The organism is Luteitalea sp. (assembly GCF_022842525.1).
Taxonomy (GTDB): Bacteria; Acidobacteriota; Vicinamibacteria; order Vicinamibacterales; family Vicinamibacteraceae; genus Luteitalea.
Genome location: NZ_JALHPM010000003.1, coordinates 1 through 57,671, shown reverse-complemented (window position 1 = coordinate 57,671; position 57,671 = coordinate 1). Strand labels below are relative to the sequence as shown.

Annotated in this window: 36 protein-coding genes (1 of these 36 running past the window's edge); 25 read left to right on the top strand and 11 right to left on the bottom strand. The window is 66.7% G+C overall.

Annotated features, from left to right (window positions below; translation table 11 throughout):
- The 19 genes from Q0C41_RS01265 to Q0C41_RS01175 all read left to right on the top strand — a co-directional run.
- Positions 1-3,153: the 3' portion of a TM0106 family RecB-like putative nuclease gene (locus tag Q0C41_RS01265; protein WP_291980624.1), read on the top strand. It extends 450 nt beyond the left edge of the window; 3,153 of the gene's 3,603 nt are visible here — the last part of the coding sequence; its start codon lies beyond the left edge, outside the window; the stop codon is at positions 3,151-3,153.
- Positions 3,150-4,085 (top strand): restriction endonuclease, encoded by a 936-nt coding sequence (locus Q0C41_RS01260; RefSeq protein ID WP_291980623.1) that lies wholly within the window; start codon positions 3,150-3,152, stop codon positions 4,083-4,085. The genes Q0C41_RS01265 and Q0C41_RS01260 overlap by 4 nt, the downstream gene beginning before the upstream one ends.
- A 3-nt stretch (positions 4,086-4,088) precedes the next feature.
- A complete protein-coding gene (locus Q0C41_RS01255) occupies positions 4,089-5,315 on the top strand; it encodes a DUF6361 family protein (protein ID WP_291980622.1) in 1,227 nt (408 codons plus the stop codon).
- Positions 5,302-7,119, top strand: coding sequence for a phospholipase D family protein (locus tag Q0C41_RS01250; protein ID WP_291980621.1), 1,818 nt, complete (start codon positions 5,302-5,304; stop codon positions 7,117-7,119). The genes Q0C41_RS01255 and Q0C41_RS01250 overlap by 14 nt, the downstream gene beginning before the upstream one ends.
- Positions 7,068-10,544, top strand: a complete 3,477-nt coding sequence (locus tag Q0C41_RS01245) for a helicase-related protein (protein WP_291980620.1) — start codon at positions 7,068-7,070, stop codon at positions 10,542-10,544. The genes Q0C41_RS01250 and Q0C41_RS01245 overlap by 52 nt, the downstream gene beginning before the upstream one ends.
- 11 nt (positions 10,545-10,555) lie before the next feature.
- A complete protein-coding gene (locus tag Q0C41_RS01240) occupies positions 10,556-11,149 on the top strand; it encodes a hypothetical protein (protein ID WP_291980619.1) in 594 nt (197 codons plus the stop codon).
- 116 nt (positions 11,150-11,265) lie between these two features.
- Complete coding sequence (locus Q0C41_RS01235) at positions 11,266-11,955, top strand: hypothetical protein (RefSeq protein WP_291980618.1); 690 nt, start codon at positions 11,266-11,268, stop codon at positions 11,953-11,955.
- A 16-nt stretch (positions 11,956-11,971) separates the two neighbouring features.
- The gene (locus Q0C41_RS01230; protein ID WP_291980617.1) at positions 11,972-13,768 is read left to right on the top strand and encodes a hypothetical protein; all 1,797 of its coding nucleotides are present in this window, start codon (positions 11,972-11,974) and stop codon (positions 13,766-13,768) included.
- Positions 13,769-13,808: 40 nt separating this feature from the next.
- Positions 13,809-15,185 (top strand): EH signature domain-containing protein, encoded by a 1,377-nt coding sequence (locus tag Q0C41_RS01225; RefSeq protein WP_291980616.1) that lies wholly within the window; start codon positions 13,809-13,811, stop codon positions 15,183-15,185.
- A complete protein-coding gene (locus Q0C41_RS01220) occupies positions 15,182-18,070 on the top strand; it encodes a DEAD/DEAH box helicase (RefSeq protein ID WP_291980615.1) in 2,889 nt (962 codons plus the stop codon). Before Q0C41_RS01225 ends, Q0C41_RS01220 begins: the two co-directional genes overlap by 4 nt.
- An 18-nt stretch (positions 18,071-18,088) precedes the next feature.
- Positions 18,089-22,282 (top strand): BREX system serine/threonine kinase PglW, encoded by a 4,194-nt coding sequence (gene pglW, locus Q0C41_RS01215; protein WP_291980614.1) that lies wholly within the window; start codon positions 18,089-18,091, stop codon positions 22,280-22,282.
- The gene (gene pglX, locus Q0C41_RS01210; protein ID WP_291980613.1) at positions 22,275-25,826 is read left to right on the top strand and encodes a BREX-2 system adenine-specific DNA-methyltransferase PglX; all 3,552 of its coding nucleotides are present in this window, start codon (positions 22,275-22,277) and stop codon (positions 25,824-25,826) included. The genes pglW and pglX overlap by 8 nt, the downstream gene beginning before the upstream one ends.
- Entirely contained in the window at positions 25,827-29,453 is a 3,627-nt protein-coding gene (locus tag Q0C41_RS01205; protein ID WP_291980612.1) for a hypothetical protein, read from the top strand.
- Between the two features lie 3 nt (positions 29,454-29,456).
- The gene (gene pglZ / locus Q0C41_RS01200; RefSeq protein ID WP_291980611.1) at positions 29,457-32,123 is read left to right on the top strand and encodes a BREX-2 system phosphatase PglZ; all 2,667 of its coding nucleotides are present in this window, start codon (positions 29,457-29,459) and stop codon (positions 32,121-32,123) included.
- Positions 32,120-33,436, top strand: a complete 1,317-nt coding sequence (brxD, locus tag Q0C41_RS01195; RefSeq protein WP_291980610.1) for a BREX system ATP-binding protein BrxD — start codon at positions 32,120-32,122, stop codon at positions 33,434-33,436. Before pglZ ends, brxD begins: the two co-directional genes overlap by 4 nt.
- The gene (locus tag Q0C41_RS01190; RefSeq protein WP_367079074.1) at positions 33,433-35,535 is read left to right on the top strand and encodes a DEAD/DEAH box helicase; all 2,103 of its coding nucleotides are present in this window, start codon (positions 33,433-33,435) and stop codon (positions 35,533-35,535) included. The genes brxD and Q0C41_RS01190 overlap by 4 nt, the downstream gene beginning before the upstream one ends.
- A gap of 40 nt (positions 35,536-35,575) precedes the next feature.
- Positions 35,576-36,325: a hypothetical protein gene (locus Q0C41_RS01185; RefSeq protein WP_291980609.1), complete on the top strand. Its 750-nt coding sequence runs from the start codon at positions 35,576-35,578 to the stop codon at positions 36,323-36,325.
- 892 nt (positions 36,326-37,217) lie between these two features.
- A complete protein-coding gene (locus Q0C41_RS01180; protein WP_291980608.1) occupies positions 37,218-37,433 on the top strand; it encodes a hypothetical protein in 216 nt (71 codons plus the stop codon).
- A gap of 237 nt (positions 37,434-37,670) precedes the next feature.
- A complete protein-coding gene (locus Q0C41_RS01175; protein ID WP_291980607.1) occupies positions 37,671-37,844 on the top strand; it encodes a hypothetical protein in 174 nt (57 codons plus the stop codon).
- Positions 37,845-37,962: 118 nt separating this feature from the next.
- Here the strand turns inward: Q0C41_RS01175 and Q0C41_RS01170 are convergent, their stop codons facing one another.
- From Q0C41_RS01170 to Q0C41_RS01160, 3 genes are all read right to left on the bottom strand, one after another.
- Positions 37,963-38,283: a hypothetical protein gene (locus Q0C41_RS01170; RefSeq protein ID WP_291980606.1), complete on the bottom strand. Its 321-nt coding sequence runs from the start codon at positions 38,281-38,283 to the stop codon at positions 37,963-37,965.
- Between the two features lie 154 nt (positions 38,284-38,437).
- A complete protein-coding gene (locus tag Q0C41_RS01165) occupies positions 38,438-40,300 on the bottom strand; it encodes a J domain-containing protein (protein ID WP_291980605.1) in 1,863 nt (620 codons plus the stop codon).
- A gap of 1,483 nt (positions 40,301-41,783) precedes the next feature.
- Positions 41,784-42,269, bottom strand: a complete 486-nt coding sequence (locus Q0C41_RS01160; protein ID WP_291980604.1) for a hypothetical protein — start codon at positions 42,267-42,269, stop codon at positions 41,784-41,786.
- Positions 42,270-42,391: 122 nt separating this feature from the next.
- On the opposite strand from Q0C41_RS01160, the gene Q0C41_RS01155 reads away from it, so the two are divergent.
- Positions 42,392-42,688, top strand: a complete 297-nt coding sequence (locus Q0C41_RS01155; RefSeq protein WP_291980603.1) for a hypothetical protein — start codon at positions 42,392-42,394, stop codon at positions 42,686-42,688.
- Positions 42,689-42,819: 131 nt separating this feature from the next.
- Here the strand turns inward: Q0C41_RS01155 and Q0C41_RS01150 are convergent, their stop codons facing one another.
- The 4 genes from Q0C41_RS01150 to Q0C41_RS01135 form a co-directional block, all read right to left on the bottom strand.
- Complete coding sequence (locus Q0C41_RS01150; protein ID WP_291980602.1) at positions 42,820-43,101, bottom strand: hypothetical protein; 282 nt, start codon at positions 43,099-43,101, stop codon at positions 42,820-42,822.
- The gene (locus tag Q0C41_RS01145; protein ID WP_291980601.1) at positions 43,098-43,601 is read right to left on the bottom strand and encodes a Clp protease N-terminal domain-containing protein; all 504 of its coding nucleotides are present in this window, start codon (positions 43,599-43,601) and stop codon (positions 43,098-43,100) included. Before Q0C41_RS01145 ends, Q0C41_RS01150 begins: the two co-directional genes overlap by 4 nt.
- Before the next feature lie 43 nt (positions 43,602-43,644).
- Positions 43,645-44,466, bottom strand: coding sequence for a carboxypeptidase-like regulatory domain-containing protein (locus Q0C41_RS01140; RefSeq protein ID WP_291980600.1), 822 nt, complete (start codon positions 44,464-44,466; stop codon positions 43,645-43,647).
- A 73-nt stretch (positions 44,467-44,539) separates the two neighbouring features.
- A complete protein-coding gene (locus Q0C41_RS01135) occupies positions 44,540-46,102 on the bottom strand; it encodes an amidohydrolase family protein (RefSeq protein ID WP_291980599.1) in 1,563 nt (520 codons plus the stop codon).
- A 90-nt stretch (positions 46,103-46,192) separates the two neighbouring features.
- Here Q0C41_RS01135 and Q0C41_RS01130 point away from each other — a divergent pair, with 90 nt between their 5' ends.
- On the top strand, positions 46,193-49,174 hold the full coding sequence (locus Q0C41_RS01130; RefSeq protein ID WP_291980598.1) for a sensor histidine kinase: 2,982 nt from the start codon (positions 46,193-46,195) through the stop codon (positions 49,172-49,174).
- A 6-nt stretch (positions 49,175-49,180) separates the two neighbouring features.
- Positions 49,181-49,804 (top strand): response regulator transcription factor, encoded by a 624-nt coding sequence (locus Q0C41_RS01125; RefSeq protein WP_291980597.1) that lies wholly within the window; start codon positions 49,181-49,183, stop codon positions 49,802-49,804.
- 20 nt (positions 49,805-49,824) lie between these two features.
- On the opposite strand, the gene Q0C41_RS01120 is transcribed toward Q0C41_RS01125, so the two are convergent.
- Positions 49,825-51,660, bottom strand: a complete 1,836-nt coding sequence (locus Q0C41_RS01120; RefSeq protein ID WP_291980596.1) for a PxKF domain-containing protein — start codon at positions 51,658-51,660, stop codon at positions 49,825-49,827.
- Between the two features lie 41 nt (positions 51,661-51,701).
- Positions 51,702-52,019, bottom strand: coding sequence for a hypothetical protein (locus Q0C41_RS01115; RefSeq protein WP_291980595.1), 318 nt, complete (start codon positions 52,017-52,019; stop codon positions 51,702-51,704).
- 89 nt (positions 52,020-52,108) lie between these two features.
- Between Q0C41_RS01115 and Q0C41_RS01110 the strand changes: the two genes are divergently transcribed.
- Complete coding sequence (locus tag Q0C41_RS01110; RefSeq protein ID WP_291980594.1) at positions 52,109-54,271, top strand: ATP-binding protein; 2,163 nt, start codon at positions 52,109-52,111, stop codon at positions 54,269-54,271.
- Here Q0C41_RS01110 and Q0C41_RS01105 read toward each other — a convergent pair.
- The gene (locus Q0C41_RS01105) at positions 54,234-54,713 is read right to left on the bottom strand and encodes a hypothetical protein (RefSeq protein ID WP_291980593.1); all 480 of its coding nucleotides are present in this window, start codon (positions 54,711-54,713) and stop codon (positions 54,234-54,236) included. The two genes, Q0C41_RS01110 and Q0C41_RS01105, sit on opposite strands and share 38 nt — an antisense overlap.
- A gap of 188 nt (positions 54,714-54,901) precedes the next feature.
- Here Q0C41_RS01105 and Q0C41_RS01100 point away from each other — a divergent pair, with 188 nt between their 5' ends.
- A complete protein-coding gene (locus tag Q0C41_RS01100; protein ID WP_291980592.1) occupies positions 54,902-55,960 on the top strand; it encodes a PmoA family protein in 1,059 nt (352 codons plus the stop codon).
- Between the two features lie 141 nt (positions 55,961-56,101).
- Positions 56,102-57,127 carry an SGNH/GDSL hydrolase family protein gene (locus Q0C41_RS01095; protein WP_291980591.1) on the top strand — a complete coding sequence of 342 codons (1,026 nt, stop codon included), beginning with the start codon at positions 56,102-56,104 and terminating at the stop codon, positions 57,125-57,127.
- Between the two features lie 106 nt (positions 57,128-57,233).
- Here the strand turns inward: Q0C41_RS01095 and Q0C41_RS01090 are convergent, their stop codons facing one another.
- A complete protein-coding gene (locus Q0C41_RS01090; protein WP_291980590.1) occupies positions 57,234-57,458 on the bottom strand; it encodes a hypothetical protein in 225 nt (74 codons plus the stop codon).
- Between the last annotated feature and the right edge of the window lie 213 nt (positions 57,459-57,671).

Below are 57,671 nucleotides of genomic sequence, written 5' to 3'. Positions count from 1 at the left end.
GCGCGCGAGACCCGCGGCAGCACCATCCTGCAGCTCACCGTGTACTCCGAGCTGCTCGGGCGCGTGCAGGGCCGGGTGCCGACGGCCTTCCATGTCGTGACGCCCGACCCGGACAAGGGCGTTCACGCCTACAGGGTCGACGACTACTCGGCGTACTACCGTCTGGCGAAGCACCTGCTCGGTCAGTGTCTCCCCGACTTCGGGACCGCCGGCGCGCCGAACCGCCCGACCCCGGTCCATCAATCGCTCGCGGACGCGCACTACCCGGAACCGACCGACCAGTGCGACTACTGTCGCTGGTCCGAGCGCTGCGAGGCGCGTCGACGAGGGGACGATCACCTGGCCTACATCGCGGGCGCGAGCCGCCTGCAGCGGGCCGAACTCGTCGCACGCGAGGTGACCACGCTGGCCCAGGCCGCGGGCATGCCGCTGCCCATCGCGTTCAAGCCGACGCGCGGGTCGAAGGGCACGTACGCCCGCCTCCGCGAGCAGGCCCGCGTCCAGCTGGCGCAGCGCGAAAGCCGCCGTCCTGTGTGGGAGTTGCTCGACCCACCGAGCCCTCCAGCCGACAGCGCAGTCCTTCCGCAGCCGCGGCAGGGACTCGATCGCCTGCCCACGCCATCCCCGCGCGACATCTTCCTGGACCTCGAGGCCGCTCGCTTCGCACGCGAGGGTGGACGCGAGTACCTGTTCGGTGTGTGGACGCAGGGTGGGTATCGCTGCTGGTGGGCGACGACGGATGCCCAGGAACGCGCCGCATTCGAGGCCGTCGTCGACATGGTGATGGCCGCGTGGGAGGCAGATCCCGCCGTGCACGTCTACCACTTCGGCCACTACGAGGCATCCGCATTCCGCCGCCTGGCCGGACGTCACGCCACCCGCGCTGACGCGCTCGACCGCCTCCTGCGTGCCGGACGCTTCATCGACCTGCACGCGGTGGTGCGCCAGAGCCTCCGTGCCGGCGTCGAGAGCTACTCGATCAAGCAGCTGGAGCAGTACTACGGCTATCGACGCGAGGCCGACCTGCGCGGGGTTGCGAGGTCGCTGTACCTGGTGGAACTCGCGCTGGAGTCCGAGGACGCGGCTGCCATCACGCCGGGGTTGCGTCTGGCCGTCGAGACGTACAACGCAGACGACTGCCGTTCGACCGAGGCCCTCCGCGACTGGCTCGAAGGCCCTGTGCGTGCGAAGGCGCTGGCTCGAGGTGACACCCTGACGCGCCCCGAGCCGTCTGACGGCGCTCCGAACGACGACACGCGTGAGGTCGATGCGGCGGTCGAGGCGTTGCGTGCGCGCCTACTCTCGGGCATCGACGGTGATCCCAGCGCCCCCACCCATCCCCAGCACACGAGGTGGATGCTCGCCTACCTCATCGACTGGCATCGTCGGGAGCAGAAGGCGGCGTGGTGGGACTACTTCCGCGTGCGGGAGCTGGTGGGGGAGGACGCGCTCGACGAGCCCTGCGTCGTGACCGGGCTCGCGCATGTTCGTCGCGTAGGGAGCTTCATCAGCGCGAAGACGGGCAAGCCCACATCGTCCGTGATCGAGCAGTACACCTACCCGACGCAGGACATCGAGATCGGTGTGGGGGACACGCTCACCGTGCTGGAGGGGCGCGCGTACGGAGAGGTGCTCGAACACGATCGCATCCGTCGGACGCTTGACCTCAAGGTGGGGAAGACGGCCGCGGAGCTGCCGCGCCCGGACACGTTGTACGCCACCGAAATCGTTCGCACCGACGTACTGCAGACCGCCGTCATGAAGCTCGCGGAGAATCCGGACGCGTCGACGTGCGGGCTGGAGCTCCTGCACCGCCGCGTACCGAGAGTGACGGCCGCCAAGCACACTGTAGGCGCCGGACTTGTCCGGCGCGAGCGCGACGACATCCACGCCGTGACCTCGGACGGCGATGCCTCGGGCCTTGCAAGGGCTGGTGAGTCCGCGGTCGACTGCGCGGTACGCCTCGTCGCGAAGCTCGATCGCTCGTACCTCGCCATCCAGGGGCCGCCCGGCTCTGGCAAGACGTACGCCGGCGCCAGGAAGATCCTTGCGCTCGTCAAGGCTGGCAAGAAGGTCGGGGTCACCGCGGGCAGCCACAAGGTCATCGTCAACCTCCTGGACGCCGTGCGTGCGCAGGCCGCTCAAGCCGGCGTGCACGTCACGCTCGGACGCAAGTGCAAAGAGGATGACGAGCCTGGCGAGGGCATTGCGGGGTACGGGTCGAACAGCAAGGCGATCGAGGCGTTGCAGTCGCGCGACATCGATGTGCTCGGCGGCACCGCGTGGCTCTGGGCGTCCGACGAGGCCGCTGCGAGTGTCGACGTGCTGTTCGTCGACGAAGCGGGGCAGATGTCGCTGGCGAACGTCCTCGCCGTCTCGCAGGCCACCGACAGCCTTGTCCTGCTGGGCGATCCGCAGCAACTCGAGCAGCCGCAGAAGGGCAGTCATCCGGACGGCGTGGACGTCTCGGCGTTGCAGCACGTCATCGGCGGTGCGCAGACGATGCCGCCTGATCGTGGCATCTTCCTGCCGGAGACGTGGCGGCTCGCGCCGGCGGTGTGCCGGTTCACGTCCGAGGTGTTCTACGAAGGCAAGCTGAGCGAACGGCCGGACCTGTCGCACCAGCGCCTCTCGGGTGCCGCACCCTTCGAAGGCGCAGGTCTGTGGTTCGTACCGGTCGAGCACGCGGGCAACCAGAATGCGTCGCTCGAGGAAGTCGAGGTCGTCGCTAGGATCGTGGCGCGCCTGCTGGCTGCGGGATCGCAGTGGGTCGACAAGCAGGGCGCCGTGCGTGCGCTGAGCCCCGCGGACCTGCGCATCGTCTCGCCCTACAACGCGCAGGTGAGCCGCCTTGCCGAGCGCCTGGCCGATCGGGGTGTGCCCGTCGGCACGGTGGACAAGTTCCAGGGGCAGGAGGCGCCTGTCGTCATCTACTCGATGGCGACGTCGCGTCCCGAGGACGCCCCGCGCGGCATGGAGTTCCTCTACAGCCTGAACCGCCTGAACGTCGCCACCTCGCGCGCCCGGTGCGCCGCCATCATCGTCGCCTCGCCGGCCCTGTTCGAGCCGGAGTGCCGCACGCCGAGGCAGATGCAGCTGGCGAACGCGCTGTGCAGGTTCAGGGAGTTGGCAGTCACTTTCCTCAGCGCGTGACCCGCGACCAGTCAGATACCCACATGCCCATACCGACTTTCGACCAAATGCTTCGGCCACTTCTCGCACTTGCTGCCGAGCGGCAAATCACGCGGCGCGACGCCGAGGTGTCCATGGCCAAGCACTTCGGCCTCAGCGCCGAGGAGGCCCTGCAACGCATCCCGAGCGGCGCGTCGACCTACGTCGGTAACCGTTCTGGCTGGGCGATGTCGCATCTCACGAAGGGGAGTCTGATCTCACGGGTCGCCCCCAAGACCTATCGAGCCACTGACCAGGGCCGGGCGTTCCTGTCGAAGTGCCCCGAGCGAATCACGGTGAAGGACCTGGAGACCATCGAAGGCTACCGTGCCGCGTGGGAACCAGACAAGAACGTCAAAGTCGTCGTGGAGCGCGACAAGACGAGGTCACCTGCCGAATCCATTGATACGGCGCTCGAGGAACTCAATGCCGACCTACGATCCAAGCTGCTGACTGCGATCCTCGAGCAGACTCCGGACTTCTTCGAGCAGTTGGTGCTCGACCTGCTGCTCAAGATGGGCTACGGAGGTTCGCGTGAGGACGCGGCCGAGCGCCTGGGCAAGAGCGGTGATGAGGGGATCGACGGACGCATCAATCAGGACGTGCTGGGGCTGGATCAGATCATGGTGCAGGCCAAGCGCTATGCGCTCGACAGGCCGATTGACCGGACGACCATCCAGGCGTTCATCGGGTCCTTGGCCGGTCAAGGTGTGACGAAGGGCATCTTCATCACGACCAGCCGATTTGCCGAGACCTCGCAGGAGTTCGTGCTCAGAGGCTCTTCGACACGGATCCAGTTGATCGACGGCCAGAAGTTGGTGGATCTCATGATGCGCCACCACGTCGGCGTCCGAGTTCAGCGGACGGTCGAAGTGTTGGATCTGGACCACAACTACTTTGAGGACGAGGAGTAGAACGTGCCGTCGGCATTCACCTGGCTCGATCACTCCGAGAAGCAGCGACGCACAGTCATGGAAGTGCTGACGCTGTTCAAGGACAAGAGCACCGTCGACGAACTCGGCATCGGCACCATCCGTGATGCCATCGCGGACATCCTGTTTCCAGGGACGGGCGCGCCTCAGACGAGAGCGCGCTACCTGCTCTTCGTTCCCTGGATGTACCAGCAGCTTGAAGCCGCGCGAGTGCGTTCGGGAGAAGTCGCTCGCAGCGCCCGTCTCGAGGAAGCGCGGCTGATCGAGATCTTGCTGCAGCAGGACATCAAGGAAGGGGTGATTGGCCGACTTGCGCGAGGCGGACTCCAGCGCATGCCCGGCTCCATCTACTGGGGAGCGCTCAGGACCTACGGGATCTACCGTGGCGACCAGTCCCGGGACGGCTACCACGCTGGCCTGGACGGTGACTACAAGCGCTGGACGACGCGAGCACGGACCGATGACGGCGAGACTCTGGGCGGGGGCGGAGGTCCGAACTGGGACCGCGGGCTTCCGCCTGCGCCGACCGGCTTCCCCAACGGGGTGGACCTCGTGCTGAGTTCCGCTGAGGCCGAGTACCTCCGTGATCGCATCGTGACCTCGGCACCTCGGACGGTCTTCGCACACATCGTCAGCGCGACTGATGTCGACGAATCGGTGGAGTTCCCCTGGATGCATCCGCGGCATGCGGACTTTCCAGTGGACCTCCAGAGCCAACTCGCACATTCACAGAACCTGTCGGAGGTGATGCACGGTGCCGCGTTGCTCTACAACCTGGTGCTCGCAGAGCAAAAGAGCTCAGACGAGCAGGTGGACGACTACCGTGCGCGCCTGACTGAGTGGTCCCACGGTACGGCGCAGCGAGCGGCGCACCTGAAGGGGTGGTCGCGGTCTGCGTTCTGGGGCTTCGTCGAGTCGAGAGGCGTTCGGATAGCCTCGCCGACAAGACAGTTCGTCGATACCTGGCTACACATGGCAATAGATGAGGGCCCCGCGGAGCGCCTCGCGGACAGCGTGCCTGCGCGGGAGTTGATCGCCAATCGGGAGCGTCGAGTCAAAGGGGCGCTGGCGCGGGTCGACAACAAGGCGGCGCTGGACCGCTACGCCGGAGAAGCGGGCACTGGTCGACTTGTCTACCGTTGGCCCAACGCTCAGCGCATCGCCCAGGACATCCTGGAAGCCCTGTCGGGGAACACTCATGCTCAATCCTGAGGCCCGCACGCTCCTGTTCGATATTCTGCGTCCACCCGAGGGGTACATACTCGACGCGGCGGTGGCGACGACGTACACCTTGGACCTCCTCGCGCTGCTCACGGCGCCCGTGGCGTTCAGTCTGTTCGAGGCCGACGACTTCGCCACTCTCCTGAGCCGTGATTCGCTGGCGCTGCTGGACAGCCTGCGGCGCTATGCCGATCGCCTGACGGTCTTCTGCGAGGCTGGACAGATCGCCTTTCCGGCGCTCCAGTTCCCGCAACTCGCGTACCTCGAGCAGGCCGTCGTGCAATGCAGGAAGCCACGCCCGGGGGCGTCGTTTCATCCGAAGGTCTGGGTACTGCGCTACACATCGGCCGAAGGGCCCGTCCGTTACCGCTTCGCGTGCCTCTCTCGCAACCTCACATTTGATCGCTCTTGGGACACCGTTCTGACCCTGGACGGTGTGCTCGGTGATGCCACGAACGACCGGAACTCTCCACTGGTCCGTTTCCTGCGAGCACTACCCAGCCAGGCCACGGCGACTGTCGAGCCTGCGGTGGCAGACCGGCTTGATTTGCTGGCGACTGAGCTTGCACGCGTGACCTTCGACGTCCCGGAGGGGTTCGAGGACCTCAGATTTCACCCCTTGGGCATCGAAGGCATGAGGACCTTCCCTGTCCCGGCCGATTCGCAGCCGTTGCTGGTGATCTCCCCATTCGTCTCGACTAGCGGCATTCGTCGGCTCGCCCGGGGCCGTTCGCGGGTCACGCTCATCACGCGCCAGGAGACCCTGGACACGGTTGACTGCAGTGCGCCCGAGATCGCGAAGTACTACGTCCTCGCCAGCAATACCTCGCCAGTCGAGGGTGATGAGGACACGACCGCGGTGGCTCGCGGCCTCCACGCGAAGTGCTACGTGACCGAAGCGGGGGCAAAGGCGCGCGTCTACACGGGATCAGCCAACGCGACCGAAGCCGGCCTCGGTCACAACGTCGAGTTCCTCGTCGAGCTCATCGGACCCCGAGCCCGCTTCGGCATCGACGCGGTCCTGTCCTCGCAGCCAGGCAACACCAGATTCGTCGATGTTCTACAGGAGGTCACGCTGCCTCCTCTTGCGGCGTGCGACGAGGTCGAGGAGGGCCTGCGGTCCGCTCTGGAGCAAGCGCGCGACCTGGTCGCGGAGGCAAGTCTACGTGGCATGCTGACCGAGCACGAGCCCACCTACACACTCGAGGTCCTGTCGGCCGCGCCCTTGAAGTGGCCAGCGGCAGTCACGGCCAGATGCTGGCCAGTTGGTCTTGGGCGAGCATGGGCGCGAGCCTTCACCGATTCGACGTCGGTCACGTTCGAGGGGCTCGCCCTCGAGAACGTGTCCGGATTTCTGGCGTTCGAGGTTCGCGCGGCGCTCGATCAGAAAGAGTGCGTCGAGACCTTCGTCGTGAATGTGCCCATCGCAGGCTTGCCGACCGACAGGCGCGAGCGTCTCTTGAGGACCGTGTTGACCGACCGCCGGTCGGTCATGCACTACCTCCACATGCTGCTGGCGACCGACGGGCGCGAACTGGCCTCGGAACTGGCGGCGTCGGAGACGCACCGGCGTTCGGAGGCCGGCCGCATGGTACCAGTCCGCGAAACGGCACTCCTCGAGTCGCTGCTTCGCTCGCTGCGCGAGAGTCCAGCTCGCCTCGATGATGTCGAACGCCTCGTTCGCGATCTGGGCAGCAGAAGCACGACGGATGGAGACCTCTTGCCTGAGAACTTTCTGGAACTGTGGGCTCCGTTGTGGCAGGCGCGAAAGGAAATGGCGACGTGGCAGTCATAGAGCGGCCCAACGTTCGTCGCGAATTGCTCCGGTTGAAGAACTTTCAACGCGACACGGTCGAGCACGTGTACCGCGCGATGTACGAAGGCGACGCGCCCAGTCGCCGCTATCTGGTCGCAGACGAAGTCGGCTTGGGCAAGACCATGGTGGCCAGAGGTCTCGTGGCCAAGGTCGTCGACCGACTGTGGGACGAGGTCAAGCGCATCGACATCGTCTACATCTGCTCGAACGGCAGCATCGCTCGCCAGAACATTAATCGCCTCAACCTGTGCGAAGCCAGGGAAGCGGCACTCCCGTCGCGCATCACGCTGCTACCCAAGTTCACGGACGGGCTCGCGCAGCGGAAGCTCAACTTCGTCTCGCTGACGCCCCAGACCTCTTTCAGCCTTCGATCGAGCCAGGGCACCGCCGAAGAGCGCGCATTGCTTTTCTGGCTCCTTCCTGACGATTGGAAGACTCCAGAGGTGGGCGCCATGAATGCGCTGCAGGGCGGCGTGCAGCGAGAGCGCTTTCGAGATCGGCTGCGGTACTCGAAGCACGATACGGTGGACGAGGGGCTTCGCGAGCAGTTCCGCACGCACATCAATGCGAACAGTGAGCTTCGAGCGCAGTTCTCGGACCTCTGTCAGCGCTTCCACTACGGACGAGAGTCATGGCCCAAGCCCGACCGCCAACTCCAGAGCGACGTGGTCGGAGCCCTGCGCATGGCATTGGCGGAGAGTTGCCTCCGCGCCCTCGAGCCTGACCTCATCATTCTGGACGAGTTCCAGCGATTCAAGGAATTGCTGAGTGGCACAGATCCCAGCGGGGACCTTGCGCGGCGGTTGTTCACCACGGGCGATACGCGCGTGCTGTTGCTCTCGGCGACACCGTACAAGATGTTCACGGGGGCTGATGACGCGGGAGACGAAGACCATTTCAGGGACTTCCTGCAGACGATCGAGTTCCTGCAGGAGAACCAGGATCGAACGACCTCCTTCAAGGCCGCGCTCAGCAGCTATCGCTCCGAGTTGTTTCGCCTTGGTGCAGGGCGAGACGGGGAACTGCTTGCTCGCAAGAGCGTCGTGGAGCAGGAACTGCGACAGGTGATGGTGCGAACCGAGCGGCTGGCTGCCACCGCCGACCGAAATGGCATGCTCACGCACACGCCGTCTCGAGTGCGACTGGAGGCGAGTGATGTGTCCGCGTACCTTCGCCTGGCGAGCATGGCCGACACCGTACACGAGAGCGAGGTGGTCGAGTACTGGAAGTCCGCGCCCTACCTCCTCAACTTCATGGACGACGCGTACCGGTTCAAGGAGCGCGTACGGTCCGCGGCGAGTGCGAACAACCCACGACTGAGAGCTCAAGTGTCGTCTTCGGGGCACGGGCTGCTGGCTCGCGCCGACGTCGAGCAGTACAGAAAACTCGACCCGCCAAATGCTCGCGTGAGGTACATCGCCGAGGAGTACCTCGATTCTGGGGTCTGGCGACTGCTGTGGATGCCAGCGTCGTTGCCGTACTACGAAGGCAGCGAGGCCTATGCGAGCATCGATGGTCGGGCGGTGACTAAGCGGCTGATGTTCTCGTCATGGCAGGTCGTGCCGAAGGTGGTGGCCGCTCTGTTGAGCCACGATGTCGAACGGCGAGTCTTCACCGCCGGCGGTCACGAGGGTGAGGCACCTGTCGCGAGTCAGGTGCGTGAACGCTTTGCGCCTCGGCTGCAGTTCTCTCGCTCGGAGGGGCGTACGGCGGGCATGAGCGCGCTCGGTCTCCTGTACCCGTCCATCACGCTCGCTGAAGTCGGCGATCCACTCGCCCTGGCCCGGGTCGGAGGGGAGGCGACCCTGGAGGCCGACCGGGTCCTCGAACACGTGGAGCAGGAGATCCTGCGACGGCTTGCCGAATCCGGGCTGGCGCAGGCCAGCGACGGGCCCAGCGACGGGCCTCGCGATGAGGCATGGTACTGGGCCGCTTCGATCCTGCTCGACCGCCACTTCCACGCGGCGTCTTCCGAGCACTGGTTTGCCCAGGAAGGCCATCCGGGGCTGTGGCGTGGTGACGGAGAGGACGAAGACGAAGACAACAGCGAGGCCGCTGATGGCGGTGATGGGTGGGCGGCCCATGTGGAGCGAGCGCGGGCGGTCACGGCGCAGACCCTCGGAGCCCCTCCGTCGGATCTCGCGGCGGTGTTGGCGCGCCTCGCTGTCGGCGGTCCGGCCGTGACTGCTCTCCGCGCTCTCAGCCGGGTCAGCGGAGGTCCGGCGGTGCTGTCGCATCCTGCCCTTCGCAACAAAGCCGGCTGGATTGCCTGGGGCTTCAGGAGTCTGTTCAATCTTCCCGAGGTCATCGCGTTGGTCGAGGGTACCAGGGCGGCCGATCCGTACTGGCTGCGGGTTGCCACCTACGGCGTCGCGGGCAACCTGCAGGCCGTGCTCGACGAGTACGCTCACGTCCTTCTCGAACAAGAGGGACTCGCGCACCGGTCGGTCCGAGAGGGCGCACGAGGGGTCGCCAAGCGGATGCGTCAGGTGCTCCGGCTGCGAACGGCTAACGTGCGAGTCGATGACTTCACGGCAACCGACGAAAGGTTGACGCTGGACGAGTACCGGATGCGGGCACGCTTCGCCGTGCGGTTCGGTGCACGGCAGGCCGACGAGGGCGCTGGCGCCGTGCGGGACGACGATGTGCGTAGTGCCTTCAACTCGCCCTTCTGGCCCTTCGTGCTGTGCTCGACGTCAGTAGGGCAGGAGGGGTTGGATTTCCACCCCTACTGCCACGCCGTTGTTCATTGGAACCTTCCGAGCAATCCGGTCGATCTCGAACAGCGGGAAGGCCGTGTCCACCGGTACAAGAACCACGCCGTTCGGAAGAATGCAGCCGACGCGTACGGTCCGACCGCCCTTGCTGGTGATGCCGACGACCCGTGGGCGACGCTGTTCGAGGCAGCACAGCGCGACCCCGCGAGAGGCGACTCGGATCTGAGGCCCTTCTGGGTATTGCCCGGAGCGGCGGCTATTCAGCGGCATGTCCCTGCGCTGCCGCTCAGCCGCGACGAAAGCCAGGCGGAACGTGTGCGGCAGGCCGTCACCGTGTACCGGATGGCTTTCGGCCAAGCCCGACAGCAGGACTTATTGGAGTACCTGCAGCGGAGCTTCTCTCCTGAGGAGATCGAGAGCGTTGCGGCGTCGCTCCGAATCGATCTGTCGCCGCATCCGTCAGAACCGATGACGCCAACCGAAGCGGACCGAGCGTTGGTCGCACGCACGGCCCTCTCGAACGGGGAGATGCACGGGGCGTCGCCGGCTGCGCGGGCCAACGTCATGGAACTGGCTGCACTGCTCGACGCCTACGCCGCCCTGCCGGTACACGAACGGCGCGAGCCGACCGACGAATTGACTGCCCTTCTCGACGAGTTTGCCGCGCTGCGGCCCACCGCGTACTGAGGACACCTGATATGTCGCACATCTACACCGAGGTCGATCGTCTGTTGCTCAACCGTTGGGGCCACGTGATGGCCCTGCTTCAGGCTCATCGCGACATCCAACCGAGGATCGAGCAGGTCATCGAGGCCACGTCAAGCCGATTGAAGCCTTGGGCAGCCGCGCATGGATACGAGGTAAGTGGGACGCCACGGGAGGCACGGTTTGACCTGTGGTTGCCCACATGGGCGGATAGGAAAAGAGGCCCCAAGGTCCGTTTGACCATTGGCGGGTTCTGTCCCAGCGGTTTCCGGAAGGTGGACGAGGAGCACCCCTACCTCTGGGTACACACGGACCTCGAGAACTTCAAGGTGAAGGAACCTGAGCGAGTCGCGTTCGCGAGCCGCGTGCGTGCGCGTCTTGGAATGACCGCGCAGGAGTGGGTACATCACAACACAGATGACAGCTGGGCTCCCTTCGGTCGCTACCTCGAGAGCTATGACGACGCGGCCCGCGCCGAACTGGTGTCGAGTCCAGACGCGCTCTACGCATTCTGCACAGAGCAGCTACCAGCCCTGCTGGCGCTGGGAGAGCCGATCGGGCACGAGTTGGAGCTACTCGGTCGCTGAGCCGATTGCGGTCTGATAGCGCCGATCAAGCCCCGAGTCAGGAAGCGTCGAGAATGACAAGACCAGGCCGACCAAATGTGAGTATAGATGGCCACGAGGCTGCCACGTCTTCACACATGGCCTCGTCGTTCACAGACCTGATGGCCTCGTTGATGGTCATCTTCATCCTTTTGTTCATGGCGGTGCTGAGTAACGCCGTGGCGATCAAGAGGAACGCTCGCGACACCACGATCGAGGCACTGCTCGGAGCCTTGAAGAGCGCCCTGGCCGCCGGGGGGATGGACGCGGGTGGCATCCGTCAGGATGAGCGCGATCCCTACGCTGTGGTGATCGTCATGCCGGAGGATCTGCTCTTCAAGCGTGGCGACTGGAGCGTAGGTGATGGCGGTCGGCGCTTTCTGCTCGGGATGATCCCTCAGCTCTCGAGCATCGTCTGCACCGGCGAGCTGAGGGGCAAGGTATCCAACGTTGTCGTCGAGGGCCACACCGACTCAATCTGGTCTGCAGTCGGAGTCGCAGGCGTTGACGGGCCTCAGATGAACTTGGAGCTCAGTCAAAAGCGCTCGATGGACGTGGTGCGCTGGAGCCTCGCGGCTCTTGTCTCCGGTGACGAACGCGATTGCTTCAGACGCCTCCTCTCGGCCTCCGGACGGGGCCAGGAGGAACTTCTGCCTGATGTCCCCTCCGACGACTCGCGACAACGACGCGTGGTCTTCAAGATCCGAACGCAGCGCGACGTCATCGAGGATGTCGCGACTGGCCTCGCCGGGACGGTAGAGCCACGGAGCGTGGAAGGGGAGCATTGAAATGCCGCAGGGTGCGATGAGCTTCGTCGCCGGCCTCGAGCCTTGGATTCTCTACTACAGCTACGGCCTGATCGTTGTGTTCATGGCGGGACTGCTGGTGCTCGTGGTAGGCGCGAGAGGAGCGTGGCGTCGGCTGGCGTCGGCGGCGCGACAGTTGAGCGACCTGTCGCCGGCCGATGCGATGACCGGTGCGACTGACCACAGCTACCGAGCGATGGTGGCGGTCATCGAGAAGCTGCGGGATGGCGGCGAACCTTGGTGGGACGCCGTACGCCCCACCGTCACCACGTACGAAACGTACGACCGCAGGAAGGATCCCCAGGTCGGCTACTTCGTCACCGAATCGGTCGAAGAGAGCGTCGCGGGCGCGTCGCGGGCCGGTGACCGGTGGCTGGCGGTGGCGCATGTCGTTCCAGGCGTCCTGACGTCGCTCGGACTGCTCGGCACATTCGTGGCGTTGCTGCTGGGCCTGCGGGGACTGCAGAAGACCGCGGAGGGCATATGGGCCATCGATCCGCTCGTGGCGAACCTCTCCGGCAAGTTCGTGACATCAATCGTCGCCCTGGCGTTGAGTGTCGTATTCGTACTGATCGAACTGACGACACGGACCGTCGTCGTACGGGCGAGACACCAGCTGGCGCAGGCCCTGTCGCGCGTGCTTCCATTGCTGTCGACGTCGCACCTTCTCCTGAACGCGCACCGGGAGAGCGTGAGGCGCGGCGACACGCTTCAGGAGCTGTCCAGGCTGGCGGAGGCGCAGACAACCGTGTTGAAGGCCTTGCACGTGGTGGGCGAGCGTCAGGTTGCACAGCTCGAGCACTTCAATACGGATCTTGCCGTGTCGATCGGCAGCGCCATGGACGCGCGGCTCGTTCCCGTGCTCGAACGGTTGCTCCAGAGTACCAACGACCTGCACAGTATCCAGGCAGGACTCGGCGAGGAGTTGTTCAAGGAGGTTGGCAACAAGATCTCTGGCGCAGTGTCTGGCGCGGCCGGCCAGGAGATGCGCGCGATGACCGAGGCCATCAGCGAGAGCATCCGCTCGTTGAACGAGGCGGCGCAGGCGATGCGCGACGGGCAGAGCAAACTCGTCGAAGTGACGTCGGCCATCATTGGGCAGATGAATCACTCATTCGGAGAGAACTCCACACGCCTCAATGACGTGACTGAGAACGTCGTGCGCAATGTCGTCGAGCAGATCAGCGGCGCTGCGGGTGGGTTCTCGACGACGATTGGCGGTGCCGGCCAGGAAGTGGCGACGGCGCTCCTTACGACGTCGGCCCATCTTCAGAAGGTGGTGGATGAATGCCAGCGCATCGTCGAGCACACGGGCGCGACGATGCAGGGATTCGACGGACTGGTGACGCGGGTCTCCTTCGCCACTCAGGATGTCGTTGGCGCGCACGAGGCTCTCAAGGAAACGGCGATGCCGCTGCGGGAGGTGGCGACACGGACCGCGTCCCTGATTGGCAGTGTCGATCGCCAGGCAAACACGATCGGCGCTGCGGCCGAGAGCCTCAAGGCCACCAGCGAGAATCTGAAGAACATGCAGGACACTTTGCAGGCGTCCTGGGCTGACTACGAACGACGCTTCGCCGGCGTCGACCAGTCGTTGGGCAACTCTCTCGACTCCATGCGCAATGGATTCGAGCTCTACGCGGAGAAGATCCGCGATCTGAACGCTGGGCTCGACACGCACCTGAGCAAGGCCCTCTCCGACCTCTCCAGTGTGATCAACGAGTTCCACGAAACAGTGGAGGACCTGCAGGCGGCTCTGCCGGTTCAGGCTGCCCAGGGACAGAGACGCCCATGACGAGCAGTCACCCGACGGGCTGGACGGCGGAGTTGGGACGATGAGCTTGAGGCAGGCGTGTCAGAGCGCCGAACTGCGACCACGACCGGTGGAGGTTCAGTGGCCGAAGCTGTCGGGAATGGCAACGACGATATCGACTCAGTGGGCTGACCGGCCCGAACGCAAGCCACCCACCTTCCAGCTCGATCCGATCGTTCAGCGTGTGCGCGAGGCATGGCGCGCCAACAAGGGCCTCGACGGATTGACGCAGCGGGAGGTGCGCTGGTTGCCGCACGCGGTGTTCCACCCAGAGGCCTACCGCGATCAGTGGCTGGCCAGGGATTCGGACCTGATGACGTCAGTGCTGACGCGCGTGCGGGAGCGTCCGCGCGGCATTCGCAGCCTTTTGCGCAATGTGATCAGACTCTGGCCCTCGGAGCTTCCTGTTCTTGGCAGGATCGAGAGTGTGCTGGCGAACGACTTGCTGAGCGCGACGTCCCCTCGCCTCAAGGAGTGGAGTGAGCGCGTTCGCAAGTACAGTCTGCTGTCTACTGCCGGCCCTCGGCGCTTCGCTGATCTCCTAGGAGCACATCCCGACCAACGTGAGCGCCTGCTGAAGGACGCCGGACTTGTGGGCGAGTTGGCGCAGGCCGGATTTCTCGCCGAGGCTCATCGTCATCTTGTCAGCGACCTCTCCGGCAAAATGCGACAGGCCAGGTACGGGACCCTTGAATCGGATCTCCAGGTGCTGGCGCCGCAGGGCAAACTGGTATTCAAGTCCGATGGCCCCTTGCTGGCAGAAGCGTTATTGGGGCCCTTCGTCGACATCGCGCCGCCGTCCGAGGTGCAGGAACGCGTTCGAGCGTTCCTGCTGACCCACCTGCAGGACCCGCGGCTGACGCAGACGGGGTGGGCCAGCGTCAGCGCTGACGCCAGGCGCGTGATGATGCGGTGGCTGGTCAGTTCGACGCTCGAGGATTTCTTCGCGCTCATTGCGCGCTGGGCCGAACAGCAAGAGCACTGGCGCTATCGGAAAGCATTCTGGAGCGCTTACCTCAAGAAGGGTGCGATCTCGGGCGCATGGGTGGTCCTCGGTGCGAATGCGGTCGGCGATGCGCAGCGTCGCTGGCGAGACGCCGCCCCCTCGTACGGAACGCTAATCGGTGCCAACAACCACAGCGTGCTGCTGCTGGAGATCGGCGACCTGACCATCGCCGAGTTTAGCCATAATGGCACGTGTCGCGTGTGGTCTCGAACCGACAGACGACGACCCCACCTGTACGACCGTGAGTACACCAAGTCCGAACTGCAGGTCCTCGCGAGTCACGAGCAGCGACACCACGGCAACGTCCAGTACACGTGGCAGCGCCAGCTCGCTGAGGTGATCAGGGAAGCGACAGGTATCTCAGTCCTGCTGTCCGACTACCGAGTCCGATGACGCGCACCCTCGAATGGCATCTCGGCGCGGCCGGTGACATCACCTTCACGTGCACTGAAGGCAGCACGCGCCTGCCTCTTGACGAGTGGGCCACGCAGCCGCTGCTGACGCCGGCAGGTCACCCCGCGATGCCCGGCATCCTCCTGGCGATACAGGACGAGCCCGGCGTCGATGCCGTGGACGGCGGGCAGGCCTTGAAGCTCACCCCGGACCGTGTCGTTGCACTGGAGCCCTGGCAGATCCGAGCGGTCGGACTGCCGCCACCGCTCGCGTATCCTCTCAAGCTCGATCGCCGCGGCATCTTCACGGATCGCGACTTCTCGCTCACCTGCGGCTTCGTCGGCCCCAATGGCGAGACGCGACCTGCATTGCGTCGCGGGCCGATCGCCACGGTCAACGACACGGACTACACGCTGTCGGGGCCGTTGTTCGGGATCATGACCGCGCTGGACGACCTTTCCCAGTTGACCGAGCAAACGTTCGAGGCGCGAGCGCCGTACCTCGAACGCATTCAGCGAGTGCTGGCCGGCGACGAAGGTCCGGCGGCGACGGTTGCCGACCCGTACATCACGACCACTTCCGTGGTAAGCGCTGGAACGTTCACGCTACGCCCCCGCGTGGATGCCGCGGGCGCGATCGACTTCGACATCCAGCCGGCGTACGATTCCGGCTCGCTTGAGGAAGGCGTTCGCCCTTCGCTGCCGGAGGCCCGCGAGGCGGATTGGAACAAGCACTTCCGCCGGCTTTCGCTGCGGACCTCATATCCGGCAGGGGGCGGGCACTACGTGGTCGTCACGCCGGTCCTGCGCGAGGCCCTTGGCGTGGCCAAGAGAATGACGACCGCGTCACCAGCGCAGAAGCGGGAGTTCATCAGGAATCCCAGACCGTTCCTGAAGGAAGCACTCCCGGCCTTGCCGGACGAAGCGATCGAGCAGGTGTTCTGGGAGTCGGCCGAGTACAGCGAGCGCGTCCGGGACATCGGGCTGTGGCAGCCCAGAGTGCTGCCCTTCCTCAAGAAGTCGGGGATCGAATGGTTGCCGGGCGAGCCCATGGGACTGACGGTCGGCGGCACACAGGTCAACGTGCGCCCCGAGTACGCCCAGCAGCTGGTGGAGAAGCTGGAGCAGGCCCAGGCGGCTGGTAAGGCGTGGGTCGACCACGAGGGGCAGCGCATTCCAGTCACAGACGACGCCATCGCCTCGACACGCGAGTTGGCTGAGATCGCCCGGACGTACGGAGGGGACGCGCCAGAGCCGCCGAGGCGCGGCACTCCAGACGAGCCGCCCGAACCCTCGGGGCGCCTCGTCCTCCTGATCAAGGACAACCTCGAAGACGACGGCTTCGCCCGGTCCTGGAAGCCGAGGGCAGAGGGCGTCGTCTTCGTCGCACCGCCTCGGCTGCGTACCTCGCTCCTCGACTTCCAGCACGACGGCTGCCGCTGGCTCCAGCAACTGTGGGCCGCCGGTGCCCCCGGCGCGCTCCTTGCCGACGACATGGGCCTCGGCAAGACGCTGCAGTGCCTGACGTTCCTCGCCTGGCTGCGTCAGCTGCAGCAGGCGAGGAACATTCCGTCTCGCCCGATCCTGACGGTTGCGCCGACGGGTCTCCTCCTGAACTGGGTGGCGGAGCACGACAAGCATCTGAACGAGCCAGGACTTGGCGAGATGCTTTCGGTGCACGGGCAAGGGCTTGCGGACCTGCGCGTCGGGCCGCGGGCCGCCTCCGAACTCAAGGTCGGCATCCCGACGCTCGACACGGACCGGATGCGCAGGTCCGATTGGGTGCTGACGACGTATGAAACGCTCCGCGACTATCAGCACAGCTTCGGCGCCATCAGCTGGGACGTGCTGGTCTTCGACGAGGCGCAGAAGATCAAGAACCCGCAGGCCCTGATGACCGATGCGGCCAAGGCGATCAACGCCGACTTCACGGTGGCGGTCACCGGAACGCCCGTCGAGAATCGGCTGGCCGACCTGTGGAGCATCGTGGACACGATCGAGCCGGGAAGACTCGGCACGCTGAAGGCGTTCGTCTCCACGTACGAACCCGAGGCAGGGGTGGCACCGGACGCGCTCGGAGACCTCAAGCGGCGCCTGACGTCTCCGGCGCCCGCACTTCTGCAGCGTCGCACCAAGGCGGAGACCCTCCAGGGTCTGCCGACCGTCACCCATCACGCCACCCAGGTTGAGATGCCGCCTCCGCAGGCGGAGGCCTACGAAGCGGTCGTCAGGGCAGCGCGCAGTGGCGCAAAGGGGCAGATGCTGCAGTCGCTCCAGGGCCTTCGGGGCGTGTCGCTGCACCCCCAACCCGAGATGGCACCCTCTGACACCGACTTCGTCTCGCAGTCGGCGCGGTTGCTGGAGGCGGTCCGTATTCTGGACGAGGTGGCGTCACGTGGTGAGAAGGCGCTCGTGTTCATCGACGCCAAGGCCATGCAGGCGGCGTTGATGGAGGTGCTGCAGCGCCGGTACGGCCTTCCAGAGCCGCCCCTCGTGATCAATGGCGAGGTGCCGGGTGGCAAGCGTCTCCAGCGGGCAGATGAATTCCAGGAACGGCCCGGGTTCGGCGTCCTGATTCTGTCGCCGCGTGCAGGTGGGGTAGGGCTCACGATCACCGGCGCCAACCACGTGATCCATCTCGGTCGCTGGTGGAATCCGGCCGTCGAGGATCAGGCGACAGACCGTGTCTATCGCATCGGCCAGCACAAACCCGTGCACGTGTACACGCCGCTGGCGGTCCATCCGGAGTACGGCGAGGCCAGCTTCGACGTGCGGCTCGATCAGCTGTTGCAGCAGAAGCGCGCGCTCAGCCGTGAGTTGCTCGCCCCTACCGAGGCCAGCTCGCGGGATCTCGAGTGCTTGCTCCGGGATGTCGTTGGCGCATAGGCTCGACAGTCCGAAGCGATGCCTCTCCCCCTGACCCGCTGGCACCCGATCACCGAGTCCTCCTTCGCGTGGGAGCAGGACGCGCTCGACTTCGTGCGCGAGCGGCTGCCCGACCAGGAGCCCTACCACGCGTGGTCGAACTTCGAGTTCATCGCAGATGACGGCAGCGTCAACGAGGTCGACCTGCTGGTGCTGGCGCCAAGCGGGTTCTTCCTGGTCGAGATCAAGAGCCGCCCTGGCGTGCTGGATGGCGACGCGCATACCTGGATCTGGCGTGACCAGGGACGCGAGACCCTCACCGACAACCCGCTGCTGCTGACCAACCGGAAAGCCAAGCGGCTGATGTCGCTCCTCAGGCGACAGCGTGCCGTCGGAAGCGCACGCCTGCCGTTCCTCGAGCCGCTGGTCTTCTGCGCCGCACCCGGGTTGCAGGTGCGGCTGAGCGGCCAGGCCTCCACCGGCGTCCGCGTGCGAGACAAGGACCACGAGGGCGCAAGGCCGCAACCGGTGCCCGGGATCATCGCGTCTCTGACCCGGCCGCCGTCCATAGATCCCGGGCAGCTGCGGATTGACGGCAACGTCGCCCGTGTCATCGTCCGCGCACTTGAATCGGCGGGCATCCGCCGGTCGCAGAAGGCGCGGCGAGTCGGGGACTACGAGCTCGGTCTTCTCTTGATGGACGGCCCGGCGTACCAGGACTTCCAGGCGACGCACGTGGCCATGCCGAGCGTGGCGAGGCGCGTGCGCGTCTATCAGGTCCCGCGAAGCGCCGGCGCCGACGCGCGTCGCATGATCTTTCGCGCCGCGCAGCGCGAGTTCCAGATCCTCGAGGGGATCAACCACCCGGCCATCCTCAGGGCGACCGACTACAAGGATCAGGAGTCCGGGCCCGCGCTGATCTTCGAGCATCACCCCGACGCCCTGCGCCTCGATCACTTCCTGCGGCAGCACGGCGCCGCACTCAGCCAGGAGCAGCGCCTCACCCTGCTGCGGCAGCTGGCCGAGGCGGTCCGTTACGCGCACGAGAAGCATCTCGTGCATCGAGCCCTCGGCCCGCAGAGCGTGCTCGTACTCGACCCCGCCAGCCCCCGTCGTCGCCTCCAGATCTTCAACTGGCAGGTCGGCGTTCGCGAATCCGGCACGACCGGCGGAAAGAGCGTGACGGCGACCGCGCATCTCGAGCAGCTCGTGGAGGATGAGACGACGATCTACCTGGCGCCCGAGGCGCTGGCCGCGCCCGGCGAGAAGGGCGCGTACCTGGACGTCTTCTCGTTTGGCGCCATTGCCTATCACCTGTTTGCAGGACAGGCGCCGGCGTGCTCGGTCGTCGAGCTGGCAGCAAAGCTGCGCGAAGACCGCGGCCTGCAGCTGTCCGCTGTCGTGGACGGCGTGGGCGTGGCGCTGAACGATCTCGTTGCCTTGTCGACGCACCCCGATGTGTCGATCCGTCTGGCGACGATGGACGACGTGCTGGCGCAGCTGGAGCTGGTCGAAGAGGAGATGACCCGACCGGATGACGCCGCGCCGGTCAATCCTGCGGAGGCGCGCGTCGGCGACGTCCTTCCAGGGGCGTACAAGGTAAAGAAGCGCATCGGCCAGGGGTCAATCTCCGTGGTCTTCCTGGTCGAGACCAGAGACGGCCGCGAGCTGGTGTTGAAAGTCGCGTCCTCGTCTGACCACAACGAGCGCATCCGGCAGGAAGGCGCGGTGCTCGGGGATTTGCGTCACCAGCACATCGTGGCGCTCCGCGACGTGCTCGACGTCGGCGGTCATGCCGCGTTGCTGATGGACCGGGCGGGGGAGGATACCCTCGCGAGTCGCCTGCGCCGGGATGGCCCGCTGCACCTGGAGTTGCTGCAGCGGTTCGGCGAAGACCTGCTGCAGACCGTCAGCTGGCTGGAGCAGAAGGGCATTCCACACCGGGACATCAAGCCGGACAACATCGGCGTGGCGGAAGTCGGCGCGGGCAATCGGCTGCACCTGGTGCTGTTCGACTTCTCGCTGGCACGCACCTCATCCGAGGCCATTCGCGCCGGCACCGCCCCGTACCTCGAGCCGTTTCTCTCCGTGCGCAAGCCGCCGCGGTGGGACGTCGCCGCAGAGCGATTCGCTGCGGCGATGACACTCTACGAGATGGCGACAGCGCGACTGCCGCAGTGGGCCGATGGCCGCAGTGACCCCGCGCTGATCGAGGAGGAGGTCACGCTCGAATCCGGTCTCTTCGACCCCGACCTGCGCGAGTCGATGCTCGCGTTCTTCACAAAGGCGTTGCGGCGCGCGGTCAGGGAACGGTTCGACAACGCCGACGACATGCTTGCAGCCTGGCGGGCCGTCTTCACGGGCGTGGCTCGTCCGCGCTCCGACCGAGACGAGGCCGAGAGCGCCACGGACGAGCCGCCTGACTTCACGCTGTTGGTGGCAGCGGCCAAACGCGAGACGCCGCTCGCCCAGATCGGCTTGAGCACACGTGCGTTGAACGCCCTCGAGCGCGCCCGCGTGCTCACGTGCGGCGACCTCGTGACCATGGCCTCCCGTCGGCTGTATGCGATGGCCGGTGTCGGCGCGAAGACACGTGCGGAGATCCGGGCCGCCAAGGATGCCCTCGCCGGCAAGTGGGCAGTCGATGCCCCGGTCACTACCGCGACCTCATCGAGCACTGCGGCAGAGGAGAGCACCACCGACGTCGTCAGCATCGACCTGCTGATGGCGCGGCTGATGCCACGTCGATCGCGCTCACAGGATGTCGGGGAACTGCGCATCCTGAATCAGTTCCTGACGCCGCGAACGGACGCCGTGCCCGATCAGCCGTGGCCAACGCAGACAGCGGCTGCCGAGACGTTGAAGCTGACCCGCGCCCGCGTCAGCCAGGTCGTCGTCGCTGCGCGTACGCGCTGGTCGAAGGATTCTTCGCTCACCCGGCTCCGTGCCGATATGGTCGACCTCATTCAGGCCCACGGCGGGGTTATGGCCGTGCGCGAACTGGCTCACGCGGTGCTCGCGTTACGAGGGTCGGAGGCCCCGGAGCCGTTGCGCACGGTCCGTGCCCTCGCGGTGGCTCGCGCCGCGGTGGAGTCAGAACGTGAGCGGAAGGCACCACGGTTCGAGGACTTCAGGCGCGGAGCGCTCCTGATCGCCACAAGTACCGCCGCCGCCGACTACGCCGATGTGCTCGGCGAGACCGCCGACAGGCTGGCGGCGGCCGACCCCCTGTTGCCACCATCCCGAGTCAGCATGGAACTCGAGGCGGTCGACCCACCCGAGGGTGCGACGGGGCTTCTACCCGCGCGCATCGTCCAACTGGCGGCCGCTGCGTCGAAGGGCGCGGCCGTGTCGAGCCGTCTCGAGCTCTATCCTCGTGACATGCCTGCCGCACGTGCGCTGCGGTTGGCCCAGGGCGCCCTCCTCGGTGCGCAGGTGCTCACCGTCAGTGACCTCAAGGCCCGCATTTCGGGACGATACCCGGACGCAGAGCCCTTGCCCGACCGCCCGGCGCTCGACGAGTTGCTTGGGCAGGCTGGACTCGAGCTCGAGTGGGATCCCTCCGCAGCCGACCGCCGTGGTGCCTACCGCCCGCGACGCTCCGAGGCTCTGCTCAGCTCCAGCAGCACGTTCCAGACCCGCAACAGCTGGCCGGATGACGCGGCGGCAGAACGCGAGGATGTGCAGGAGTTCGATCGTCGCCTGCGTTATGCGCTTGACAGCGGTTCGTTCCTGGCGCTGGGTGTCGAGCCCAAGCTGCTGCCCTCAACAGCCCGCCGGTTGACGCGCAAGTACCCTGTGGCGAGCGAGAGCCTCGAAGCATTGCTCATCGCAGCAATGAGGGACGCCGCGACGAAGGTAGGGGCCGACTGGAACATCGTGCGCAAGGCCGATGCCGCCGGACCGGAGGGCCCGGACTGGGGCACACTCCTCAGACTAGTCAGGAGTGCCGTGCCGGATCTCGAACACCGATTGGCGCAGTCCGAACGACCGTTGCTGCTGTCGTATCCGGGCTTGCTCGCGCGGTACAACCAGCTGGCCGTCCTGCAGCGACTTCAGCAGAGCGCGGGCCGGCCTGGCGGACCACCGGCGGTGCTCGTGCTGGTGGCGGCTGATGGCCAGCACCACCTGCCGATGATCGACGGCCAGGCGCTGCCGGTGATCAGCAGCAATCAGTGGCTGCCGGTGCCGCCCGCATGGGTTCAGGGAGGAACCATTCCACACCATGATTGACGGACGACGGCTCCTGGCCGACCTGCAGCCGCTGCGAAAGCGGCTCGAGGACGACCTTAGAGAACGCAGCGAGCAGGTGCCCGAGCTCACACGGCGACTTCGGGAGGAGTGGCAGGCCGCGCGGCAGAAGGAGCGGACTGCGCAGACCTATGAGGCGTGGCGTGAGGACGCGCTGGCACAGGCCGCGGCGATGTGGCTGTTGGCGTGCGTCTTCGTCAGGTTCCTCGAGGACAACGCGCTCGCGGAACCGCCGCGTCTGGCCGCGCCGGGGGCGAGGCTGTCACTGGCGCGCGACCAGCGGACGCTGTACTTCCAGGAACACCCGCACGACAGCGACCGCGACTATCTGTACAGCGTATTCGAGGCCGTTGCCGCCTTGCCCGCGGCCGCTCCGCTCCTTGACCACCGGCACAACCCCATCTGGCAGGTCGGCATTTCCGGCGATGCTGCGACGCAGGTCATCGACTTCTGGCAGCGAGTGGATCCTGCCAGCGGTGCGCTCGTGCACGATTTCACCGATCCTGAATGGACGACGCGCTTCCTGGGTGACCTGTATCAGGATCTGTCCGCGTCCGCGCGCAAGAAGTACGCGCTGCTTCAGACGCCGGACTTCGTGCTGCAGTTCATTCTGGACCGCACGCTCACCCCGGCCATCGCGGAGTTCGGGTTCCGCGATGTGCAGATGATCGACCCGGCGTGCGGATCGGGCCACTTCCTGTTGGCGGCGTTCGAGAGGCTGGCCCGACTATGGGCGCAGCACGAGCCTGGCACGAACGCGCGGGAGTTGGCGCAGCGGGCTCTCGCGCAAGTGTCCGGTGTCGACCTCAATCCGTTCGCCGTAGCGATCGCACGGTTCCGGCTGCTGCTCGCCGCGTTGCGTGCGTCGAACATCACGAAGCTGGTGGATGCGCCCGCATTCAACATGGAACTCGCTGCAGGGGATTCGCTTCTGCATGGCCCGCGTCCTGGTGAGGTTGCGAGCCGTCAGCTCTATCTCGATCCCGAGAGCGATCCGCTGGCACACGTTTACTCAACTGAGGATGCTGTCGATCTGCGTCGTATTCTCGGCCGCCGCTACCACGTCGTCGTCGGTAATCCTCCGTATATCACTCCGAAGGACGCCGTGCTCAACAAGGCGTACCGCGACCGGTTTGACTCATGTCACGGCTTGTACGCGCTCACCGTCCCATTCTTCGAGCGCTTCTTCGACGCCGTTGTCCCAGGCGGCTTTGTCGGCAAGATCACAGGAAGCTCATTCGCTACGAGAGAGTTCGGGAGTCGCTTAGTCGAACGATACCTGCCAAAGTGGAACATCACGCATGTTGTGGACACTGACAAGGCGCACCTGCCAGGCCACGCAACCGGGACCGTGGTAGTTCTCGCGCGAGGCGGAGCCCCGGCGTCAGACACGATCAGGACCGTCATCGGTCTGCGCAAGGAAGAACCGGCCCCCCTGAACGCAGCAGCCGGCAGGGTGTGGCTTGCAATCGTAGATCAGATTGACGTTCCTTCGACGAGTGCCTACGTGGCTACTGGAGATCAGCCGAGAAGTCGATTCTCAAGCCACCCGTGGAGTTTGAGCAGCGTCGAAACTGGCGATCTGCGCCAGAAACTTGAGGCTGGTCGTCCGCCACTCGCCACCAAGGCGCAGTCGGTCGGGTTCTTTCTAGACACCCACGCCGACGATGCATTTGCCCTGCCGCGTGGATTCGCCCAGCGACATGGACTGTCTGATGCATTTCGCCGTCAAGTGCGCGGAGAAGATGTGCGTGACTGGGCCTACTCAGACGGCGACTGGATGTTCTTTCCTTACGGAGCAAACCTAGAGCTCTGGGAATCGGTGCCACTCGAGCCGCAGTGGTCGTGGCTTCATGCTTTGAGAACCGCCCTTTGGTCGCGCGCCGTATTTGGGGGCGGCACATACCGAACCGCTGGTAGAAAGTGGTTCGAGTTTCATCAGTTTCCCCGGGACAGGGCGAGAGCCAGCTGGCTGATCTGCTTCGCAGAGATAGCAACTCACAACAACTTCGTTCCTGTCAGCAAAGGCACCGTTTGCAACCGCACGGCGCCAGTGATCGAATTGAAACGCGAGATCACGGCAGACGAATTCGCTGGGATCGTGGCGACACTGAATTCTTCCATTGCTTGCTTCTGGTTGCGGCAAGTGTGCCATGACAAGGGCGCCGGCGGAATTGGCGGTGGAGTGTCTGCTGAAGAGTGGGAGCATCGGCATGCTTTCAATGCCTCCAATGTTCAGCAGATGCCAATCCCAGCACAGCTTCCAATTCCGCACGCCAGGCTGTTGATGACATCGGCCGCGCAGTTCGCGGAGAGTGCGCCAGCAGCGAGCATACGGACGAACGAAGCCAACTGGACGAGCAGAGCTGAGGTTGCGGAGGCAAGAGGCACGTGGGAACAGCGTCTTGGGCGCCTGATCTCGCTGCAGGAAGAGTGTGATTGGCAACTGTACTCAACATACGGGCTCGTTGAGGAGGACATCTGCTGCACGTTGGACACGGTGCCGGAGATCCAGCTAGGAGAGCGTGCGTTCGAGATTGCCATGGCTCGGAAGATTGCGGCCAGACAATTGGATACAGCGTGGTTCGAGCGACATCGAGCGATGCCCGTGACGGAGGTTCCGGCGCACTGGCCCGAAGCCTACAGACGGGTGGTCGAGCGGCGCCTCCTGCTGATTGAAGATAACTCAGAGATTGCACTGGTTGAGCAGCCAGCCTATAAGCGGCGATGGAATGTCGACCGATGGGAAGACCTGGCAGAACGAGCGCTTCGAGAATGGCTTCTGGATCGCCTGGAGTCAGTGAGCTATTGGCCGAACGTGGCCCTCACATCCGCAGCACGCTTGGCAGATCATGCGAGGCATGATGCCGAGTTCCTGCGCAAGGCTGCCATCTACAGAGATCGCGATGAGTTTGACGTCTCAACACTTGTCGCCGAGCTACTGGAGAGCGAATCCGTGCCATTCCTTTCGGTCTTGAGGTATAAGGCAGCGGGCCTGGAGAAGCGTGCCCAATGGGAGTCCGTGTGGGCGCTCCAGCGTCGGGAGGATGCGCACGAAAGTGTCGGCGAGATCATGGGGCCGCCGGAGTATGCGTCATCGGACTTCGCGAACACTGTGTACTGGCGACTGCGCGGGAAGCTCGACGTCCCAAAGGAACGGTTTGTCAGCTACCCGCACTGTCAGCGCGACAGCGATTCAACTCCAGTCATCTCCTGGGCCGGCTGGGATCACTTGCAGCAGGCAAGGGCACTGGGTACTTACTACGTACAGATGAAGGAGTCCGAAGGCTGGAGTCGCGATCGACTGACACCGCTCCTTGCGGGCCTGATGGAACTGCTGCCCTGGCTCCTGCAATGGCACAACGAGGTCGACCCTGAGTACGGCCAGCGAATGGGCGACTACTACGAGGGCTTCGTGGATGAAGAGGCTCGGGCACTTGGTCTGACTCGAGAGGCAATCCGGGTGTGGACTCCACCAACTGCCGCGCGTCGGCGGGGCAGACGAGCACAGCCGACGGAACAATAGATGACGCTGATCAAGGAACTCATCAGTCTCCCGGAGCACGTCCACCGCGGTGACTTCGTGCTTCGCCTCACCCAAGGTGTGGCGAACCCCGCAGAGACGTTGCGTGAGTACGTCGTCACGCCGCAGCTCGTGGAGTGCTTCGACGACGCGCTTCGGTTCATCAAGGGCTCGGTGGACGCGAGGTCCAGCAAGGCCACCTACCTGCACGGCAGCTTCGGCAGTGGCAAGAGCCACTTCATGGCCGTGCTGCACCTGCTGCTCGGGAACGAGCCAGCCGCGCGCGGCATTCCGGAGCTGGCTTCAACCGTGGCGCGCCATGCCTGGACCGAGCCGCGAAAGTTCCTGCTCGTGCCGTACCACATGATCGGCGCGCAGACGATGGAGTCGGCCATCCTGGGCCACTACGTCGAGCACGTCCGGCGCCTGCACCCGAACGCGCCCCTGCCTGGTGTGTTCAGGGCCGAGGGGCTGTTCGACGACGCCGACAGGCTGCGGACGCAGATCGGGGATGAGGCGTTCTTCCGTCAGCTCAACGCGAGAGCCGGCGCGAGCAGTGGCTGGGGAGCCCTCGCCGAAGGCTGGACGGATACATCGTTCCAGGCGGCTCGTCGCGCGGCGCCTGGTGACGAGGGCCGCGTGCGACTCGTCGACGAGCTCGTGCAGACGTTCTTTGCCTCGTACGGCGACGTGATCCGCGGGCAGGAGGAGGCGTACGTCTCTCTCGACATCGGCCTCGCCGCCATCAGCCGGCACGCGAAGGACCTGGGCTACGACGCCGTCGTCCTGTTCCTGGACGAGCTGATCCTCTGGCTCGCCAGCCATGCCGCGGAGCCTGCCTTCGTCAGTCGCGAAGGTCAGAAGCTGGCGCAGCTCGTGGAAGCGCAGCACGCCGATCGCCCAATTCCCATCGTCAGCTTCGTCGCCCGGCAGCGCGACCTGCGTGAACTAGTCGGACAGCATGTCACCGGGTCGCAAGACTTGGCTTTCGCCGACGTGCTGAACTGGTGGGAAGCCCGCTTTCACACGATCACACTGGAAGACCGTAACCTGCCGGCCATTGCCGAGCGCCGCGTCCTGAAGCCGAAGTCGGAAGCTGCCCGGCAGCAGATGGACGAGGCTTTTCGCCAGACCACGGCGGTGCGGCAGGAGGTGATGGACACTCTGCTGACCAGCACGGCGGACCGGCAGATGTTCCGCCAGGTGTATCCGTTCAGCCCGGCGCTGGTACAGGCGCTGGTGGCGGTATCGTCGGTGCTGCAGCGGGAGCGGACGGCGCTGAAGGTCATGTTGCAGCTGCTGGTCGATCATCGTGAGACATTGCAGCTCGGCGACCTCGTGCCCGTCGGTGACCTGTTCGACGTGATCGCCGAAGGCGACGAGGCCTTCAGCGAGGCGATGCGCGTGCACTTCGACAACGCGAATCGCCTCTACATTCGCAAGCTGTTGCCCATGCTGCTGGCCGAGCACCACCTGACGGCCGACGAGGCAAAGGCCCTGCCGTTCGACGATGCCCGCGCAGCGCGACTTCGTGGAGACGGCCGCATCGTCAAGACCTTGCTGCTCGCCGCGCTCGTTCCCGAAGTCGAGGCCTTCAAGGCGCTGACGCCAGCTCGCCTGGCGGCCTTGAATCACGGAACGATCCGGACGCCGATTCCCGGCGGAGAGGCGCGTGAGGTACTTCGGCGCGTGAGGCACTGGGCCGGCCACGTCGGCGAGATCAAGATCGCGGGCGACGAGGCGAACCCGACGATAGCGATCCAGATCACCGGCGTCGACACCGAGGGCATCATCGAGCAGGCCCGCGGTGAGGACAATCATGGCAACCGGAAGCGCCTGATCAAGGAGCACCTGTACAAAGCCGTCGGCATCGACAACTGGGATGGTCTGTTCGTCCGCCACAAGTTCACCTGGCGTGGGACGGATCGGCACTGCGAGATGGTGTACGGCAACGTCTGGGAGATGCCGGATGAATCGCTTCGCGGCCCACTCGATGAATGGCGCGTGATTGTCGACTACCCATTCGACGAGCGGGGGCACACGCCAAAGGACGATCTGGCGCGCCTCGAGCGCTTTCGACAGAGCCACGAGGCCGCGCGCACGCTGGTGTGGATACCGGCCTTTCTGTCCGCTGATGCTCAGAACGAACTCGGAACCCTCGTCGTGCTGGAGCACATCCTCCAGGGCGAGCGATTCAGCTCATTTGCGACTCACCTGCCGCCGGTAGAACGGGCAACGGCTCGTCAGCTGCTGGAGAATCGCCGCAGTCAGCTGCGGGAACGATTGCGCCTGTTCCTCGAAGGCGCGTACGGGATCCAGGAACCAGTGCCGGGCAGCGTCGACTCAACGCACGGCCTGTCGGAGCATTTCCAGTCGCTGGATCCCGGTCTGAGCCCGCAGCCACCGGTCGCTGCCAGCCTGAAGGATGGCTTCGAGATCCTGTTGGGGCAGGCGCTGGCGGCACAGTTCCCGGCGCACCCCGTGTTCGCGGTGTCGGCCAAGCTTGCCAACCTGCGCAAGGTGCTCCCGGACCTCCTGCGTGCGGCTCAGGCCCCGGACGGGCGCACGCTGGTCGACCGGCCTCTGAGGGACCTCGTGCGCGACATCGCGCAGCCCCTCGAGCTGGGCACGATGGCCGAGACGCACTTCGTGCTCGGGCAGTACTGGTCGCAGCACTTCAACAGGAAGCGTGCGCAGGATGGCGGCCCGGTCACGGTGCGGAGGCTGCGGGCGTGGATCGACGAGCCGAAGCCGCGCGGCCTTCCCGAGGAGGTCGGCAATCTCGTGATCCTCCTGTGGGCGGAGCAGCAACAGCTCGCGTTCACCCTTCACGGCGGACCAGTGACGGTCACGCTTGACGACATGCGCGACGAGCTGGAGCTCAAGGCGCAGAAGCTGCCGTCACACGAGGTGTGGCAGGTGGCGGTTCGTCGAGCCCAGGAAGTCTTCGGCCTGCCGGCGTCGCCGCTCCTCAATGCCGCGAACGTCGCACAGCTTGTCAGTGGCCTGCGTGAGAACGCACAAGCGCAGCGCCGGGACGCGCATGCGCTCGTCGAGCGCCTGAGTCCCGTGCTGCGTGACTTTGGTCATGAGCTGGCGGGGACCAGGCGAGGTCGTACGGCCGTCGCCGTGCAGACGCTCCTCGAGAGGATCGCGACGGCCGAGCCGGAGATGGCCATCGACGTGCTCGCGGCGACGCCAGGCGAGACGTCGGACGCGGCGATGGGACGGAGCGTCAGTCAGTCGTCCGCGCTGGTCGCCGCGTTTACGTCCACCGCGTGGGATCTCTTCGAAGCGGTAGACCGCTTGGTCGACGAACGTCAGGTCGCGGGCAGGGCTCTGCGCCAGCGCGTGGCCGAGGCACTTGAAGCGGACGAGCTGGCGGTGCCGCTGGCGCCGACGTTGCGGGCGGCACAGGGCGATGCCGTGCGCCTTCTGGCCCCGCCGCCGCCCCCGCCGAGACCAACCGGGGCGGGCGGCCCGGCCGCGACGCGGTGGCGGGAGATCAAGGCCTCCAGTGAACTGCCGTCGGCGAGCGCCGTCGACACGCTGCGCAGTTATCTCGACTCGCTCGACGAGGCGCGACGCACGCGCGTGCGCGTCTCGTGGCGCGTCGAGGACAAGGACTAGCGCGTGCCATCGCCTACCCTTGCCCAGGTGCGCGAGCAGGCCGTGACCGTGCTCCAGCGTGTCAGGGACGCGCGCGTCATCGGCATCCGGGCCGACACATGGTCGGGGCCTGACGTGCTGGCGGTGGACAGCCTGCCGTTCCGCATTGCTTTCTGTGAATCGCCGCTTCACGTGCGCGAAGAGCTGTTGGCGCTGGCAGACGATGCGGGACTCATCGTCTTGACGCCGGCATCCGAGGAAGCGCTCGGCAGCGACGTCATGGTGCGACTGGCCAAACGACAGATCTTCGACATCGACACCTGGCGCATTGCCCTCGATCTGTTCAAGGCGCGGGTGGTCGATCCGCGCGTCCAACGAGCGCGATGGTTGGCAGACGCGCTGGTCGAGAGTGCCCCGCCGGGAGGCTACGCCGCCGTGCCCGCCGGGATTCTGGACGCCGACACGGTCTGGGAGGCCCTGCTTCGCCACCGCATCGGGCTGCCGGATGGCCGACCCGACGTCGTGGCCGTGCTGCGGTGGGCCGAGACCGCTGCGCAAGTCTCCCGGTACACAGACCTGCCGACGGAGTTTCGCCATGCCGTCCGGGCTCGCGTCCGTGAGACCGCCGGCGTCGTCGGCGAGACGATGCTCGACGCGTTGGAGAGGACGCCTGCCGTCGATCTCGTGTCGCTCGGGCTGGCGTGCCGCGTGCTCTTTCACCCGGAGGCGGGCGGACAACTGCGTGATGCCGCCATCCGCTTCGAGCAGTATCACGGGCACCACCCACTTCCGGCCGAGGTGGGCGTGCAATGGGCCGAGGCAGCCGAGCGCGTCGTCGCCGAACGTGAGTCCGCGGACGGGTGGCCGGCAGTTCGTGCGAGGGCCGAGAAGGCGGACCGTCTCCTGACCGATCTTGGCGCTGGCCTATCCCTGCACCTTGGTCGCTGGTCGCCTGGCGGATTCGAACAGCGGCTGGGGAAGGTCGCCGCCGCCATCGGTGCTGCCCTTAGACAAACCTCGAGCGCCCAGGCGGTGGAGGTCGCGGCAGCATCCGTCCTCGAGCACCGACTCGCACGCATCAACCCTGTGCGTCAGCGCCGCGTGGAAATGGCCCGGCGGCTGGTGAACTGGCTGCAGACACCCGTCGTGCTGACGGCCTCGCTCGTCGACGCCGTACAGGCCTACAACCGGCACGGAGCCTTCGTCGATCTTGCGCGGCTGGCGTTGCTCGGCGGCGAGCAGCCGATGGAACTCGGGAACGCCTACCGGGACTTGCTCACACGCGTCCGCGAGCGCCGCGAGCACGAGAACGAGGTTTTCGGGCGACTGGTGGCGTCCGGGGCCGCGCAGCCGCCCGAGGGCGTTGGTTCCCCCGTGCCCGTGGAGCGAGTAGTAAGTGACGCTGTCGCCCCGCTCGCCCGCGCGCTGCCGGTGTTCATGCTGGTGATGGATGGCCTGAGTCGGGCCGTGTATCAGGATTTGCTCCAGAGCCTGGCCGACACAGGGTGGCGATGCTGGGAACCATCAGCAGAGGCTGCGGAAGCACGGCGCTGGGCCGCGTTCGCGGCTCTTCCAAGCATCACCGAGATCTCGCGCACCAGCCTGTTCTCGTGTCGGCTCGACTCGTGTGACGCGTCGACCGAGTCGCGCGAGTTCGCTACGCATCCGGCCCTGCAATCGGTATCTCGATCGCGCAAGCCGCCGGTGCTGTTCCACAAGGGCACGTTACTCGGCGCGTCAGGCCGCGGGTTGTCCGAGGACGTGCGTAGTGCCTTGCTCGATGGCGACCAGCGCGTCGTCGCCGCCGTCGTGAACGTGGTGGACGACTTGTTGTTCAAGGGCGACCAGATTCAACCGCGCTGGGACCTCGACGCGGCGCCGGTCGTGAAGGAGCTCCTCGAAGCTGCTCGCGCGGCCGGGCGAGCTGTCGTGCTGACGAGTGATCATGGCCACCTGCTCGACGACGACACCGCGTTCCAGGGAAGGGAAGCCGGCGAACGATGGCGCGAGGACACGGGCGAGGTCGGGGAAGGCGAGGTGCGCGTCGAAGGCCGACGGGTGCTGGCGCAGGGACGCACATCGCTCATCGTGCCCTGGAGCGAACGCACCAGGTATTCGGGTAAGAGGAACGGATACCACGGAGGCGTCACCCCGCAGGAGATGGTCTTGCCGCTCGCGGTGCTGACGTGGGCCGGCAACGAATTGGACGGGTTCCGAGAAGTCGCCAACGTGTACCCCGCGTGGTGGTTCGACGCGGCCGCGCCGCCCGTTGTCGCGACGGCCGGCCCGATTCGTACGACGGCGCCCGTCAAATCTGCGAAGCCGGCCCCGCCGATGTTCGACCTGCTCGAGGCAGTGAAACCGGCTGAGGCGCCGTCATGGCTCGACCGGCTCTTCATGTCACCGGTTCTGGTCGAGCAGAAAGCGTTGTCGGAGGGCCGCGGGATCCCATCAGACGACGAAGTCCGTCGGCTGTTGCTGTGTGTCTCTGAGCGTGGCGGCCGGATGACGCGTGTGGCCTTGGCACAGCGGATGGGTGTGCCTCCGTTCCGCCTCGCCGGACTCGTGGCGGCCACGCGCCGACTGCTGAACGTCGACGGCCTTCAGGTGCTGGACGTCGATGAGGGGTCCGACACCGTGATCCTCAATCGGCTCTTGCTCGAGCAGCAGTTCGGGGGCGACGGCCAGTGACACTGAGTCGGGAGCGGCGGGAGCAGATCATTGCGGCGCTCAGGCGAGGGACCGTCCCCGATACGGGCCTCGACGTGCTGGCGGTCGGTCTCGCGCCATTCGAGGCCGCTCTGGACGCCGAACTCTCAGCGGTTGCGCGGGGCACGGGCGGTTTCAAGGCCGTGCGCGGCGAGTACGGCAGTGGCAAGACGTTTTTCGCGCGGTGGCTGCAGGAGCGGGCGAAGAAGCGCGGGTTTGCGACGGCGGAAGTGCAGATCTCGGAGACCGAGACACCGCTCCATCGCCTCGAGACGGTCTATCGGCGACTGAACGAGCGACTGTCCACGCCGGAGACGCCACAGGGCGCGCTGCGTTCCATCGTGGACGGGTGGTTCTATACGCTCGAGCAGGACGTGATGGCGGGTGGTCCTGGTGGCGGCGACTCCGAGGTTGCGGCGCGCACAGAAGCGCTCATGGAGAAGCGGCTCGAGAGTGTGACGCGCACGACACCGGCGCTGGCGGCCGCCCTGCGTGGTTACCATCGCGCCTTGCAGGCAGGCGACGCGCTGACTGCAGATGGGCTCATTGCCTGGATCTCCGGACAGCCTAATGTGGCGGCGTCCTCCAAACGTGCGGCCGGCCTCAAGGGCGACATCGACCATTTCGGGGCGCTCAGCTTTCTGCAGGGCCTGCTGGTGATCCTGCGAGATTCAGGCTACAAAGGGCTCCTGCTGGTGCTCGACGAGGTCGAGACGCTGCAGCGGGTGCGCGGGGATGTTCGCGAGAAGAGCCTGAACGCGCTGCGTCAGCTCCTTGATGAAGTCGATGGCGGCCGGTTTCCTGGCCTGTATCTTGTCATCACCGGCACGTCACCGTTCTTCGATGGGCCGCAGGGCGTGCAACGACTGCCCCCGCTCGCGCAGCGACTGCACGTGGACTTCGCAACGGATGCCAGGTTCGATAACCCCCGCGCCGTCCAGATCCGCCTGCCCGCGTTCAATGCGGAGCGTCTCCGGGAAGTGGGCGCCAGGGTGAGAGACCTCTTCGCCGAAGGGGCAGGATCCGAAGCGAGTCTTCGCACCGCGGTCGATGACCGCTACGTCGCCGACCTCGCGGACGCTGTCGCGGGCAGGTTCGGCGGCAAGGTGGGCATCGTGCCGAGGGTGTTCCTGAAGAAGCTCGTGGCAGACGTCCTCGACCGCGTCGATCAGTTTCCCGACTTCGACCCGCGAACCCACTACTCGCTGACGGTGGCCGACACCGAGCTGACCCCGGTCGAGCGAGCCGCGCGGGGCGGCACCAGCATCGACGACATCGAGCTCGAGGGCGTGTGAGCGGGTTCGACCTGCTGCACCCCCTCGTGCAGCATCACATCATCAACAGCCTCGGTTGGGCGTCCCTTCGACCGTTCCAGCAGGACGCCATCGCACCGCTCGTCGCGGGGCAGCATGCCTTGCTACTTGCGCCAACGGCCGGCGGGAAGACGGAGGCGGCGATGTTCCCGCTGTTCTCGCGCATGCTCGCGGAGGATTGGCAGGGCTTGTCGGTCCTCTACGTGTGCCCGCTTCGTGCCCTCTTGAACAACCTGCATCCACGGCTCGAGCATTACGGCAGGCTGTTTGGTCGCCGGGTCGAGTTGTGGCACGGGGACGTCGGCGACTCGTCCCGCCGCCGCATCGTCACAGACCCGCCGGACGTACTACTGACGACGCCCGAATCGCTCGAAGTGATGCTCATCACGCGACGCGAGCATCACGATCGGCTGTTCTCCGGCTTGCGCGCCGTCGTCGTGGACGAGATTCACGCCTTCGCTGGCGACGACCGTGGCTGGCACCTGCTGTCGGTGCTGGAGCGGCTGGTGTTTCGTGCTGGCCGCCCGCTGCAGCGCGTCGGTCTCTCTGCCACGGTTGGCAATCCGGAGGCATTGTTGGATTGGCTTGCGGGCACGGCTCCAGGTCCGAGGACGGTACTTGCCCCCAAGGGTGGCGCTGCCGGACCCGTCGAACTCGAGATTGACGCCGTCAAGACGCTCAGCAATGCCGCCAGGGTGATCGCCGGCCTGCACCGGGGCGAGAAGCGGCTCGTCTTCTGCGACAGCCGGTCGAAGGTCGAGGACCTGGCGTCACAGCTCCGCGCCCTGGAGGTGCAGACGTTCGTCTCGCACAGCTCGCTCAGTCTCGACGAGCGCCGTCGCGCGGAGGAGGCGTTTGCCTCCGGCCACGACTGCGTCATCGTTGCCACGAGTACGCTCGAACTCGGCGTGGACGTCGGCGATCTGGACCGGGTCATCCAGATCGACGCGCCTGTGGCCGTGGCCAGCTTCCTGCAGCGCCTCGGCAGGACGGGGCGTCGCGCCGGTACCACGCGCAACTACCTGTTTCTGACGACCACGCCGGAGAGCTTGATGCAGGCCGCCGCGCTGGTGCGTCTCTGGGGAACTGGGCACGTCGAGCAGGTGCGGCCGCCGGCGGCTCCGTTCCACATCCTGGCGCAGCAGATCATGGCGCTGTCGCTTCAGTACGGCGGGATCGGACACGACGACTGGCGCCATGAACTCCAGGGATGGCCGGCGCTTCGCGAGATGAGCGAAACGGACCTGGCCTCCACCATCGGTCACATGCTGGCTACTGGCATCCTCAGCGACCAGCAGGGCATCCTGTGGCTCGGTGAGAAGGGCGAGGCCGAGTACGGCTTCCGCCACTTCATGGATCTGTTCACGGCGTTCATCAGCGAGCCTCTCATTGCCGTCCGCCATGGCGACCGGCACATCGGGAGTGTCCATCACACGACATTCGCGCGGTGGCCCGACAACGACGTGAACCTCGTTCTCGGAGGGCACAGCTGGCGGGTCTCGCACGTTGACTGGAAACAGCGCCTCGCGCAGGTGTCGCCTTCAGGCGACGAAGGGCGCTCGCGCTGGGCCGGCAGCGGGCAGCCGATCCGCTATGAACTGTGCCAGGCCATGCGGGAGGTGCTGCTCGGCGCAGAGCTCCCGGCAAGACTGACCACCCGGGCGGCCCAAGCGCTGGCCGAACTGCGAGCAGAGTTCACCTGGCTCGATGGAACGTCAACAGCGGTCACGCGGAACAAGAACGCAGTCCAGTGGTGGACGTTTGGGGGACTCTATGCGAACGTCGCAACCGCTGCGAAGCTGAAGGCAGACCTTGGCTATGCCGTGGCGCCGAACAACCTCGCGATCAAGATCGCCGGCGAGCCCTCGGACAGCGCCATCATGAACGCGATTCACGCTATCCGCGCCACGGATGCGGAGACTCTTGTGCCGGACGTGGCGAAGAAGGCGCTGGAGGGGCTCAAGTTCAGCGCGTGCCTTCCGGCCGACCTCGCGACGCGCGTCCTGCAGCAACGCATGGCGGATGTTGACGGCGTGAAACGCATACTGGCCGAACCCGTGACGTTAGTCGGTGTTCAGTGAAATGCAACTACCTTGGTGAAGGAGTCGGCGGAGGTGTGAGATGAACACGGCATCAGCTGGAGGACAGGTGGGAACGTCGATAGACACGGCCTTTGACTTCCGGAGTGACACGCCGCCGGGGAAACGGCGGGATCCCGACAAGGACAGCCCTACCTTGCGCCGGTATCACAAGGCCCTGTGGAGCAAGCCGCTTCCTGGTGGCCAATTGTTCAATCTGAGTGACGAGGTTCGTGACCACTACCTGCATCACCGCTCCGAACTCGGTGAGTTCTCGCTGACCAGCGACTCGGCGATGCAGACGTTCACCCGGTTAGGATTCGCTGCGGAGCATCCAGAACTCTGCAGCCAGGCGATGAACGAGGAGTTCTTCTCTCTTGCCTACACCATCGGCGCGATGATCGTGTTCCCGGGAGAGAAGCGCGATCGCAAGCGCACGATCAATCAGGCCCGAGGCTGTCTGAGGAACATCGCAGACCGCATGGACCTGACGCTTGAATGCATTCGTCGGCACTACGCGGGCGACGGCAGCCCGCTGGCCGGGACGCTTGCGCGGTACGGCGACTTCTTCGCGCTGTTCGAGAACTTCGACGGATACGTGAACTTCTTCCTGCTGCAGGACTTGCTTGCACAGGGCGAATCTTCTGTGGCCTTCTTCATGCCGTTTGACGACTTCAGGACGCCCGCCGCGCCAAAGGACTTCGGCACGTACAGCGCGTTTCGACAGCGAAGTATGGACTTCATCCATGCACGCAACACGCGAATCGCCAAGTATGCAGACACATTGACCTGACGTGCGCGTGTGGCACCGGGTGCCCTTGTGGAGTACGTGTGGGCCTCGCTCGTCACCGCAGCGTCTACGGGTCGCGTGGCCGGAGCAGTGTAGCTGGCCCGCCGGGAGCCCACGGGCTGCGCCCAACCTCGATTACCGGCTTGTCGCGAAGCCGCTGGACCCAGGCTAGCGCTCCAGGCCCCCAGTCGATCACGAGGCGACCTTCCAACGGCGCGAGGTCATCGAGCTTCACGAGGTGATAGAAGAACCCGCTCTCAGCCGGCCAATCGGATGGGCACCCAGCCGGAAGCGTGATCGATGTTGCCGCCACTTCTCCATGAACCGCGTAGAGACCAATCAGGCGCGCCAGGCTGCGGTCTTCCCCGAGGAACGCGAGTATGTATTGGCAACGCCTGAACCTCGGCTTGCTCTGATACGCCTGATAGTAGTGGAACAGTCCCCTGCTCATCAGCCCGGGGACATCGTACCGATGGTCCCGGTGACGGACGATCACGGTCTCTTTGGGAGACAGCGAACAGTGATGTTGCTCAAGGACCTCGAACAAGGTTGGCACGGCTTGCTCCGGCTGTGCGGCTCGGCGGATCAGGCAACGCCGCCAAGGTCCGTTGAACCGACGTATTGATCCCGCGGCCTTCGCCCGCTGGCCGAACCGCTGGAGACTCTCCACACGCGCAATGTTGCGCGAGCATTTTCGCACATTGGTCGGGTGCAGAGACGACGAAGACTTCCACGGCAGGCGCCTTCACGGACTCGCGGTCGCAGGCAACGCAAGCAGAGGTACCGGTATCAGATTTGGCGCGGTAGGGCGTCTCCCTCGGAGCCGCTGTGGACGGCGACGAGGTGAGAGTCACGGGCGTCGCACGCTGGCATGAGTGGCCGCACAATCTCGACAATGGACTGCGACATCATTGGCGACATTCACGGGCACTGCGACAAGCTCGATGCTCTCCTTGGCGTGATGGGCTACCGCCGGACGGCGGGCACATGGTGGCACCCAGAGCGGACGGCCATCTTCGTCGGCGACTGCGCTGCCCGGGCCGTGATGGGCAACCAAGAGCTGAATGCCATTGCCTGGCACACACGTGACCCTAGGCAACCGGACGAGTAGCTCCGTCCCCACTACAGCCCGAAGTGGGGCGCCAAGAACCGGGAGCAACACGCGGAGTTCCTGGCCGAGGTCGAAGACTATCCCGCGTGGCACGCCGAGATCATCGACTGGTTCCTCACCTTGCCCCTGTGGCTCGACCGACCGGGACTGCCGGTGGTGCACGCCTGCTGGCATGCGCCGTTCATGGCGTGGCTGGCCCCGCACCTCCACGAGGGCCGGTACCTCAGGCGCGAGCTCATGACCGCCGTGACCGCCGAGCCGAAGAATGAGGCAGAGAAGGACGACGCCACGCCGAGTGTGTTCAAGGCTGTGGAATGCCTGACCAAAGGGATCGAGGTGCCGCTCCCGCACGGCTACTGGTTCAGAGACAAGGACGGGCAAACCGCCGACAACTTGATCTGGGTGGACTGAGATGAGTGATATCGAGTGGCCCGGCCTGACGCCCCCAGCTCCGTTCCCCGCGGACGCTGCGGCTCCCGCACCTCGAGCGGCTGCCGCCGCTGTCCGAGGGCACTCCCTCCGGCAAGCATCACGTGCGGCTGGCGGTGCCTTCCTGGCATCGCGCCTTGACGCGATCGCGGATGCGGCCCATCAGGCGCCTCATCCTCCGCTCGTCCTCCGCACCGCAGTGGCCGCTGAAGCGCTCCGCTCGGTAGATGAGGAAGAGGGCCGCTCGCAAGTCCGCCAGCGTGCACGTCTTGGCGCCCTCGGCGATGCGGTACGCGTCGTCCAGGGAGTCGCACTGCTCGAAGTTCCCAAACGTCGCGGCGAATCGCTCGAGCTCCTGCAGCGGTGCGTCCTCACGAGGAAGCTTGCCGAGAATCAACGCGTCGTTTGGGACCTGGGTCACGGAACTCATTCCCGTTTCTGGCCGGGCGCGTTCGCCGTGCCGCGCCTCGCTGCAATCATTACGCAGCTGTCAGGCCTTTCGCCACTGCCGTTCCTGCGGGGACCAATCACGACACGAACCACGAAGCGGCCGGTGGCCAGAGGAGTCAGGAACCTCAGGCCCACCAGCTCGGTGCACCAGCGATTGTCGCGCGATGCTGTCTTGTCTCGACGACCACGCCCGCACTCGTCGACGACACTCGCCGTAGCGGATCCTTGGTCCGGACGGCCCCAACCCGCTTGCCGCTCGGCGTGAACCACGTCATTGCCTTTGGTTCCAGCAAGGCGAAGCCCGTATCGCCTACGACTATGTCAGTCGCACCGGCGACGTCGACCAGGGCCTCCAGTCGGTCGCCCGACAAAACGTACAGTCGCGTATCCGTGACGATGTACACGTGCGATGACGCATCGACCACGTGCCGAGGCACCGCGCCGATATCGTAGACGCGCTCGGGCGTTCCTCCGGGCGAGATGACGACTACTTTGCCCGAGTATCCCGCCACGAACGCGCCACCATCGTTGCCCAGGTTTGAGGCATAGATCCAGTCGGCCGCCTGGCTCTCGCCCACCACCATGCTCATTGTGAGGGTCACGTCAAGGGGACCGCCGTGATCGTCCGGGAGAGAGACGCGGGTTGCCGACAGCACCTGTTCGTAGGTGATGTGCTCGGCGTCGTCGGCTCCGAGTGACGCCAGGTCGGTTCCGGTGAGGAGCTGCATGGCCCCATGGAGCTCCCGGAAACGTGCCGTGGCAGTGGGATCGTGAGGGTTCCGATCGGGATGCCACCGCATAGCCAGCGCGCGGTATTGCCGCACGATGGCGTCGGGGGTGACAGGCAGCTCCAGTTCCATGAGCGAGAGGGCGGCCTCGACCTCGACGCTCGTGCCGGTGCGCTCTGAGCGCGCCGCGACTCGCCGACTCCAGCCTTCCTTGGTTGGCAGCCGGAGGCCCCAGATCACAGCCCCGGTCGCTGTATCCAGGCACCATGCCTCGTCGACAATCGTGATGAGGTACTTGCGCCGGTCCGCAGAGAGCGCGACGCTTCGGGTGTGGTTTTTAAGCTCGCGGGGTTCAATGCCAAGGCGTCTCGCCTGCGCCTGATACTCCGGCTGGTCAAGCAGGCGCTCCTCCAAGAACTGGTTGAGCGTGGGGGTATAACCGTGAAGAATCCCTTCTCTAGAGAGGAACAGAATGCCTGACCCGTCGCCGTTCACGTCGGCACGGTAGACGTCATGAGCGAGCCCGCCCGTACTGACCTCTGCGCCTTCAGCATCCGTCACGCGAAGCACCGATGCGGCATGCTCGAAGCCGTCCCGCTTTCCTTTCGGGTCCAGCCAGTACGTGTAGCGGCTTGTGGGGAAGACTTCCTTGAAGGCGAGGTTGGGCCGGTCAGCAGGCGCCAGCTTCTCTTGCGCAGCTACCGTCCAGCCCTCGCCCTCGACGATGAAAGTCGGCTGGGTCTTGGCAGGCTTCCCCGACTGCGCCTGGTCTGCACGCTCGGACCAGCGTGCCGGCGCCATGGGCAACCGCATGACAGGAAGTGTTGAGAAGTCGAGCAGTCGTGCCTTGGCTGCGGCGCGTGGGGTGCGGGAAATCGGTGAATGCCGCTGTTGAGGAACCAACACAGTCTGCGGTGGCGACGTAGTGGGCGGGTGGGGCGCGGCACCAGCGGTCGTCACATCCTGGATGACGTAACCCGCAGGGTAGAGCCGGTACGTCGAGTTGCTCTTGACACGGTAGATGCGGCGACCCTTCTCGAGTCGCGCCGCCAGCTTCGAGATTCTAGTGCGATGCTCTCCCGGGAGTGCGGCTTGGACCGCTGAGAGCAGTACACCGGGATTCTCGCGAGTTGCAGCCATGAGGGGTGGCACGAGCTGCACGTCCATTTCTGCCTGCTCCACCTCCGGCATCCAGTCTCGAAGATCCTTCTCGGATTCGAGCACCGCACGCAGTTCGCGAATGCCGTCGTGATCCTCCATGACGGCCATCAGCCTGGACGCGGTGTGAACGGCGTGCGAGCTGGCGAGGTCGAACGAGCCCCACTCACGTTTGCAGTGGCGCACGAAAGCTGGCAGGAGCGGGTAGGTCTCGCGAGCCGCCCGGATGGCTCGCGGGTAGTCAGCGTCCGCTTTGCCGCGTTCGATCTCCGCCGAGAGCTCGAAGTAACGGTCACTCGCGCTGCGTCGGCCGGCCGGTGCAGCGGCACTCTTTTGCGGGGACGGTCGGTTCGTAGGTGAAAGAGGAGGGAGCTGTGGCGTAGGCGCGGACGTTACCGGGAGTGGTACTGCTGCGGGGTCGTTCCCAAATCCGAATAGTTGCTTGAAGAAGCGCAGCATCGCAATAGGGTCTCAGTCTACGGCGGTCGGAGCGTCCTCGGTCCTGGAGGCGCATCACCACCGCATCAATCGCATCTCATCCCACTGCCCGCAGTGCGGGCCGGTACGCTTCGAGCGGCCCAGCATATGTGCCGTACACTCGCCCGGCTCCAGGCGGAGATTTTAGTGCGGTTGCTGCCTGTCAGGCGCGAAAGGCATTGCGGACCAGGTCCAGCGGGCGCGCACCGTCGAGTGCCAAGATGGGCGTTCCCGCGAAGAAGTCCATCAACTCCTCGAGCGTCTCCGGCGCCTCGCCGCGCCTGGATGTCGCGCGCCATGAACGCGTAGTCGTTCATCGTCCCGAGCACGCTCCGGTTGTGGGTCCTGGTGAAGACCACGTCGGCCATGTACTGCCGCTCCTGGTCGATCAGTGCCGCAGGCACACCGAGCGCGGCGAGTCGATCGGCCACGGCGTCGGCCAGTACCGCGGGCAGTCGTCGAGTATCCCGTGCGGGAACGATCGCGGCGCGGTGCGTGCGTCCGCTGACGAACAGCAGGAGCTGCTGACGACTGAGTCGCAACGCGTTGCCATACCAGTCGCCGAGTCGCGTCGAGGACAGGCCCTGCGGGACTACTGCAGGAAGCTTCAATCGTGCGAGGAGCTTCTGCGTGCAGAGGAGAACAACCATCGGCGATGCCCACGGTACGACAGATGCCGGCTCAGCAATTGATCCGTAAGCATCTTTCTGGCCGGCCAGGCTCGACCACATCGCCCGTCAGCAGACGCCTACAGATTGAATCTCGCAACTCCATATGCCACAATAGGTTGTGGCCGTCGAGAGCGCCGGACTCGAACCGCCGACCAATTCAAGATCCAGATTCCTGCAGTAACTTTTGCGGTACCTATCGCGAAAGTGCCGACCTGATTCGAGCCCTCGCCGAAGCATTCTTCGCAAGTTCAAGTCCGCCCACCGCACCATAGTTTCCTCCAGCCGTACGGGCGCCCCACCGCCTCCCTGTCTCGATTTCGTACTGCGGCGGGGCTGTTCGGAGCGCGCATGCCTCGCGTTGTCGTGACTCTTGTCGACGCGGAGATCGATCGAGCCAAGCGTCACCTGGCAGCACATCAGTGGCGATGTGTTTGTGCTTACCGAAACGCTTCGCGCACGAAATCGACGGGGCGCGCACCGTCGAGTGCCAGGATGGGCGTCCCCGCGAAGAAGTCCATCAACTCCTCGAGCGTCTCCGGCACCTCGCCCCGCGCATGGATGTCTCTCGCCATGAACGCGTAGTCGTTCATCGTTCCGACCACGCTCCGGTTGTCGGTCCGGGCGAAGACCACGTCGGCCATGTGCTGCTGCTCCTGTTCGATGAGTGTCGCCGGCACACCAAGCGCGGCCAGTCGGTCGGCCACGGCGTCGGCCAGCACCGTGGGCAGTTGTCGCGTATCCCGAGCGGGAACAAACACGGCAAGGCGGGTCCGTCCGCTGACGAACAGCAGGAGCTGCTGGCGACCGAGTCGCAACTCGTTGCCATACCAGTCGCCGAGTCGCGTCGAGGACAGGCCCTGCGGGACCACGGCAGCACGCTTCAATCGTGCGAGGAGCTTCTGCGTGCAGCGGAGGACAACCATCGGCGGTGCCTACGGTACGACAGGAACGCGACAACAACCCAGCGGTGTCATCATTTTCGTCCTCATCACTTGATCAGGAGAGTCGCTCGATGGCACGCCGCCCGCGCACTTGGATCACCGACATGAGGCACTACCTCAACGAGGGCATGCTGGCCGACATGCCCACGCCAGCCATGGACCTCGCGCTGTACCAGGGCGCCATCGTCGCGTGGGTGAGCAGTCACGCCGCCTCGCCGTCACCCGAGACGAACGTGCGCTGCCGCGTGCGGACGCGTGCGTACGGCCGCTGTGTCGGCGACATCCAGGCCGGCATCGCGCCTGACGATGCCGTCGAGTGGTTCTGCTTCCTGTGTCACGAGTCGGGTCGCATCAGTGGATGGCGGCAGACGCCATGGGATCGTTCGGCGAGGAAGCGGTGACACGGGGTTCATGCAGCCACTTCGTCGGATCGCCGTCCTGATCCTCTGCGCACCCACGAACCGCCTCGCTGACCTGGTGAGCGTGATGCCGCGAGATCGAACTCCGAGACGGTCTCGAGGATGCAGGTCCGTTACTTCGTGTCGTAGGGCAGGCAGACCACGGCCACCAGGTCGTAGCCGCCTTCCGCGTCGAGCCTCTCCGCGTACGCCCTGGCCGCCTCGCGGCTGGGCGGGTCAGGGATGTGGAGATGGGTGCGGGAGTCGGACTCGCCAGCGAAGCGGTATTCCACCCCCCACTCGGGTGGCGGGGTATCCAGCGCAGCCGGCTCAGCCGGTGTAAAGGGCTTGCGTCTGAGCGGCTCCGCGCTGTCCATCCTGGCCGACGTGTTGTCGTGCGGGCGGTCCGTCTTCATGGGTCGAGCCTCATCGTGCGAATGCGGTCCTCGAACACCTCGCCGATGTCTGGCGCGCTGGCTTCCGCCCCCTCCGTCGCCTGGGCCTGTACCGCGGTCCGCAGCGCATTGAGCCCGAGGCCGGCCTCACGCAGCAGGACGCTGGCGGTGGAGTGTTCGTCGCGCACCAACCCGAGCAGGAGGTGGCCCGTCGTGATTTCCTTGCACGACATGGCGTCGGCCTCGGCCACCGCGACGTCGAGCGCCTTGGTTACCGCTGGGGCGAACCGCACCTCGACGCTGGTCGGTATCGACGTCGTCGCTCCCGACAGTACGCGCGTCCTGACGCTGTCGGCGTTCACCCCGGCCGCCTGTGTGAGGCGTGCCGCGATGCCACCCCGTGCCTGCAGCAGGCCGAGGAGCAGGTGTTCAGTCTCGATGGCGGCGCTGCCTGATTCGCTGACCTCGAGCCTGGCCCCGAACAGTGCGAGCTTCGCGGCTTCGCTGTATCGCTCGAACACGACCGCCTCCAGTAATGGTGAGCTGTTGTGACGTTCCTGGTCCCTAGAATCCCAGCTTCACGCCGACCCGGCCGGCCGTCCCGCTCCTCAACCCTTTGGTGGCCGTCGCCGGCAGGGGCATCAGCCCGTCGTCTGCCACGCCGCTCTGAAACGAGCGGTACGCATCTCCGAAGATCGTCAGGTCGGTGCCGCCGACGGACCAGTGCTTCTCGACGCCGAGGCGAGCGTCCCACGTCAGCGTGCGCGACGGGTCGAACAGCGTGGACCACATCCCGGTGCGTGGAGACGGCGTCCCCGTGATGTCGGACAGCAGCGTGGCCGGGCCGCTCCGGCGACGTGCCGACACCGCGCCCGTGAGCAGGGTGCCCCAGGGCCCGGGGCGCTCGACCGTGACACCGGCGGACCACTGATCAGGCCGCGCGGTCGGCGACAGCGGGTCGCGCCCGGACGACCACGAGCCGACGCCGGTCGTACGCGTGCGGGGTGTCCGGAGTCGGCCCGCCTCGTCGTGGGAGAGATCGATCTGCAGGCGGCCGCGCGCCGTTCCGGCGCCGTGCGTGAGTCCGGCCGGCAGAATGACGGACAGGCGTTGGTCGCGTGCCGCAGGCACCTCCACCGTGACGCCAGCGCTCGCGTCTTCCGGCGCCTGCGCCACCAGAATGCACGCAGCCGCCGGCACTCCACCGAAGGCGAAGGTGCCGTCGACATCAGCGGTCTGCTCGACGCGCCAGTTGCCGCACTGCAGGTCGACGCGTGCACCCTCCGCCACGCGACCGTCATGTCGCAGCACGATGCCGTGCACGCGTTCGTTGGCGGGGAAGTCGGGTTGGCTCAGCAGTACTGCCGCGGCGACGAGCACGCGCATGGCCGGCCCCCCATGGCGCCTTCAGACGTCGCCGCGCCGGGAACGGTCGGGAGCCACGCGCCGCCAGTGCCGTTCAGTACGCCTGTGGATGCCGCACGAACCGCCACAGCACCTTGCAGGCCACGGTGAGGCTGCGGGCCTGAGCCGCGACATGTGCGCGGATCGCCTCGAGTGCCAGGTCGTCGAACACGCGCCCGTCGAAGACCACGGCGGCAATCGCGGTGGTGTGGCGGATGTCCTGCAGCGGGTCGGCCCGCAGCAGGACGAGGTCACCCTCGTGGCCCACCGCGATGCGTCCGGCCTCGTGGTCCCGCCCGTAGTACGCCGCCCCGTGCAGCGTGGCGGCACGCAGGACCTCGGCCGTCGACAGGCCTGCCGCGACGAGTTGCTCGAGTTCCAGGTGCAGCGCCGCACCGCCCACCAGCGTGTCGGTGCCCGCCAGCACCTTCACCCCGAGTCGATGCGCCTGGCCCGTCAACTCCAGCCCCTTGGTGTGGAAGTCGCGATGGGCGCGTCGCCCTGCGGGTGTCGGATCGGCGGCGACCAGCGCATCGAGGTCCTCGAACCACTGCAGGCGCAGCAGCGGGTGCATGTAGCGCAGCGTCGGATGCCGCCGCACGTCGTCGTGCTCCGCGTAGCCGTCGACCCACCGGGTGAGGTGCGTGGGTACGTACCACGTGCCCGCCTCGCGCATCGCCTCGAGCAGGGCCCGAGCCTTCGCAGGGTCGTGCCGGTCGACCATCCGCCGCCGGTCCTCATGCCATGCGGGCGTGCCAGCGGAGGCACGCAGCGCATCGGCGCCGTCGAACGTCTCGTGCAGCAGCAGGCGGGCGTGCTCGATGGACTTCTGGTGGCGCACCGCTTCGAAGCCGTCCACGGCGTGCGGTCGATGGCCCACGACAGGACGGCCGACGCGCCTGGCCTCGTCCACGAGCGCGCGATAGGCATCGGCAGGCAGACCGTCATACACCTTGATCTCGTCCACCGTCGGGGCGAACGCGCGAACGAACGCACGTGCGGCCTCTGGCGTGCTGGCGTCGAGGTACCACGCGGCCTCCCTGACCCGCCGGCGCGTGGCTGGTCCGTGCGCCATGAAGCTCGCAGACGACACGATGCGCGGCGCCACGCGGACGCCGGCCAGCGCCTCCCGCGTCCACGCGCGCTTCTGATCCGCGCAGGCGATGAAGGGGTCGTGCTCGGCGGGGCACCCCATCATGTCGCGGACGTGGGTCACGCCGAAGGCGACGTGCAGCGGCAGGTCCAGCAGGTCGGCGAAGGCGTAGACATGCGTGTGCATGTCCCACAGCGCGGGCATCGCAAAGTAGCCATGCCCGTCGATGACCTGCGATCCGCCCACGTCATCACCGGGGACCGTCGCATGGACGGCGACGATGCGCCCGTGCTCGATGACGACCGTACGACCCGGCACGAGCGCGCCATCCTCGACGTCGACGATGGTGACGCCGCGCACGATGAGTCGTTGCTGCTGCGGCGGCGGGACGAGCGACGGCTCAGGCCACAGGACGCCGAGCGCGAAGGCCCCGATCGCGCCGACGATCCCGAGGCCCGTCAGCATGGCGAGCCGTCGCCAGCCGCGCGTGTGTCGCAGGAATGCCGGGAACGGGAACGCGGGCACGTGTGTCGATACGGCACGCGCAGCGCTGCGGTTCGCACCGCCTGATGCCGCCGCCGGACACGGGGGCGCTGTAGTAGGCTCGCCCTGCCCATGACCGTCGGACCCGGCTCACGTTGTCCTCGCCGTCGCATCGTGGGGCTGGGGCACATCCTGTGGGCCCTCGCGGCCGTCGTCCCCGCGCTGGCCGTGGCGGCACCCGCCGCGCCCCGCGACAACGGCTGGGTCGTCGACCGCTGGGACGTCGAGCACGGCCTGCCCATCAACGGCGTCAGCGACCTGCTGCAGACCGACGACGGCTACCTGTGGGTGGCCACGTGGGCCGGACTCGTCCGCTTCGATGGCGTCAGGTTCACGCCCGTCCCGGGGACCCTGCCGAGCAGCCACATCCGCGCGTTGCTGGCCGATCGCGACGGCAGCGTGTGGATCGGGATGGGCGCCGGGGGGCTGGTGCGCTGGCGCAACGGCCGGGTCGACACCGTCATCGCCCCGAAGGATGTGCAGGGACACGACGTGTCGTCCCTCGCCCGCGATGCGGCCGGACGTGTCTGGGTGGGGACCGAACGGTCCATCAGCGTTGTCGACAACGGGCGCGTCACGACGCTCGATCGCTCACACGGCATGCCCGAGGACGTCAGCGGCGTCCTGGCGACGGGCGTCGACGGACGCATCTGGATCCAGTCGCCGTCGGCGACGTGCCACGCGATCGACCTGACCGTCCACTGCCGCGCACGGACCGTGGCCGGGCGCCCGACCGCCATCCTGCCCGATCGGAACGGACGCGTGTGGGTCGGCACGGCCCGCGGCCTCTTCGTGGACGACGCCACCGTGGCGTCGACGGCGCGGTGCCAGGGCCGTCCCTGCGTGCTGACAGGCGCGGTCTCGGCGCTGTTCGAGTCTCGCGACGGCACGGTGTGGGTGGGCTTCGCCAACGGCGACCTGGTGTCGATCGCGGCAGACGCGACCCGACGCTGGCAGGCGTCGGTCGACGTCCCGGCCGGACAACTCGTCGCGTTTCACGAGGACCGCGAAGGCAGTCTCTGGGTGGGCACCACCGATGGCGGCCTCACCAGGCTCAAGCGCGCGCGCGTGGCGACGTATGGCACCGCCGAGGGCCTGCCCGCGCCGGTGGTCGGGTCGATCGTCGCGGACGCGAGCGGCACCATCCACGTCGGTTCCAACTGCGGCCCGGTCTCGTCCCTGCAGGGTGACCGCTTCGTGCCCCGCTTCGTCGAGCACCTCGGCGACGCGTGCGCCTGGGTGCTCCTGCCGGCCCGCGACGGCTCTCTCTGGATTGGCACCAGAGGAAGCGGCCTGTTCCACTGGAGTACCGGGCGCATGGAGCGGTACGGCCCGGCCGAGGGTCTGTCGGACACGACGGTGCGCGGTCTCTTCGAGGATCGGGACGGCGTCATCTGGATCGGCACCGAGACGGGGGGCCTCCACCGCTTCGAAGGTGGACGGCTGTCGCGTGCCTACGGCCCGGAAGACGGGGTCGCGACCTACCTGATCGCGAGCTTCGCCCAGGATCGGGACGGCCGTGTGTGGATCGGGTCCAACGGCAACGGCCTGTCGGTCTTCGAGGGCGGCCGGTTCCGCACCCTGCCGGCGGAACGGCATCCGCCGACCCGTGACATCGCCGGCCTGCTGATCGACAGCCGCGGCGATCTCTGGATTGGCAGTGCCGCCGACGGTCTTTTCCGCCTGCGGCAGGGACGCTTCGAGCCGTTCGGACTCGCGCAGGGGCTTGGCGACCGCCTGGTCGCCGTCATGGTCGAGGACCTCGATGCCAATCTCTGGGTGGGCACGGCGCGCGGCATCGCGCGGCTCGAGCGGCAACGCATCGAGGCGGTGGCCGCCGGTCGCGAGCAGGGGCTCGCTCCGATCGTGCTCGACCGGACCGACGGCATGCGTCACGTCGAAGGGTCGGGCGGCGGCTTTCACCCGTCCGGCTGGCGTGATCGCCGTGGCCGACTGTGGTTCTCGACGCTCGAGGGCATCGTCGTCATCGATCCGTCGACGTTCGCCATCAACCGCACGGCGCCGACCGTGGTCATCGAGTCGGGTGTCGTCGATGACCGGGTCGTGGTGATGCGCGATGGCGTGTTGCGTATCCCGCCGGGATCGGACACGGTGGAGATCGCCTACACCGCCTCGAGCATGCTGGCCCCCGCGAAGGTCCAGTTCCGCTATCGCCTCAGGGGGTTCGACACGCAGTGGCATGCGGTGGGCGGGCGTCGGACCGCCTATTTCACGAGGCTGACTCCAGGCGATTACGTCTTCGAGGTCGAGGCGTCCAACAACGACGGTGTGTGGAGCACGACGATGGCGACCGTCGGCGTGGAGGTGCTGCCGCTGCTGTGGGAGCGCGCGGGTGTGCGGCTCGGGGCGCTTGGCGTGTTGCTGCTCGTGACCGGAGCGGTCGTCTCGGCCGCATCGCAGCGTCGGGCGCGGCGCCGGCTCGACGATCTGGAGCGGGCGCGAGCCCTCGACCGCGAGCGCACCCGCATTGCGCGCGACCTGCATGACGACCTCGGGTCGCGGCTGTCACACATCGCGTTGCTGGCCGACCGGGACAGCCAGCCGGCAGCCTCCGGCCTGGCCAGCGCGGCGCGGAACGCCGTCGAAGTGCTCGACGAACTGGTCTGGGCGGTCAACGCCCGCAACGACACCGTCGAGAGCTTCGCCGCCTATACCGGCCGGTTCGTCGAGGACCACGTGTCCACCGCGGGACTGCGGTATCGCACCTCGCGGGCGGGGGATCTGTCGCGGCACGAGCTGGCCGCCGATGCCAGGCGCCACCTCTATCTGGCCGTCAAGGAAGTCGTGCACAACGCCGTGAAGCACGCCGCCGCCTCCGAGATCGCCCTGCACATCGGCGCCGACGCAGCCGCCCTGACCATCCGCGTCATGGACAACGGACGTGGCATGCCGACCGATGGGGGCGACCCGACCGGCACCGGCTGCGCGAGCACGCGCGAGCGCCTGGCCGCCGTCGGCGGCACGGTGACCTGGCGCGCCGGGCAGCACGGGGGGACGGAGGTCACCCTCCGGGTGCCGTTGCGGGCATACTGACCAGCGATGTCAGTGACCGTCGCGATCGTCGAAGACGACGCTCAGCTCCGCGCGGCGATCGTCGAGCTGATCAACGCGTCAGAGGGGCTGACGTGTGTGGGCAGCTATGGCAGCACGGAGGCGGCGCTGGCGGCGCTGCCTGGTGTGGCGCCCCACGTCGTGCTGATGGACATCAATCTCGGCGGACTCAGCGGCATCGAAGGCACGCGGCGGCTCAAGGCGGGGTCACCGGCCACGCATGTGGTGATGCTGACGTCGTTCGACGACAGCGACCTGATCTTCGAGTCGCTCAAGGCAGGCGCCACCGGGTATGTCCTGAAGCGCACGCCCACGCCGCAGATTCTCGCGGCCATCCACGACGTCTGCGCCGGCGGCGCGCCGATGTCGGGCGTCATCGCCCACAAGGTGGTCCAGTACTTCCGGCACAACCAGAGCGCCCCGGAGGTGCAGCACCTGACCGACCGCGAGCGCGAGGTGCTCGACGCGCTCGCCGAAGGGCAGCAATACAAGGAGATCGCCCATCACCTCTCGATCTCCATCAACACCGTCCGCAAGTACATCAAGGGCATCTACGAGAAGCTGCACGTCAACACCCGTGCCGACGCCGTGCGCAAGCTGGGCCGGGTCTAGGCCCGGCCCAGCGGCGCAGGCTACCGGAGCTTGAACCGGGCGACGTAGCGCTCGCCGTCGTCGAGCGTCACGGTGACGACTCGGCAGCCGGTCACTCCCTTCTGCGTCTTCCAGTTGAAGATGAACACGTCGTCTTCGGCGTCGTAGCGAAGGCCGCCGGCGGTGCTCTCGGCCAGCTGCTCCTCGAGCACGCTGTCGGGCGACGCATCACACGCGACGGCGCTCTCCGTGAGACTCACGAACGAGCTGAGGGCCGTGACGGGCGTGCCCTCCGGTCGTGCCAGACGCCACTTGATGGGGATGGTCCGCCCCGCCTGCCCGACGTTCAACACCGGAAGGTTCTCCACGGGCGCAAGAAAGCCGGTGAAGACATACGGCACGCGGACGGGCGACCACCTGGCGAAGAGGAACAGGACGCTCGAGACCACCGGTTCGCCTCTGTACGGCCGCGTCAGGTCACCGTTCACATACCATCCGTCGAAGGTCCAGCCCTCGATGGGACCAGGGGTGCAGGTGAACGTCAACGGCGCGAAGCCGCTCGTGTTGCGGCACCCCCCGGTGGCGCCACTCAGGTAGACCGTCACCCAGGTCGTCCACTTCGCAAAGAGGGTCGTGTCGTCGTAGATGCGGTCGGTGTCGAAGCGGAACGGACGGGTCCGAGCTTCATCGAGAAACCACCCCTCGAACCTGTCCTCGGGGCAGCACGGCTCCGGGGCCTCCCCGGCGAGCGCGCCGAGCGGGACGAGGCGGGCGGGGATGGGCTGACCGTACTCGCTGACGTAGGTCACCGTCCGCAGCTGATCGGTCCAGACGGCGTGCAGCGTCAGATCTTCGGTGATCGTCGACGCACCGAACGGAAAGAGCGGTGCCGTGATCGAGGCCGTCGGGTCGAGCGTCCAGCCCACGAAGTACCAGCCGGCGTCCCTGGAAGCCGGAGCCGGCGGGGGCACGGCCGCCGTCCCGATCGGGACGGCCTGCGGCTCGACGGCCTGCGCCAGCGGCAACTGACTGGTATAGGTGATCACCGGGTCGCGCCACACCTCGATGAGCGGGCAGTGGACGCCGAAGCTCGGCTGATTGAGCGCGTTGAGCGCCTGGACGCAGGCGAAGTGGACACCGAGGTCGTCGAGCGTCGGGGTCCACCGCAGTTCCGCCGTCACGTCCCGCAGGCCCGAACTCGTCTCGACGAGCTGGGCGCCGGTCGGTACGTCGATCGCCGCGATGGTCGTCGTGCCGAGACCGGTGGCGGCAAACGGCACCACCAGTTCCTCTCCGACCTTCACGCGCGCGGGCGCGGCCTCGGTGGTGAACCAGGGACGCTGGACGCAGCCGGCCTGGAAGGGCGAGCAGTCGGTCACCACCTCGACCACCGTGTCGAGGACCGCGGAAACCTGGCGGCGCGTCAGCGAGCGCGACGTGGAGGTGGCCGTGAACTGCACGGCATACAGACCCGACAGGATGGGGGTCCACGAGGCGAGCCCCTCCGGGGTCAACGTCATGCGCTGGAAGGGTGGCGGCTCCGGGTACGTGCAGGTGGCCGACAGACTACACGTGCCAACCGGCACGGGCGTCGTCAGCAGCGAGGCGCTGGCGGCACTGAACTCGACGGTCGTCTCCATGTCGACAGGAGCCACGAGGGGCACTGCGAAGACATTCGGGGCATTCTGCCGGACGGCAATGCGCGGCAGGGGAGCGAGCACGGGTGACCGGAGTGCTGCCGTCAGATCGATCGTGGTGGCGAGCCTGAACGGTCGATCGTCGTTGCCCTCGCGGAGCGTGCTGAGCCGATCGGACGATGCGATGGTCACCTCCGCCGGCAGATCCTGAAACGGCACGTCCACGTCGATGGTGCCCACGCCGACAATGACTCCGTCGGCGAGCGAGATCGCCTTGACTGTCAGCGGCCCGTCGATCCGTCTGACGGAGCTCGGATCCGGGTACGCCAGTCTCCGGAGCTCCAGGGGGGGCACACCTCGGCAGGCATCAATGCACCGACGTGAAGGTGACTCAGATCACCGTGAAGCGACGGGAAACCGATGCGGTAGCCCACCTCGTACGTCAGCCGGATCCGTACGTCGGTAAACGACGACGACGACACGCGCTCCCAGGTGAGCGTGCCATACGCGACATGCGTCGCCGACGCGAACTGGGCCGTCGCCAGAAGCGACACGATGACGGCGAGGAACGTTCCGAGGAGACGACGGGCGGATTGCATGGCAGTACTCTAGGGCCCCGCCCCTCGAGCCCGTCAGTACATGAAGATGTGATGGACGTACGCGCCCGCGGTCGGTGCCGATCAGCAGTGTGGCGATCGTGTCGACGCGTTGTAGCATCAGGGAGCCAACAGCGGACGACCCCACGCTGGCGAGAGCAAGCGCCAGCCCGACCTCACGAACGAATGGTCCCCCGGGTATGACGAAGCTGCCGTCTGTGTCACCGATAGCCACGTGTCTGGACCTGACCAGGGCCATCAGCAGGAGCCGCACGGTCGAGGACATCTACGCGGCAGCCCTGGATGCGCTCGAAGCCGGCCTCGGCGTCGATCGATCCTCGGTGCTTCTGTTCGATCCCGACGGGGTGATGCGATTCACGGCCAGTCGCGGCCTGTCCCATCGCTACCGCCTGGCCGTCGAGGGCCATTCACCCTGGCGCCCCGACAGCGTCGACCCACAGCCGATCTGGGTCGAGGACGTCGAGACGGATCCGTCCCTGGCACCCTTTCGCCCGGCCCTGGCCGCCGAACGCATCGCGGCCATGGTGTTCGTGCCGCTGACCAGCGCCGATCGGGTGATCGGCAAGTTCATGCTGTACTTCGCCACGCCGACGCCGGCGAGCGCGGATGCGCTCCAACTGGCAGGCGTGGTGGCCGCTCAGGTGGCCTTCGCCGTGGAGCGGACTCGAACGGAGGATCAGGCGCGCCGCAGCGAGGAACGGCTGAGATTCGCCCTTGATGCCGCCTCGATGGGCACGTGGGACTGGGACCTCGCGACCAACGCGGTGCAGTGGTCCGAGAACCTCGCCCGCATCCACGGACTCCCCGACGGCACGTTCGACGGCACGTTTGCCAGCTACGAGCGCGAGATCCATCCAGACGACCGTGCGCGCGTCCTGGCGTCGGTGCAGCGCGCCCTGCGCGACGGCGTGCCGCATGATGTCGAGTATCGCCTCGTCGCTCCCGATGGCACGGTCCGATGGTGCGAGGGGAAGGGGCGCGTCGAGTACGAGGGGGAACGCCCCGCCCGCATGAGCGGCGTCTGCATGATGGTGACCCGCCGCAAGGAGGCCGAACTGGCCAGGCTCGCCGCAGCCGAGGAAGCGAGCCGTCAGAAGGACGAGTTCCTTGCGACGCTGTCGCACGAGCTGAGGACACCGCTCAACGCCATCATCGGGTGGGTCCAGATGCTTCAGGCCGGCGAGCTGCCCCCCGCCCGCGAGACGCAGGCCGTCCAGGTGATTGGCCGCAACGCCAGGCTGCAGGCGCAGCTCATCGAAGACATCCTCGACGTGTCGCGGATCATCAGCGGGAAGCTCGACGTCGAACGCGTGCCCCTGTCGCTCGCACAGTTGTGCGACACGGCGGTCTCCGGCGTCGGCCCGTCGGCCGAGGCCAGGGGCGTCGAACTCCGTCAGGAACTCGCCGCCGATCTGCCGCCCATCGACGGTGATCCCAAGCGGCTGCACCAGGTGCTCAACAACGTCCTGTCCAACGCCATCAAGTTCACCCCGGAAGGTGGCCGGGTCGTGCTGCGCGGCGCTGCGACCCCCACTGACGTCCACATTCGCGTCGAGGACTCGGGTGTCGGGATCCCGAAGGAGTTCCTGCCCTTCGTCTTCGATCGTTTCCGTCAGGCCGACAGTCGCTCGACCCGCGCCCACGGCGGACTGGGCCTGGGTCTCGCGATCGCTCGCCACATCGTCGAACAGCACGGGGGCGAGATCGGTGCCACCAGCGACGGGCCCGGCCGGGGGGCGACCATCTGGATTCGTCTGCCGGTGGGCAGCGCAGCCATTCGGCGTGACCTTCGCGACGTGCCCCCGCCCGTCGAGACGGTCAGGCTGGACGACGTCGCGATCCTCGTCGTGGACGACGAGCAGGACTCCCGCGAGATGCTGGCAGCGGTGCTCGAACAGCGAGGCGCCACCGTGCATCAAAGCGATTCGGCCGAGGCCGCGCTGGAGGTCGTGCGGGCGCTGCCTCTGGGGGTCATCATTGCCGACATCGCCATGCCCAGCGTCGATGGCCACGAGCTGATGCGACGCATCCGCGCGTCCGGCAATCGCATCCCCTCGATCGCCGTGACGGCCTTCGCGCGTTCCGACGATCGCCGGGCCGCAATCGCGAGCGGCTACTCGATGTATGTCGCCAAACCCATCGACGCCACGCGGTTGCCTGGGATGGTGCGCGATCTGGCCGCCTGCGCACCCGCACTCAGTGGGCGCTCAACGCCGCCAGCGTCTCCTCGGTGACGTTGGCCGCCGCGCCGAAGTCGGTGATCAGTCGGCCGCCCTGCACGCGCAGCAGGAAGAACGCGAAGTCGCCGAGCGTCGTCACCGGCTCGGCCTCCGGGAACTTCATCAGATAGAGTGCCCGCGCCGCGGTGTGGACCGGCGTGTCCGGCTCGAGCGGCAGCACTTCGCCGCGCAGCGTGAGCCGCCTGACGCGCAGCGCGTCGACGCCCTCGACCATCGGTTCGTGCAGCAGCGCGTCGAAGGCGGCGCCCGGCTGCAAACCCTTCGTGTGTCGTGCCAGCCGCGAGGCGTGGACGATCAGGCCGCGGCTGTCGGGCGTGACGGCAAACGGCAGCAGTCCGATGACCGGCGACTCGTCCACGACGAGCGCCAGCGCGAGGACACGCGACGAGGTCAGGAGGTCGCGGACGGCGTCCAGTTGGGCGGGCAGCATCGGCATGGCCGACACAGACTACCGCCGAACCGCGGGACATCAGTCCTCCCGCGGACGCCTCGGCGAGGCGTCCCTCCCATCAGGGAGCCGTGTGCGATGCGCGGGACAAGTCCCGCGGCTACGGTCGACCCCGACTCCCGACTCCCGACTCCCGACTCCCGACCCAGTGGTACAGTGCGCGCGTCATGGTGCAGATGCCCAGAGTCGTGTCCGTGGTGGCGTTCGGTGTGTTCGTGTTGGCGTCCGCGCTGCCGGTGGCCGCGCAGGTGACCCTGACGCAGACCGCCACCGGGGTGACCGTCGAGATCGACGGCAAGCCGTTCACCGAGTTCCATGCCGGCGGCGAGGATCTGAACCGCGTCTACCTGCATCCGCTGCGCGCCGCGTCGGGGACGGTGGTCAACCGCTCCGTGCCGGCCGGACAGGTGCCTGGCGAGACGGTCGATCACCCGCACCATGCCGGCCTGTTCTACGGGCACGGCGACGTCAACGGCTTCAACTTCTGGGCGATCCAGAACGTGAAGCCCGCGGCCGCCCAGGCCCCGGCCGCCGCCGGAGCGGAGCAGCGCCAACTGCCCACCGCTGCCGGTCCGGCGCCGACGACGCTCACCCTCGGGCGCATCGTGCCAAAGGGCCCCATGACGGTGAAGAGCGGCGCCACCAGCGGCACCATCGACGTGGTGCTCGACTGGCGCAAGCCGGACGGGACGACGCTGCTCACCGAGACCCGCCGGATGATGTTCCGCGGCGATCGCGCCCTGCGGATCATCGACGTGGATCTCGACCTGCGCGCGGTCGAGACGGTCGAGTTCCGCGACACGAAGGAAGGCACCTTCGCCCTGCGCATGGCCACGGAGCTCGAGGAAGTCCCCGCCACGGCGAAGCCCGGTGCGCCGCGACGGACCGGCCGCCTCGTCAATGCGCGCGGCGGCGTCGGCGAGAAGCAGGTGTGGGGCAAGCAGGCCGAGTGGGTGGACTACGCGGGCCGCATCGGCGACGAGCCCGTCGGCATCGTGATGATGGACCACCCCACCAACCCGCGGCACCCCACCTACTGGCATTCGCGCGGTTATGGCCTGCATTCGATCAATCCGTTCGGCCTGCACGACTACCTGAACGACAAGACGCAGAACGGCGGGTTGACGCTCCAGCCGGGCGAACAGGTGCGTTTCCGCTACCGCGTCGTGATCCATCCCGGTCTGTCGGTCGATCGGCTCGCCGCGCTGTACCAGGACTACGCACGGACCAGATAGCGCGGCCGTACGGCCGAGCATCGCGTAAGCCCATCTGCACAAATCACGTGCGCCACCGGCCGCTGATCCCGTAGGATCGCGGGCGTTCGCTCCCGCACGCCCCTCCAGTTCCACACCACCCCCAACAGAAGCAGGTTCGACATGTTCTTCGTCAGACTCGCGCGCCTCGTCGCCGCGACCCTGTGCGTCGTCTCTCTCGCCTCCGTGCCGGCCGCCGCGCAGCGCGCGGTGCCGACCTACGATGCGTTCTACGTCTTCGGGGACAGCCTCGTGGACGTCGGCAACGTCTGGATCACGGCCCGCGCGCTCCGCATCGACCCCGCGCCGCCGCCCTCGACGTCGCCCAACCTGACGTACTTCCAGGGACGCTTCAGCAACGGCCCGGTCGTCGCCGAGTACCTGTGGCAGCGCCTGAGCGGTCGCGCGCCCGGGACGGCCGGCGCCCTGCGTCCCTTCATGGCGGCGCCGTGGCTGGGCGCGTCCGGCGCGGTGGCCTTCGCGTTCGGTGGCACCGGCACCCCTGAACTGGATCGCACCCCCGGCGGGCTGTACGCACCGGGCCTGAAGGGGCAGGTGGAACTCTTTCGCCTCGCCCTTGCCGGGCGTTCGCCGTCGCGCAAGGCGCTGTACCTGGTGATGACCGGCGCCAACGACTACCGGGCCGACGCCTTCAACGTCCCGATGTCGCCCACGGCCGTGGTCGCCAATATTGCCGACGCGGTGACGCGTCTTGCTGCGATCGGCGCGCGCGACGTGATCATCCTGACGCTGCCTGATCTCGGTCGGCTGCCCTATCTCACGGGCGAGCAGATCGCCCAGGGCACGGCGGTGACGATGGCGCACAACGCACTGCTGTCGCAGGCTGTCGAGGAGCTGTCGGCGCGGCTGCCACGGGTGCGTCTGCGGCTGGTCGACGCCAACGTGACGTTCGACGACTTGCGGACGCGGATGGAGTCGCAGGTGCCGGCGCTCGACGCCCTGCTGCCGCCCATCGACGCGACGACGCCGATGTCGGCGTGTCTGTTCGTGAATCCGGCGGCGTGTCAGGACGTGCCCGGCGGTCGGTTCGACGTCGGTGGGGCGTTCTTGTTCTGGGACGTGGTGCATCCCACGACCGACGCGCATCGGGCGCTCGCTGACTACTTGTACGATCAGCTGCGACGCTGACGAGGAACGGCGTGGGGCGTCCGGGAGGGCAGGCGCGTCAGGCGCGCGACCCGGACGTCGGCAGGGCGACAACCGACGGGTGACCGACGTCGGTTGGTCGACGCCTCTAGTGAAAGACCTGCATGTGGGCCGGGCGCGTGTACGCGGCCTCGAACTCGTCGATCCACACGGCGCCACCCTGCTGGTGTGCCACGAGCAGGCCCAGCGAAATGGCGGAAAAACGGTCCGAGAACCGCTGGTCCAATACGGGACGGTCCGCGTGGTCGACCACCACCCAGTGGTCTCCCTCGGCGCGAACGGCAACGTCGGCGAAGTTGAGAGGTCGCAACATGTCAGGATTGACGAGCATGAGGCGTGCCACGTCTCAGGCTCGCACGCACAAGGACTCCAGACGACGTCGGGACGACAGTGTCCCGCGCCGCATCAGCCCTCATCAGACTGTGATCAGTGCCCGCTGGTTCCATGGCCGTCCCTGTGCCATGGTCGTGACCGCGCCGTGACCCGATTTTCCACCCGCGTGTGGGCGACGATTCGTCGCCACGCC

Excerpts from the sequence above, each read along its gene's own strand:
- Q0C41_RS01100 (WP_291980592.1), top strand. The coding sequence starts at position 54,902 with ATGCCCAGAGTCGTGTCCGTGGTGGCGTTCGGTGTGTTCGTGTTGGCG.
- pglX (WP_291980613.1), top strand. The coding sequence starts at position 22,275 with ATGATTGACGGACGACGGCTCCTGGCCGACCTGCAGCCGCTGCGAAAG.
- Q0C41_RS01240 (WP_291980619.1), top strand. The coding sequence starts at position 10,556 with ATGTCGCACATCTACACCGAGGTCGATCGTCTGTTGCTCAACCGTTGG.
- Q0C41_RS01225 (WP_291980616.1), top strand. The coding sequence starts at position 13,809 with ATGAGCTTGAGGCAGGCGTGTCAGAGCGCCGAACTGCGACCACGACCG.
- Q0C41_RS01140 (WP_291980600.1), bottom strand. The coding sequence starts at position 44,466 with ATGCGCGTGCTCGTCGCCGCGGCAGTACTGCTGAGCCAACCCGACTTC.
- pglW (WP_291980614.1), top strand. The coding sequence starts at position 18,089 with ATGCCTCTCCCCCTGACCCGCTGGCACCCGATCACCGAGTCCTCCTTC.
- Q0C41_RS01185 (WP_291980609.1), top strand. The coding sequence starts at position 35,576 with ATGAACACGGCATCAGCTGGAGGACAGGTGGGAACGTCGATAGACACG.
- Q0C41_RS01150 (WP_291980602.1), bottom strand. The coding sequence starts at position 43,101 with ATGAAGACGGACCGCCCGCACGACAACACGTCGGCCAGGATGGACAGC.
- Q0C41_RS01105 (WP_291980593.1), bottom strand. The coding sequence starts at position 54,713 with ATGCCGATGCTGCCCGCCCAACTGGACGCCGTCCGCGACCTCCTGACC.
- Q0C41_RS01175 (WP_291980607.1), top strand. The coding sequence starts at position 37,671 with ATGACCGCCGTGACCGCCGAGCCGAAGAATGAGGCAGAGAAGGACGAC.
- Q0C41_RS01115 (WP_291980595.1), bottom strand. The coding sequence starts at position 52,019 with ATGCAATCCGCCCGTCGTCTCCTCGGAACGTTCCTCGCCGTCATCGTG.
- Q0C41_RS01160 (WP_291980604.1), bottom strand. The coding sequence starts at position 42,269 with ATGGTTGTCCTCCGCTGCACGCAGAAGCTCCTCGCACGATTGAAGCGT.
- Q0C41_RS01090 (WP_291980590.1), bottom strand. The coding sequence starts at position 57,458 with ATGTTGCGACCTCTCAACTTCGCCGACGTTGCCGTTCGCGCCGAGGGA.
- Q0C41_RS01180 (WP_291980608.1), top strand. The coding sequence starts at position 37,218 with ATGGACTGCGACATCATTGGCGACATTCACGGGCACTGCGACAAGCTC.
- Q0C41_RS01130 (WP_291980598.1), top strand. The coding sequence starts at position 46,193 with ATGACCGTCGGACCCGGCTCACGTTGTCCTCGCCGTCGCATCGTGGGG.
- Q0C41_RS01155 (WP_291980603.1), top strand. The coding sequence starts at position 42,392 with ATGAGGCACTACCTCAACGAGGGCATGCTGGCCGACATGCCCACGCCA.
- Q0C41_RS01250 (WP_291980621.1), top strand. The coding sequence starts at position 5,302 with ATGCTCAATCCTGAGGCCCGCACGCTCCTGTTCGATATTCTGCGTCCA.
- Q0C41_RS01235 (WP_291980618.1), top strand. The coding sequence starts at position 11,266 with ATGGCCTCGTCGTTCACAGACCTGATGGCCTCGTTGATGGTCATCTTC.
- Q0C41_RS01205 (WP_291980612.1), top strand. The coding sequence starts at position 25,827 with ATGACGCTGATCAAGGAACTCATCAGTCTCCCGGAGCACGTCCACCGC.
- Q0C41_RS01095 (WP_291980591.1), top strand. The coding sequence starts at position 56,102 with ATGTTCTTCGTCAGACTCGCGCGCCTCGTCGCCGCGACCCTGTGCGTC.
- Q0C41_RS01220 (WP_291980615.1), top strand. The coding sequence starts at position 15,182 with ATGACGCGCACCCTCGAATGGCATCTCGGCGCGGCCGGTGACATCACC.
- Q0C41_RS01230 (WP_291980617.1), top strand. The coding sequence starts at position 11,972 with ATGAGCTTCGTCGCCGGCCTCGAGCCTTGGATTCTCTACTACAGCTAC.
- Q0C41_RS01125 (WP_291980597.1), top strand. The coding sequence starts at position 49,181 with ATGTCAGTGACCGTCGCGATCGTCGAAGACGACGCTCAGCTCCGCGCG.
- Q0C41_RS01165 (WP_291980605.1), bottom strand. The coding sequence starts at position 40,300 with ATGGAGGATCACGACGGCATTCGCGAACTGCGTGCGGTGCTCGAATCC.